General features: G+C 49.4%; 61 protein-coding genes and 1 other RNA gene (1 of these 62 cut by a window edge). 36 read left to right on the top strand and 26 right to left on the bottom strand.

Features of this window, described 5'->3' with window-relative positions; genetic code table 11:
- Window positions 1-631, top strand: partial view of an NAD+ synthase gene (locus AC14M5_RS10135; protein ID WP_484029543.1) — the 3' portion only. The gene continues 197 nt to the left of window position 1, outside the view; 631 of the gene's 828 nt are visible here — the last part of the coding sequence; the start codon falls outside the window, past its left edge; the stop codon is at window positions 629-631.
- A gap of 15 nt (window positions 632-646) precedes the next feature.
- On the top strand, window positions 647-1,888 hold the full coding sequence (locus tag AC14M5_RS10130; protein ID WP_484029542.1) for an MFS transporter: 1,242 nt from the start codon (window positions 647-649) through the stop codon (window positions 1,886-1,888).
- A 41-nt stretch (window positions 1,889-1,929) separates the two neighbouring features.
- On the opposite strand, the gene AC14M5_RS10125 is transcribed toward AC14M5_RS10130, so the two are convergent.
- From AC14M5_RS10125 to AC14M5_RS10115, 3 genes are read right to left on the bottom strand one after another with little or no spacing between them, the layout of a single operon-like run.
- Window positions 1,930-2,793, bottom strand: coding sequence for a lysophospholipid acyltransferase family protein (locus AC14M5_RS10125; protein WP_484029541.1), 864 nt, complete (start codon window positions 2,791-2,793; stop codon window positions 1,930-1,932).
- A complete protein-coding gene (locus tag AC14M5_RS10120) occupies window positions 2,790-3,095 on the bottom strand; it encodes an ATP-dependent Clp protease adaptor ClpS (protein WP_484029540.1) in 306 nt (101 codons plus the stop codon). The genes AC14M5_RS10125 and AC14M5_RS10120 overlap by 4 nt, the downstream gene beginning before the upstream one ends.
- Complete coding sequence (locus AC14M5_RS10115; RefSeq protein WP_484029539.1) at window positions 3,092-3,934, bottom strand: aldo/keto reductase; 843 nt, start codon at window positions 3,932-3,934, stop codon at window positions 3,092-3,094. The genes AC14M5_RS10120 and AC14M5_RS10115 overlap by 4 nt, the downstream gene beginning before the upstream one ends.
- Window positions 3,935-4,040: 106 nt before the next feature.
- Here AC14M5_RS10115 and AC14M5_RS10110 point away from each other — a divergent pair, with 106 nt between their 5' ends.
- The 5 genes from AC14M5_RS10110 (at window position 4,041) to AC14M5_RS10090 (ending at window position 9,510) form a co-directional block, all read left to right on the top strand.
- Window positions 4,041-5,360: an efflux RND transporter periplasmic adaptor subunit gene (locus AC14M5_RS10110; protein WP_484029538.1), complete on the top strand. Its 1,320-nt coding sequence runs from the start codon at window positions 4,041-4,043 to the stop codon at window positions 5,358-5,360.
- Between the two features lie 39 nt (window positions 5,361-5,399).
- Window positions 5,400-6,080, top strand: coding sequence for an ABC transporter ATP-binding protein (locus tag AC14M5_RS10105; RefSeq protein WP_484029537.1), 681 nt, complete (start codon window positions 5,400-5,402; stop codon window positions 6,078-6,080).
- A gap of 51 nt (window positions 6,081-6,131) precedes the next feature.
- Window positions 6,132-7,370 carry an ABC transporter permease gene (locus tag AC14M5_RS10100; protein ID WP_484029536.1) on the top strand — a complete coding sequence of 413 codons (1,239 nt, stop codon included), beginning with the start codon at window positions 6,132-6,134 and terminating at the stop codon, window positions 7,368-7,370.
- Window positions 7,371-7,493: 123 nt separating this feature from the next.
- Entirely contained in the window at window positions 7,494-8,159 is a 666-nt protein-coding gene (locus tag AC14M5_RS10095) for a response regulator transcription factor (RefSeq protein ID WP_484029535.1), read from the top strand.
- Between the two features lies 1 nt (window position 8,160).
- Window positions 8,161-9,510, top strand: a complete 1,350-nt coding sequence (locus tag AC14M5_RS10090) for a sensor histidine kinase (protein ID WP_484029534.1) — start codon at window positions 8,161-8,163, stop codon at window positions 9,508-9,510.
- Between the two features lie 140 nt (window positions 9,511-9,650).
- Here the strand turns inward: AC14M5_RS10090 and AC14M5_RS10085 are convergent, their stop codons facing one another.
- The 5 genes from AC14M5_RS10085 to AC14M5_RS10065 form a co-directional block, all read right to left on the bottom strand.
- Entirely contained in the window at window positions 9,651-11,228 is a 1,578-nt protein-coding gene (locus AC14M5_RS10085) for an LA2681 family HEPN domain-containing protein (RefSeq protein WP_484029533.1), read from the bottom strand.
- A gap of 128 nt (window positions 11,229-11,356) precedes the next feature.
- Entirely contained in the window at window positions 11,357-11,917 is a 561-nt protein-coding gene (locus AC14M5_RS10080; protein ID WP_484029532.1) for a 2-oxoacid:acceptor oxidoreductase family protein, read from the bottom strand.
- A gap of 100 nt (window positions 11,918-12,017) precedes the next feature.
- Window positions 12,018-12,797 carry a thiamine pyrophosphate-dependent enzyme gene (locus tag AC14M5_RS10075; protein WP_484029531.1) on the bottom strand — a complete coding sequence of 260 codons (780 nt, stop codon included), beginning with the start codon at window positions 12,795-12,797 and terminating at the stop codon, window positions 12,018-12,020.
- A gap of 5 nt (window positions 12,798-12,802) precedes the next feature.
- Window positions 12,803-13,948: a 3-methyl-2-oxobutanoate dehydrogenase subunit VorB gene (gene vorB / locus AC14M5_RS10070; RefSeq protein ID WP_484029530.1), complete on the bottom strand. Its 1,146-nt coding sequence runs from the start codon at window positions 13,946-13,948 to the stop codon at window positions 12,803-12,805.
- A gap of 190 nt (window positions 13,949-14,138) precedes the next feature.
- Window positions 14,139-14,387, bottom strand: coding sequence for a 4Fe-4S dicluster domain-containing protein (locus AC14M5_RS10065; protein ID WP_484029529.1), 249 nt, complete (start codon window positions 14,385-14,387; stop codon window positions 14,139-14,141).
- 170 nt (window positions 14,388-14,557) lie between these two features.
- Here AC14M5_RS10065 and AC14M5_RS10060 point away from each other — a divergent pair, with 170 nt between their 5' ends.
- The 8 genes from AC14M5_RS10060 (at window position 14,558) to AC14M5_RS10025 (ending at window position 21,852) form a co-directional block, all read left to right on the top strand.
- Window positions 14,558-14,752 carry a hypothetical protein gene (locus tag AC14M5_RS10060; RefSeq protein ID WP_484029528.1) on the top strand — a complete coding sequence of 65 codons (195 nt, stop codon included), beginning with the start codon at window positions 14,558-14,560 and terminating at the stop codon, window positions 14,750-14,752.
- A gap of 22 nt (window positions 14,753-14,774) precedes the next feature.
- Window positions 14,775-15,992: a thiolase family protein gene (locus AC14M5_RS10055; RefSeq protein WP_484029527.1), complete on the top strand. Its 1,218-nt coding sequence runs from the start codon at window positions 14,775-14,777 to the stop codon at window positions 15,990-15,992.
- Between the two features lie 67 nt (window positions 15,993-16,059).
- Window positions 16,060-17,277: a WD40/YVTN/BNR-like repeat-containing protein gene (locus AC14M5_RS10050; RefSeq protein WP_484029526.1), complete on the top strand. Its 1,218-nt coding sequence runs from the start codon at window positions 16,060-16,062 to the stop codon at window positions 17,275-17,277.
- A complete protein-coding gene (locus AC14M5_RS10045) occupies window positions 17,256-18,191 on the top strand; it encodes a Gmad2 immunoglobulin-like domain-containing protein (protein ID WP_484029525.1) in 936 nt (311 codons plus the stop codon). Before AC14M5_RS10050 ends, AC14M5_RS10045 begins: the two co-directional genes overlap by 22 nt.
- A gap of 136 nt (window positions 18,192-18,327) precedes the next feature.
- Complete coding sequence (locus AC14M5_RS10040) at window positions 18,328-18,735, top strand: CBS domain-containing protein (protein ID WP_484029524.1); 408 nt, start codon at window positions 18,328-18,330, stop codon at window positions 18,733-18,735.
- Window positions 18,736-18,961: 226 nt separating this feature from the next.
- A complete protein-coding gene (locus AC14M5_RS10035; protein WP_484029523.1) occupies window positions 18,962-19,585 on the top strand; it encodes a ribonuclease H1 domain-containing protein in 624 nt (207 codons plus the stop codon).
- Between the two features lie 51 nt (window positions 19,586-19,636).
- Window positions 19,637-21,238 (top strand): site-2 protease family protein, encoded by a 1,602-nt coding sequence (locus AC14M5_RS10030; protein ID WP_484029522.1) that lies wholly within the window; start codon window positions 19,637-19,639, stop codon window positions 21,236-21,238.
- Window positions 21,239-21,288: 50 nt separating this feature from the next.
- Complete coding sequence (locus AC14M5_RS10025; RefSeq protein ID WP_484029521.1) at window positions 21,289-21,852, top strand: cysteine hydrolase family protein; 564 nt, start codon at window positions 21,289-21,291, stop codon at window positions 21,850-21,852.
- A gap of 40 nt (window positions 21,853-21,892) precedes the next feature.
- On the opposite strand, the gene AC14M5_RS10020 is transcribed toward AC14M5_RS10025, so the two are convergent.
- Window positions 21,893-22,840 carry a GNAT family N-acetyltransferase gene (locus AC14M5_RS10020; RefSeq protein ID WP_484029520.1) on the bottom strand — a complete coding sequence of 316 codons (948 nt, stop codon included), beginning with the start codon at window positions 22,838-22,840 and terminating at the stop codon, window positions 21,893-21,895.
- A gap of 187 nt (window positions 22,841-23,027) precedes the next feature.
- A complete protein-coding gene (locus AC14M5_RS10015) occupies window positions 23,028-24,398 on the bottom strand; it encodes an MFS transporter (protein ID WP_484029519.1) in 1,371 nt (456 codons plus the stop codon).
- Window positions 24,399-24,439: 41 nt separating this feature from the next.
- Here AC14M5_RS10015 and AC14M5_RS10010 point away from each other — a divergent pair, with 41 nt between their 5' ends.
- Window positions 24,440-25,591: a M48 family metallopeptidase gene (locus AC14M5_RS10010; protein ID WP_484029518.1), complete on the top strand. Its 1,152-nt coding sequence runs from the start codon at window positions 24,440-24,442 to the stop codon at window positions 25,589-25,591.
- Between the two features lie 75 nt (window positions 25,592-25,666).
- Here AC14M5_RS10010 and AC14M5_RS10005 read toward each other — a convergent pair whose 3' ends face one another.
- The 11 genes from AC14M5_RS10005 to coaE all read right to left on the bottom strand — a co-directional run bounded on the left by AC14M5_RS10005 (window position 25,667) and on the right by coaE (window position 35,584).
- Window positions 25,667-26,530 (bottom strand): DegV family protein, encoded by an 864-nt coding sequence (locus tag AC14M5_RS10005; RefSeq protein ID WP_484029517.1) that lies wholly within the window; start codon window positions 26,528-26,530, stop codon window positions 25,667-25,669.
- Between the two features lie 17 nt (window positions 26,531-26,547).
- The gene (locus tag AC14M5_RS10000) at window positions 26,548-27,522 is read right to left on the bottom strand and encodes an NAD-dependent epimerase/dehydratase family protein (RefSeq protein ID WP_484029516.1); all 975 of its coding nucleotides are present in this window, start codon (window positions 27,520-27,522) and stop codon (window positions 26,548-26,550) included.
- 106 nt (window positions 27,523-27,628) lie between these two features.
- Window positions 27,629-28,213 (bottom strand): TetR/AcrR family transcriptional regulator, encoded by a 585-nt coding sequence (locus AC14M5_RS09995; protein ID WP_484029563.1) that lies wholly within the window; start codon window positions 28,211-28,213, stop codon window positions 27,629-27,631.
- 233 nt (window positions 28,214-28,446) lie between these two features.
- Window positions 28,447-29,244, bottom strand: coding sequence for an arsenite methyltransferase (gene arsM / locus AC14M5_RS09990; protein WP_484029515.1), 798 nt, complete (start codon window positions 29,242-29,244; stop codon window positions 28,447-28,449).
- 357 nt (window positions 29,245-29,601) lie between these two features.
- Entirely contained in the window at window positions 29,602-29,916 is a 315-nt protein-coding gene (locus AC14M5_RS09985; RefSeq protein ID WP_484029514.1) for an ArsR/SmtB family transcription factor, read from the bottom strand.
- Complete coding sequence (locus AC14M5_RS09980) at window positions 29,913-30,239, bottom strand: hypothetical protein (protein WP_484029513.1); 327 nt, start codon at window positions 30,237-30,239, stop codon at window positions 29,913-29,915. Before AC14M5_RS09980 ends, AC14M5_RS09985 begins: the two co-directional genes overlap by 4 nt.
- Window positions 30,240-30,277: 38 nt before the next feature.
- Window positions 30,278-30,670, bottom strand: a complete 393-nt coding sequence (locus AC14M5_RS09975) for a DUF3054 domain-containing protein (RefSeq protein WP_484029512.1) — start codon at window positions 30,668-30,670, stop codon at window positions 30,278-30,280.
- Window positions 30,671-30,679: 9 nt separating this feature from the next.
- Window positions 30,680-32,044, bottom strand: coding sequence for a ribosome biogenesis GTPase Der (gene der / locus AC14M5_RS09970; RefSeq protein WP_484029511.1), 1,365 nt, complete (start codon window positions 32,042-32,044; stop codon window positions 30,680-30,682).
- A gap of 117 nt (window positions 32,045-32,161) precedes the next feature.
- Window positions 32,162-33,415 carry a CdaR family protein gene (locus tag AC14M5_RS09965; protein ID WP_484029510.1) on the bottom strand — a complete coding sequence of 418 codons (1,254 nt, stop codon included), beginning with the start codon at window positions 33,413-33,415 and terminating at the stop codon, window positions 32,162-32,164.
- Window positions 33,415-34,287, bottom strand: a complete 873-nt coding sequence (cdaA, locus tag AC14M5_RS09960) for a diadenylate cyclase CdaA (RefSeq protein WP_484029509.1) — start codon at window positions 34,285-34,287, stop codon at window positions 33,415-33,417. The genes AC14M5_RS09965 and cdaA overlap by 1 nt, the downstream gene beginning before the upstream one ends.
- A 154-nt stretch (window positions 34,288-34,441) precedes the next feature.
- Window positions 34,442-35,584, bottom strand: a complete 1,143-nt coding sequence (coaE, locus tag AC14M5_RS09955; protein WP_484029508.1) for a dephospho-CoA kinase — start codon at window positions 35,582-35,584, stop codon at window positions 34,442-34,444.
- Between the two features lie 117 nt (window positions 35,585-35,701).
- Between coaE and rnpB the strand changes: the two genes are divergently transcribed.
- The 5 genes from rnpB (at window position 35,702) to AC14M5_RS09930 (ending at window position 38,446) form a co-directional block, all read left to right on the top strand.
- Window positions 35,702-36,191, top strand: an RNA gene (gene rnpB, locus AC14M5_RS09950) — RNase P RNA component class A.
- A gap of 11 nt (window positions 36,192-36,202) precedes the next feature.
- Window positions 36,203-36,520, top strand: coding sequence for a hydrogenase/urease maturation nickel metallochaperone HypA (locus AC14M5_RS09945; protein ID WP_484029507.1), 318 nt, complete (start codon window positions 36,203-36,205; stop codon window positions 36,518-36,520).
- Window positions 36,507-36,977, top strand: coding sequence for a TolB family protein (locus tag AC14M5_RS09940; RefSeq protein ID WP_484029506.1), 471 nt, complete (start codon window positions 36,507-36,509; stop codon window positions 36,975-36,977). The genes AC14M5_RS09945 and AC14M5_RS09940 overlap by 14 nt, the downstream gene beginning before the upstream one ends.
- The gene (locus AC14M5_RS09935; protein WP_484029504.1) at window positions 36,974-37,504 is read left to right on the top strand and encodes a TolB family protein; all 531 of its coding nucleotides are present in this window, start codon (window positions 36,974-36,976) and stop codon (window positions 37,502-37,504) included. The genes AC14M5_RS09940 and AC14M5_RS09935 overlap by 4 nt, the downstream gene beginning before the upstream one ends.
- Window positions 37,505-37,621: 117 nt before the next feature.
- Window positions 37,622-38,446, top strand: coding sequence for an SDR family NAD(P)-dependent oxidoreductase (locus tag AC14M5_RS09930; RefSeq protein ID WP_484029503.1), 825 nt, complete (start codon window positions 37,622-37,624; stop codon window positions 38,444-38,446).
- 60 nt (window positions 38,447-38,506) lie between these two features.
- On the opposite strand, the gene recJ is transcribed toward AC14M5_RS09930, so the two are convergent.
- Entirely contained in the window at window positions 38,507-40,210 is a 1,704-nt protein-coding gene (gene recJ, locus AC14M5_RS09925; RefSeq protein ID WP_484029502.1) for a single-stranded-DNA-specific exonuclease RecJ, read from the bottom strand.
- 129 nt (window positions 40,211-40,339) lie between these two features.
- Here recJ and AC14M5_RS09920 point away from each other — a divergent pair, with 129 nt between their 5' ends.
- The 13 genes from AC14M5_RS09920 (at window position 40,340) to AC14M5_RS09860 (ending at window position 51,656) form a co-directional block, all read left to right on the top strand.
- Window positions 40,340-40,855: a hypothetical protein gene (locus tag AC14M5_RS09920; RefSeq protein WP_484029501.1), complete on the top strand. Its 516-nt coding sequence runs from the start codon at window positions 40,340-40,342 to the stop codon at window positions 40,853-40,855.
- Entirely contained in the window at window positions 40,855-41,259 is a 405-nt protein-coding gene (locus tag AC14M5_RS09915) for a DUF2721 domain-containing protein (protein ID WP_484029500.1), read from the top strand. Before AC14M5_RS09920 ends, AC14M5_RS09915 begins: the two co-directional genes overlap by 1 nt.
- Window positions 41,260-41,384: 125 nt before the next feature.
- Window positions 41,385-42,008, top strand: coding sequence for a hypothetical protein (locus AC14M5_RS09910; protein ID WP_484029499.1), 624 nt, complete (start codon window positions 41,385-41,387; stop codon window positions 42,006-42,008).
- A gap of 19 nt (window positions 42,009-42,027) precedes the next feature.
- The gene (locus AC14M5_RS09905; protein ID WP_484029498.1) at window positions 42,028-42,543 is read left to right on the top strand and encodes a hypothetical protein; all 516 of its coding nucleotides are present in this window, start codon (window positions 42,028-42,030) and stop codon (window positions 42,541-42,543) included.
- Between the two features lie 288 nt (window positions 42,544-42,831).
- Window positions 42,832-43,179: a hypothetical protein gene (locus AC14M5_RS09900; protein WP_484029497.1), complete on the top strand. Its 348-nt coding sequence runs from the start codon at window positions 42,832-42,834 to the stop codon at window positions 43,177-43,179.
- Between the two features lie 322 nt (window positions 43,180-43,501).
- Entirely contained in the window at window positions 43,502-44,671 is a 1,170-nt protein-coding gene (locus AC14M5_RS09895) for a hypothetical protein (RefSeq protein WP_484029496.1), read from the top strand.
- A gap of 85 nt (window positions 44,672-44,756) precedes the next feature.
- Entirely contained in the window at window positions 44,757-45,776 is a 1,020-nt protein-coding gene (locus tag AC14M5_RS09890) for a hypothetical protein (RefSeq protein ID WP_484029495.1), read from the top strand.
- Complete coding sequence (locus tag AC14M5_RS09885) at window positions 45,773-46,753, top strand: hypothetical protein (RefSeq protein WP_484029494.1); 981 nt, start codon at window positions 45,773-45,775, stop codon at window positions 46,751-46,753. The genes AC14M5_RS09890 and AC14M5_RS09885 overlap by 4 nt, the downstream gene beginning before the upstream one ends.
- A gap of 4 nt (window positions 46,754-46,757) precedes the next feature.
- Window positions 46,758-47,807: a hypothetical protein gene (locus AC14M5_RS09880; RefSeq protein ID WP_484029493.1), complete on the top strand. Its 1,050-nt coding sequence runs from the start codon at window positions 46,758-46,760 to the stop codon at window positions 47,805-47,807.
- Window positions 47,808-48,051: 244 nt separating this feature from the next.
- Window positions 48,052-49,041 carry a hypothetical protein gene (locus AC14M5_RS09875; protein WP_484029492.1) on the top strand — a complete coding sequence of 330 codons (990 nt, stop codon included), beginning with the start codon at window positions 48,052-48,054 and terminating at the stop codon, window positions 49,039-49,041.
- Window positions 49,042-49,110: 69 nt separating this feature from the next.
- A complete protein-coding gene (locus AC14M5_RS09870; RefSeq protein WP_484029491.1) occupies window positions 49,111-50,061 on the top strand; it encodes a hypothetical protein in 951 nt (316 codons plus the stop codon).
- Between the two features lie 70 nt (window positions 50,062-50,131).
- A complete protein-coding gene (locus AC14M5_RS09865) occupies window positions 50,132-51,187 on the top strand; it encodes a hypothetical protein (protein ID WP_484029490.1) in 1,056 nt (351 codons plus the stop codon).
- Window positions 51,188-51,266: 79 nt separating this feature from the next.
- Window positions 51,267-51,656 carry a DUF2255 family protein gene (locus tag AC14M5_RS09860; RefSeq protein ID WP_484029489.1) on the top strand — a complete coding sequence of 130 codons (390 nt, stop codon included), beginning with the start codon at window positions 51,267-51,269 and terminating at the stop codon, window positions 51,654-51,656.
- A 33-nt stretch (window positions 51,657-51,689) separates the two neighbouring features.
- Here the strand turns inward: AC14M5_RS09860 and AC14M5_RS09855 are convergent, their stop codons facing one another.
- The 4 genes from AC14M5_RS09855 to AC14M5_RS09840 all read right to left on the bottom strand — a co-directional run bounded on the left by AC14M5_RS09855 (window position 51,690) and on the right by AC14M5_RS09840 (window position 54,698).
- A complete protein-coding gene (locus AC14M5_RS09855) occupies window positions 51,690-52,934 on the bottom strand; it encodes a winged helix-turn-helix domain-containing protein (protein WP_484029488.1) in 1,245 nt (414 codons plus the stop codon).
- Between the two features lie 6 nt (window positions 52,935-52,940).
- The gene (locus AC14M5_RS09850; RefSeq protein WP_484029487.1) at window positions 52,941-53,441 is read right to left on the bottom strand and encodes a ClbS/DfsB family four-helix bundle protein; all 501 of its coding nucleotides are present in this window, start codon (window positions 53,439-53,441) and stop codon (window positions 52,941-52,943) included.
- 126 nt (window positions 53,442-53,567) lie between these two features.
- Window positions 53,568-54,068 (bottom strand): DinB family protein, encoded by a 501-nt coding sequence (locus AC14M5_RS09845; protein WP_484029486.1) that lies wholly within the window; start codon window positions 54,066-54,068, stop codon window positions 53,568-53,570.
- 192 nt (window positions 54,069-54,260) lie between these two features.
- Complete coding sequence (locus tag AC14M5_RS09840; protein ID WP_484029485.1) at window positions 54,261-54,698, bottom strand: SRPBCC family protein; 438 nt, start codon at window positions 54,696-54,698, stop codon at window positions 54,261-54,263.
- Window positions 54,699-54,804: 106 nt separating this feature from the next.
- Between AC14M5_RS09840 and AC14M5_RS09835 the strand changes: the two genes are divergently transcribed.
- Window positions 54,805-55,233 carry a MerR family transcriptional regulator gene (locus AC14M5_RS09835; RefSeq protein ID WP_484029484.1) on the top strand — a complete coding sequence of 143 codons (429 nt, stop codon included), beginning with the start codon at window positions 54,805-54,807 and terminating at the stop codon, window positions 55,231-55,233.
- 158 nt (window positions 55,234-55,391) lie between these two features.
- Window positions 55,392-56,012 carry an MBL fold metallo-hydrolase gene (locus AC14M5_RS09830; RefSeq protein ID WP_484029483.1) on the top strand — a complete coding sequence of 207 codons (621 nt, stop codon included), beginning with the start codon at window positions 55,392-55,394 and terminating at the stop codon, window positions 56,010-56,012.
- Window positions 56,013-56,629: the final 617 nt, after the last annotated feature.

The following is a 56,629-nucleotide window of genomic DNA, read 5'->3' as shown; positions in this document are numbered from 1 at the left end:
TCGCACCTCCTCGCCCGATTCGCTGGAACACGCCCAATTGTTGATAGACCAGTTCAAAATCCAGAGTGAGACGATTGACATTACCGAGATGGTCGATCCTTTGATCCAGCGCGATCCGAATATATCCAAAGTTCGGAAAGGCAACATCATGGCTCGCTCGCGTATGATCGCCCTGTATGATCAATCGGAAGTGTTCAAGGCACTACCGATTGGCACGAGCAACAAATCTGAAATTCTGCTTGGCTACAGCACCCAATGGGGAGATGCCGCAGCCGCAATCAACCCAATTGGCGATCTGTACAAAACGCAGGTGCGGCAACTTTCGCAGGCAATGAAAATCCCGCAACCCATAATTGACAAGGCTCCATCCGCCGATCTTTGGGAAGGCCAGACTGACGAAGGCGAACTTGGCTTTACTTATGCACAAGTGGATCAACTGCTTTATCTGCTCGTGGATCAGCGTTACATGCTTGAGGATTGCGTGGAAGCGGGCTTTGATAAAAAATTTGTAGAAACAGTTGTTGCACGTATTCGACGCAATCAATTCAAACGAATGCAGCCGCCGATTGCAAAAGTAAGCAATCGCACGGTTGGCTATGACTTCTTATATCTTCGAGATTGGGGCACTTGATCCTCGGTAACTGAAATGCATATTCCACCATCCCTCAAATATAAAAAATTCTTCTACCTTTGGCTCGGACAACTCATTTCGATCACAGGAACCCAGATGCAACTCTGGGCTTTATTTTGGCATATCAATCAACTGAACGATAATCCCATCGCGCTGGGCGGTATCGGCGTGGCACGCATTTTGCCTGTCATTATCTTTTCTTTGATCGGCGGTGCGCTGGCCGATTCAATAGATAGACGCAAAGTGTTGTTCGTGACTCAAAGCATGGCCGCGCTTCTTGCTCTGACCCTGGCCCTGCTCACCCAATTTGGGCACGTCACCATCTGGCACATTTACTTCATCACCGCCATGCAGGCTATTGCTGTAGCATTTGACGGCCCCTCACGCCAGGCATTGGTTCCCAATTTGCTCCCGAAAAAAGATTTACCTAATGCCTTCAGTATGACCTTCACTTCGTTCCAAATTGGCTCAGTGCTCGGCCCAGCCTTGAGCGGAGTTGTGATCGCCGTTGCAGGTCAAGCCGCTGTATATTACTTCAATGCTATCTCGTTTGTTGCCGTACTGCTGGCTTTGTTCATGATCGGAAAGGTTCCTCAAGCCTTTGCAGAAAAGTCTGCGGGTGTGAGCATGGAATCCATTCGGGAGGGATTCAAATTTATTCTCGGCAAACCCATCATCTTTTCAACCATGATGCTGGATTTTGTCGCGACCTTCTTTGCTTCCGCAAACACGTTGATGCCAATCATTGCAACCAGTATTTTAAAAGTGGGGGTGGTTGAATATGGTTACCTCTCTGCTGCGCCAGCAGTGGGGGCCGTGCTTGCGGCTTTGGTCATTTCACAGATAAAAGAACTCCGCAAACAAGGCCCGTTATTTTTAGGCGCGGTGATCGTGTTTGGATTGGCAACTGTCCTGTTCGGCGCAACCAAGTCATTCATCATTGCATGGCTGGCGATTGCAACCACAGGCGCAGCGGACGGAGTCAGCACCATCATCCGCAATACCATCCGTCAGTTGCAAACCCCCGATCATATCCGCGGACGGATGACCAGCATCAATCAAATTTTCTTTCAGGGTGGGCCTCAGCTTGGTGAAATTGAAGCGGGCACAGTTGCACAATTATTCGGCGCTCCTTTTGCCATCATCAGCGGAGGGATTGGCTGCATCCTCGGGACTTTCTTCATCATCTGGAAATGGCCCCACTTAATGAAATACAACGGTGACGAGCCCATGCTCGCAGGTGCAACAGCGGATTGATCCATTTGTTGTAGGGGCGGGGTTACCCCGCCCCTACAACATTATTCAGGCGGGTTTTCGATCAGATACTTCATCTCTGCCAGTACAGCCTCGTGAATCACACTCGTATCGTTCGTCCCCAAATCTTTTACATAAATAGGCCTGCCGATCTGCACTGTCACAGTCACAGGTTTTTCATTGAAAAGAATCATGCCAAGCAATTGCAGGGCGGTTGCCAATTTTTCTCTTTCTTCTTTCGTCTTTTTCGTTTTCAACAACCAATGCCTCGCATACTTTTCCGCCACTACATTTCTTACTAACACTGGCAATATCGCCGCATTCGGAGCCATGCGGACAAAGACACCCACGCTGTCTGTCCAACTTTTTAGCGATTCAACTGCCCCCTGGTAAACATCGGGGTCGGGTTCAATGTGACCAGCGGGGAATGTCAATATTGCGCCGCCAGATTTCAGGTGTGAACTGACCTGGCGCACCAGCGTCATTCGCTTTGCGGAGTCATCTTGCACATAAAACAATTGCTTGGTTGTATGTTGCAGGGCATTTAAGAAGGGGCGGTCAAGCGCAATAATGTGCAAGTCCTTGCGGTTCAGAGCCGCGAAGAGCGCAACGGTATCGACCATGCCTGGGTGGTTGGATAATGCCAGAAACGCTGAATCAGGAATTCGGTCCGCGCCAAAGATGCGGATGTCTTTTACATATCTTAGTAGCAGGTTGCTTCCCCCTTTAGCGAGCCCATGTGTGCCGACAACTTCATCATATTCCAAAACGTGACTCGCAAAGGTTTGTGCGGGTTTAAGAAAAAGCATTCGCAGCAAACGCGCCAGAAGTGGGTGATTCTGCCAGCCGAAAGATTCAACCAGGTCATCCAGGTTGATCTGCGTTAGAACCTCAAAGTTTGATGTCATTCGGATTCCATTGAAAAATGCAGAGGATAATCTTCGGCTTGCGCAGCGAAATGCGCATTATCAATTCTTCTTTCAGCTTCAGATTTTGGAAGCGTTTGCACATAGGCATTGCCATTGATATGCGCGGTGAGCATGATCTCCGCCGCCCTGTCATTGGAGAGGAAAAAGATTACCTTAAGAACTTCCACCACAAAATCCATCGGCGTTATATTGTCATTATGGATGATGACGCGATAGAGCGGCTCGAGTTCGGTTTCAACTTCTTCGATGATCTCGATTTCGGGAACAATTTGAAAATTCATTTTGAATTCGTCAGTTGATCGATTTCGTTTTGAGTCAATTCAATATCCGCTGCTTCAAAATTTTCCCTGATGTGCTTCGGGTTCGCAGACATGGGGATGGTGATGACTCGAGGCTGTGAAATTACCCATGCCAGTGCAATTTGAAAACCAGTGACTCCATGTGCTTTGGCGATAGCTTCAAGCGTTTTGTTCGACCGCAGCCTGCCTTGATCCAATGGTTCATAGGCCGTGAGCAGAATGTCGTTTTGCTGGCAATATTCCAACACCCCATTCTTGACATAAGAACGGTCGGATAAGCTATACGGAACTTGATTCGTAATGATGGGTGTTTCGGAAAGCGACTGCGATTCTTTGAGCAGCTTCAAATTGAAATTGCTCAAACCAAGATGTTTTATTTTCCCATCCTGTACAAGTTTGTTCAATGCGCCAAACGTATCTTCGAGCTTCATGCCTGCCGCAGGCCAGTGGATGAGATACAGGTCGATGTATTCCATTTGCAGGCGGTGCAGACTATTTTCACAGGAATGCAGCACCTGGTCATATTGAAGATGAGACGGCGTGACTTTGGTGGTAATGAACAACGCCTCTCTTTTAACCTGTGAGCTGCGGATGGCTTTCCCAAGTAGTTCCTCCGCGTGGCCGTCCGCATACATCTCGGCAGTGTCGAAGTGAGTATAGCCAACCTCCAAAGCAGTGTGGAGAGCGACCATCGAAACAGAATCAGTTGACGGGTTGGGGGATGAGCCGCCGCCGATCTTCCAGGTGCCGAATCCAATTTTTGGGAGAGTCAGGCCGCGCACTGAGCTTGCCGAAGTGTTGGGAATAGTTTCGTATTTCATAGTTCTATTTTAACCCCACAAACATCCATAATCATCCTTTTGCTCTGCACAAATTCTGCACATTTGCCCAGTATCTTAGGGGAAACTACGAACAAGGAGATTTGAAATGGATGCAGTTTTAAACTTATGGAAAAACAAGAAAGTCCGAAATTGGGGAATTGCGACAATTGTTTTGGTCGTCATTCTATTATTAGCATGGGGCTTTTCTACAGCCAATGCAAGTGATGTGGCAGCGGCTGCCGAAGCGACTGTCGTTTCGCTGGATGTGGCAGAGACCATTGAAGCCTCTGGCTCGCTCGAGGCCCAACCCTTTGCCAGCTTGAATTGGAAGACCAGCGGCGTGGTGGAAGCCGTGTATGTGAAACCTGGGGATTTTGTAAAGGCTGGCGATATCTTATTGACTTTGGAACCTGCCAGCACATCCGCCAGCATCGTTTCGGCTCAAGCGGACCTGGTAAATGCGCAAAAAAAACTGGATGATCTTCTCAACTCTGGGACTGACCTTGCGCAGGCGGCGATTGATTTGAAGGATGCACAGGAAGACTATGATGATGCGGTCTATTACCTGCGCTATTTGCAAACCGATAACAAAGTTCCACAGACAACGTACAAAGCCAAACTTGTCCAATCAGGGAATGGATGGAAGTACGATTACACAACTGAGAACTTCAAAGGCCCCGCTCCCAAAGATTGGATCATTGAAGCGGAGAATGACCTTGCGCTGAAAAAGGCTGAACTCGAAGATAAGCAACGTGAGTACGACCGCCTTCTCGCTGGAGAGACATCATCGGATGTGATCGCCGCGCAGGCCGAAGTGGATGCCGCGCAGGCGACCGTCAACTCATTGAGCATTATTGCTCCGTTTGATGGCGAGGTTCTGTCAGTGGATGGTCGTGTGGGGGATCTGGTGGATACGGGTGAGCTCTCGGTCAATCTCGCGGATATGGACCACCTCTACGTGGAGATGCAGGTGGATGAATCAGATGTCGCCACTATCAAATTGGGTAATCAGGCTGAGGTTACGTTGGACGCGGTGCCCGGAGTCACACTTACAGGTCAGGTGACGGTGATCAATCCTGTTGGCGAAGTTGTCTCTGGTTTGGTGAAATACACAGTGCGCATTGACCTGGATAAAGTGGATGATGATATCTTCCTGCCTTTGGGTACGACGGTCAATGTTGTCATTCAAATAAAAGATGCTTCCGCGGTATTGGCTGTGCCGATCACGGCCATTCAAAACGACAGCAGCGGTGAATATGTCTGGGTGATCCAAGGTGATGGTTCTACTAAGCGGGTTGATATTATCAGCGGATCGATCGTGGATAGCCTCGTTGCTGTCAGCGGCGACCTGAAAGTAGGTGACCGTGTGCAGTTGTTGCAGAATAACAGCATAAATATGCCCGGGCCTTTTGGCGGAGGGAATTAAGAAATGATACAGACTGCGAATCTGACAAAGGTATATCAAATGGGTGATAGTGAAGTGCGCGCCCTGGATGGCGCAAGCTTCACTATTAATAAAGGGGAGATGGTTGCGATCATGGGGCCATCGGGTTCGGGGAAGAGCACGTTGATGTCGATCATTGGCTGCCTGGATGTGCCGAGCAGCGGATCGTATATGCTGGATGACGTTGCAGTTGAGAACATGGACGAGGCGAAGCTTGCAGAAATTCGCGGACAAAAGATCGGTTTTGTATTCCAGCAGTTCAACCTGCTGGCGCGCACGAGTGCATTGGAAAATGTGATGCTGCCGTTGACCTATGCGGGTGCATCGGGCAAGGAAAGACAGGACCGGGCAATGAAAGCATTGGATCGCGTAGGTTTATCAGATCGCACACACCATGCGCCCAATGAGCTCTCAGGCGGAGAGCAACAACGTGTGGCAATTGCGCGCGCGCTGGTGAATCAGCCAGCCATCCTGCTCGCGGATGAGCCGACGGGTGCACTCGATAGCAAAACGGGTGTTGAGATCATGGACTTGTTTCAGGGACTGCACCGGGAGAACGGTCAGACCGTGATCATCGTTACCCATGATTCTTATGTTGCGCGGCATACAAATAGAATTATTAAACTCTCTGATGGACATATTGTGTCGGATGAAGTGAATAAGAATCTAATCAAGGCGGGCACGCCGCGAGTGGAAGAGTAAGGACACAGCGGCGCTGTGTCCCTGCCAATAAGATTGCAAGAGGAGTTTCAAATGTTATTTTCAGAAAATTTCAAGATTGCTTTACGTGCCTTGCGCGCCAATAAAATGCGGTCTATTCTTACGATATTGGGGATTGTCATTGGTGTGGCGACAGTGGTTGCATTATTGGCAATTGGCAAAGGTGCCACGGCAAGTATTACAGACCAGATACAAAGCGGTGGCTCTAATTTGTTGACCGTTTCGCCTGGGCGATCACAATCTGGTTTTCCTGGGGCAGGCCAATCTCAGCAGGCGAGCTACCTTTATTATTCCGATTATCAATTGCTTGAACGCGGTCTGACCCAAAACATTTCAGCCATAGTGGCTGTGTATCAATCCTCTTATCTCATAAAATTTGGGGATGAAAGCTTCAACGCCAATGTTTCAGGAGTCATGGAAGGCCATGACGATGTACGTTCGTTTACCATGGCTGATGGAAGATTTATCACCGATGGCGATAACAAATCGCAATCCCTGGTGGTTGTTTTAGGTGAACAGGTCGCGGAAGATTTGTTCGGGAGTCTTTCCCCCGTTGGAAAGACGATTTCCATCAATGGAATTAAATTCGAGGTGGTTGGCGTGCTGGAAGAAAAAGGTTCATCCATTGCATCACCCGACGATGCAGTCTTTATTCCCATTGAAACGGGCTATAACAAGTTGTTTGGTGAGACTGCCAACCGCGATGGAAAAAAGACAGTCAATAGCATACTTGTTTCTGTGACATCCACCGAAGCCATGGATACAGTTGCGGCGCAAATTGAATTTATGGTCCGCCGTTCACATGAATTGAAAACAACCGACCAATTGGATTTCAACGTCCTGAGTCAATCTGACACCTTGGACACCTTGAGTTCGGTGACTGACACATTAACCATTTTTCTCGGAGCCATTGCTGGAATATCCTTGCTCGTTGGTGGAATTGGCATTATGAACATCATGCTGGTCTCGGTGACTGAGCGGACAAAGGAGATCGGTTTGCGAAAAGCAGTTGGCGCAACCAAGAATCAGATCCTCACTCAATTCCTGATTGAGACCATGACGCTCAGCCTGCTGGGCGGAGTCGTCGGGATTTTATTAGGTGTTGGGATCGCAAGTGTATTCTCTGTATCTGGATTAATTCCATCGGTCATCACAGCCGACTCGATCTTCATGGCATTCACTTTTGCTCTTGCCATTGGTGTATTCTTCGGATTATATCCCGCCTACCGTGCAGCCATTTTGCATCCAATGGTTGCATTGCGGTATGAGTAAAAACTCGCAGACCTGACATGTCTCATCCATGGTATTGTTTCCCAGAACGATTGAGTAGGCATAAGTTGTCATCGATCAGCTCCTCGCGGAGACATGTCAGGTCTTGTAACTTATAATATTCCCATGCCCAAGAAAATCCTCATCGTAGATGATGAACCCCAGATCGTGGAAATCTGCCGCGATTATCTCAAGGCGGCAGGCTATGAAACCGTCACTGCCAGTAATGGTGCGCAGGGGTTATCTCTTGCGCGTCGTGAAAAGCCAGACCTGATCGTGCTGGACCTGATGATGCCTGAAATGGACGGGCTCGATGTCTGCCGTACCATTCGCCATGAAAGCAATGTGCCGATCATCATGCTCACTGCTCGCGTTGAAGAAACAGACAAACTCATTGGCCTTGAACTTGGCGCGGATGATTACATTACCAAGCCGTTTAGTCCGCGTGAGTTGGTGGCGCGTATCCGCGTTGTTTTACGTCGTGTCACCAACATAGCAGATAGTGACATTATCCGTGTTGGTGATGTGGAGTTGGATCGCGCGCACTACGAAGCCCGCCTTCCTGATAAAACCATTTCCCTGACCTCCACTGAATTTGAACTGCTTGCCACATTGATGAGTCAGCCAGGCCGCATCTTCTCGCGTGCCCAACTATTGACTGCCACGCATGGTGTTACATTTGAAAGCTTGGAACGCGCCATCGATTCACACATCCGCAACTTGCGCCGAAAGCTTGAGCCAGCCGAATTGATCGTCACTGTGCATGGCGTGGGCTATAAATTTGAGGGTTAACATGAAGTCATCCGTCCGCGAAATCCGCACCCGTTTATTGCTTTTATTGGCGAGAGCTTTTGTGATCGTTTTGTTCCTGTCATTATTTTTCTTTCTTGCCATTCTTAGTTATTTTCTTACATCGCCGTCCTCCGCTTCTCCCGCGCCGTTTTCAGGGGCACTTCAAGGATATTACATCGGCCATGGAAATTGGGATGGGGTGGAAGCCGCTTTTGAAACGAACAGCAACTTAAAATCCTTGCATACGATTTTGCTTGATAAAGACCAGCGCGTCATACTGGACCGTAGGCCTGATCCTCTTTTGGCAGTTGGTTCCAGCTATGAGATTCAGCCCAAAGACATCAGCCTCCCATTGATCGTGCAGGGTGAAACTGTTGGCATGCTCATTATTACTTCGCTTTCGTGGAGAACCCGCCTGGAGTTTGCGCGCGCGATCCTTCTCCCTATTGGTGTTATTTCCTTTATCCTGGCTATGTTCCTTGTGGTTGTTTCTATATTGCTGGTTCGTCGCTTTGTGAACCCGCTTGCCGACGTGGTCTATGCGGCGCGTGCCGTTGCAGATGGAAAGTTTAACACGCGTATTTCAAGCGAGGGCCCACAGGATTTGCGAAGCCTCTCGGAAAGTTTCAACGAAATGGCCTCCTCTCTTGAGCGCAATGACCACGAACGCCGTGACTTGCTGGCGGATGTCGCCCACGAGCTGCGGACTCCACTCTCGGTCATCCGTGGCCGCCTAGAAGGCATCGTGGATGGAATCTACACAGCGGATGGAGGCCAGGTATCCCTCGCCCTCGAACAAACCTATCTGCTCGAACGCCTCGTGGATGACCTGCGCCTGTTGACTCTTGCCGAGGCGCGTCAACTTCACTTTGAGAAAAAATCTGTTGACCTTGCCAAACTCGCACAGCATACAATTGACATGTTCTCCGCCGAGGCACAGGAAAAAAATATTTCACTTGTCCTTGAAGATGGGAGCGGTAATTACAACGCAGAGCTTGACCCGCAGCGCATGGAACAGGTTGTTGGAAATTTGATCGGTAATTCCCTGCGCTATATTCCCGATGGTAGCAAGGTGTGGCTCACGCTCGAAGAGACTCACGATGAAGTAAAAATCTTCGTTAATGACAATGGCCCCGGTGTGGCGGAGGATGAATTGCCATTTCTTTTTGACCGCTTCTGGCGCAAAGAAAAATCCCGCACACGCACTTCAGGCGGCACGGGCTTGGGTCTCGCGATTGCAAAGCAACTTGTCGAAGCACAAGGCGGCACGATTGAGGCGAGGAACTTACCTGAGGGAGGTTTGCAAGTTTTAATTCAGATCAGGAACAAAACGCAAACTCAAAGTAAGTAAGGCGGATTGCAGACCTCCATTTGCTTGTCAACCTTGCAAGCAGAGTCAACTCACTAATTACGATCCTAAGTTCTATGAGAGTAAGTGAAATTTCTTGCATATCTCATTTTAAGATAGAACATAGAAATTCTCATAACTATCTAAATCAATGATTCATCAGGTCCAAGATCTGTTGGCTTGTGATTCCATACTGCTGAATCAAAAGGTGGATGCCTGTTGTTGATCATTCTTTTTCTCTCTTCTTGTTCAATAAAAGCCACTAAATATATTACGGATGCACGTATAATTTGCATTAGAACGATAGTGTGATCTAGAAATTCTTTATAACCCAAGTGGTATTGTTTGTTGTCAGATGTTATATGCCATTCACCATCTTTGAAGGTGTGAGGAACTAGATATTTATGAGTTAATGTATCCCGTATATCCTTTAGATGACGTAAATAGCCGTCTTTAGATAAATCACGTGCAATGTCGTATAACCCATAAAGATGAATGTTGTCACGCTGGGTTATTTCTTGACGTAGTGAAAAGTCTTTTGGTTGTTTTTTCCAGATGTTGAAAAAACTAATAGCCTGCTCAGATAAGCCTAGGTTTAGATAACTGTTAATAAAGAACGCAATCTTGTCTAATATGTTATAGGCAGATTCGAAAGCCAGCTTTAATTTAGCTGGGCGCATACCGTAAATTGAATAATCTAAAAGGTCGCTATATGGGGTTAGTTTATCGTAGAAATTAGTTCGATAAGGAGAGTGAATAGCTTCAAATGCTAACAAACGGGCAATAGCGTATTGCTCTTTCACTTCATTGATTGTCCTAGCCAATCGATGAAAGACCTCGTTATTATTAATGGGAGTGGTAATGCTGAATTTTATATTATCCTCGTAAGGGTGACTACAATCACGGCCCTTAAGACAGAAATTCAAAAACAAACCATGTTCAATGCAGAAATCAGTGAAAACTTTATGGTGTTTCGTTCTAATTTGGGGAACTTTATGTTTTATGCGAAGTGGCTTTTTGATTTTCTTCAGTTGGTTATTGATTTTCTCTTTGGATTTTGTGAACTCAGAACGTACATGGCCATAGCCAGCATTTTCAAGATGTTTACGAGTCAACGCCTGATTGAGCGACTTCAACGCATCTTCAAGTAGCCTTGTGTCCGAAGAAATGTAGGCAAATTTTTCTAGTTCTATGCCTAAATTGCCCAATGCCATTGGGTGTTTAGAATTAAACTGCAGTGCAATATTGTATTGTGTTATAGCTTCAACCGAGCGGCCTAATTCTGCGAGAGTATTTGCATAATTCACATTCAATTCAGCTTTCCATGAATTATTCATGTAACTTGAACTCAGTAATGCCTCACGATAACATTGTTTGGCTTGAACCATCGTGGTGTTTGCAGGATTATATATATGACCAGTCCCACGTTTTGCTGCCTCAAGTGCGTAATAACCATTTCCTAAGTTGTACCATTTAATATGACTTAGATCACCGCCGTTCTTTTTGCGTTTTTGCTCAATATTATCTACCCCACGTTGAATTACAGAAATATCTCGTAAGGCTGATCCTATATCTATAAGGAATCCTCCAAGATTTTCCTGGAGATTTTCATCAGCTGCATAATCTTTTTCATACTGCGAAAGAATTCTCAATGCCTCATGAGGGTCCCCGTAAGACAGATTGTTCAATTTGCTGAGTTGTGCTTCCGACAATAGTTTCATTTTTTACACACCCTATTTAATAGAAGAATTTTTTTTTAATATTACTACATATTGCCTTATTTACATCAAAATACAACCCCAGCTCATAAGAAATGGGGTTGTATTTTATGACCTTCTGCTTTCCACTCCTACACAGGTATTTTGTCCCGTTCCTTTTGTGCGTGTTCAAATCCACGTTTTAGTGCCTCATAATTCTTTGGCAGTAAGTGTTTGTGCCTCGCTGGTAAATGACCTTCCAGCGCCTTCTCCACATCCTTCAGTGAAACTTCGGGCAAGGCAGTGAGCAGTGCGCCGACGGCCACCATGTTCATCAATTTCTTGTCACCAATTTCCTCGGCGATCTCGTTACAGGGAATCATGATGACGTTGATGTCATTTCTTTGCGCGGCACGATCCACCATGGATTTGTTCACGATCAAGGTGCCGCCAGGGGCAAGCACTTCTTCGTATTTATCAAACGAGGGTAAATTCAGCGCAATTACCAACGGCGGATTTTTCACCAATGGTGAACCAATCTCATGGTCAGCGATGACCACTGTACAGTTTGCTGTACCGCCACGCATTTCAGGCCCATAGGATGGGATCCACGTCACATCTTTGCCGGTATCCATTGCCGCATAAGCCAGCACCTGCCCGCCAAACAAAACGCCCTGTCCGCCAAAACCTGAGATGATGATTTCTTTTTGCATAGTATTCTCCATGTCATTGCGAGGAGGGTGCTCTTCCCGACGAAGCAATCTCCAATTGAGTAGGGGATTGCTTCGGGCAAAGAACGCCCTCGCAATGACATTACACTTTTACTTGTTTGATCGCTTCACTGATCTTGTAATCACCCAACGGATATGCGGGCACCATATGCTCTTCAACGAACTTCAATGAGTTCACTGGTGTCATGCCCCAATTGGTGGGGCAGGTGGAAAGCAATTCAACCATCGAGAAGCCAAGTCCGCGCACCTGTGTTTCAAACGCCATGCGGATCGCCTTCTTGGCTAGGCGGATATTCTTGGGGTCATGTAGTGAGCGCCGCACGCAATAACCAACTCCCTCCAAAGTGGAGAGCATTTCTGAAACTTTGATCGGATAGCCTTGTGTCTCCACATCACGGCCATTCGGGGAGGAGGTTGTCTTCATGCCGGGCAGGGTGGTCGGAGCCATCTGCCCGCCTGTCATACCGTAGTTGGCGTTGTTGATGAAGATCACGGTCAGGTTTTCACCACGAGCGGCGGCGTGCACGATTTCTCCCATGCCAATTGAAGCCAGGTCACCATCACCTTGATAAGTGAATACGATGCGGTCAGGCAGCACACGTTTGATTCCTGTCGCCATCGCGGGTGCGCGTCCGTGTGGGGCTTCTACAAAATCTGTATCAAAATAATTGTAAGCAAACACCGCACATCCCACCGGCGCAACGCCGATGGTTTTGTCGATGATATTCATTTCCTCAAGCACTTCCGCAACCAAACGATGCGCCACGCCATGTGTACAACCCGGGCAATAATGCGTAGGCGTTTCTGTAAAAGCATCGGGTCTATCGTAAACAAGATTATTTATCGAAGGTGTTGTCATCATTCCTCTTATTTTCCCTCTCCTACTAGGAGAGGGCCAGGGTGAGGTGCGGTCATTCTCGTCAGCCAGGCATCTCTTGGGTTGGCCTCAGCAGTTATCGGCCCAGAATTGAGGCGCTTGATCTCGTTCAGGATCTCGTCCGGGAATGGAACCACTCCGCCAATCCTGCCATAAAATTCAACGGGGACTTGCCCACGAACTGCCAGGCGGACATCCTCCAGCATTTGCCCGGTGTTCATCTCTGTGACTAAAAACGCTCGCACCCGACCTGCGAGTTGATTCAACACTTCAAACGGAAACGGGCTGACAGTGATCGGTCTTAAGAGCCCAACCTTGATACCCTGTTCACGCGCCTCGCGGACAGCCGAAAGCGCAACTCGTCCCGCCGTGCCAAAACCAACCACAACAATCTCGGCATCTTCGAGGAAGTATTCTTTATAACGGACTTCGTTGGCTTGCACTTCCTTCCAACGCTTGAGCAAACGGAAGTTGGTTTGTTCCTCATCCAGCGGATTAAGATAAATGGATGTGAGAATTCTGCGTTCGCGATTTCCCATTTTTGCATTGGTCGCCCAATCAAAATCCTTGCGTTGCACGGGTTTCATCTCTGGCATTTCAGCAGGTTCCATCATTTGTCCGACAGAGCCATCGAGGATAAGCATGGTGACCATACGATATTTTTCCGCGAGGTCAAAGGCTAAAACCGTGAGGTCGATTGCCTCTTGAACAGAAGCAGGCGCCAGCACAATGCGCGGATAATCGCCATGTCCGCCACCGTGGACGGCCTGGTTGTAATCGCCTTGCGCAGGTGCAATATTGCCGAGGCCGGGGCCGCCGCGCATCACGTTGACCAGCACCGCAGGGATTTCTGTCCCTGCGATGTAGGATATACCTTCCATCATCAAACTCACCCCTGGCGATGAAGAAGATGACATCACACGCACACCTGTGCAAGCCGCACCATATACCATGTTGATCGCCCCAAGTTCCGACTCCGCTTGAACAAAGGCGCGCCCGAGTTCGGGCATGCGGCGCGAGAGATATTCAAGCACTTCCGTTTGCGGGGTGATTGGGTAGCCGAAATATGCTTCCAACCCCGCGCGAACGGCGGCTTCGGCAATGGCTTCGTTGCCTTTCCATAATTCTTTTGGCATTTAGTTTAAATCTCCCGTAGGGGCACAGCGAAATGTTTAATGATTTTGACGAATGATCGTCTCGCTGTGCTCCCTACAATTTATGCCGCAACCGCTGCGGCAGCAGTTCTTGTGGTTTCACTTCTCCGTAGGGGGACAGCGGATTGTTCAATGACTATGACGAATGATCGTCTCGCTGTGCCCTTACAATTTACGCTGCAACAGGTGCGGCGGCGGTTTTTGTGATTTCACGATAGACAGTGATCGCAGCGTCCGGGCAAACCAGTGCACAAATAGCACACCCCGTGCAGCCGTCCTTGAACGTGTGCGCGGGGTGGTAGCCTTTCGGTGTCAGGTGTGACATGTCAAGCTTCATCACACTCTGTGGACAGGCGCTTATACATAACGCACAGCCTTTGCAATAAGTATCACTGACTTCGATCCAACCTTTAGCGGCCATTGGCGCTCCTCATTCCTTTATTCGAGAAGTTTGACATTATTTGGTGCAATACGTCTTTACCCTGATTATGTCGGTTTCCGATGATAGCGAGTAGTGCCAAGCGTCATACGGCAGGGTATACAAACATCATCACTTCAAAAAGGTATAATTCGACTAAAACGGAGGCTGGTATGGAATTATTCGTGGCGGTTATTCTATTTGGAGTCATAATTTACGAATTGTATACAGGCGCTATCCCTGTAAAGCGTAGAAGAGCCATAGCCCGTGTCGAAAAACCATTTCAATATTGGTTTTGGATCGTTGTTCAGGCAGTGGCGATCATTACCGCGCTTTTGATCTGGTCGGGAATTATCAAATTAAGTTAGACTGACATTCAAAGGAGATTCGATGACCGAAGTTGTAATTGTAGATGCAATCCGTACACCGATTGGAGCCCTGGGTGGGATACTTTCATCAGTCCGTGCTGATGACATGGCGGCGCATGTGATTAAAGCAATCCTTGAACGAAATCAATTTGACCCTGCATTGATCGAAGAAGTATTTCTTGGATGTACAAACCAGGCTGGCGAAGACAACCGTGACGTGGCGCGCATGGCCGCGCTGTTAGCTGGTCTGCCCGTGGAAGTGGGGGGCGTCACTGTGAATCGACTCTGCGCTTCAGGGCTGAATGCCATCAACATGGCGGCGCGTGCCATCAAAGCGGGCGAAGGGGATGTGTATATCGCAGGCGGAGTCGAATCTATGAGCCGTGCGCCCTACTCACTTCCAAAAGCGGATGCGGGGTTTTCATTTGGAAATTTAACGGCTTATGATACTGCCCTCGGATGGCGATATCCAAACTCTAAAATGAAGGAAATGTATGGCACTGACTCAATGGGTGAGACTGCCGAAAATATCGCGAAGGAACGCCCGCATATTACGCGCGAAAAACAAGATGCGTTTTCAGTGCGTTCGCATCAACGTGCGATTGATGCAATTGATTTGGGACGCTTCAAGCAGGAGATCGTGCCCGTATCTATTCCCCCTGCGGGGAAAAAAGGTGAACCCAAAATCGTAGATACCGATGAACGTCCGCGCCGAGATACAAGCTTGGAATCGCTTGCAAAACTAAAACCCGCATTTGCAAAGGAAGGCGGAACTGTTACTGCTGGAAATTCGTCTGGATTAAATGATGGAGCGGCGGCGCTTTTAGTGATGAGCGCAGAAAAAGCCAATGCGTTGAATCTCAAGCCGCTCGCTCGAATTGTCACATCCGCTTCGGCTGGTGTGCCTCCGCGTGTGATGGGATATGGCCCTATCCCTGCCACAAAGAAAGCATTGGAACGTGCAGGTTTGAAAATAAAGGATATTGGCTTGATGGAATTGAATGAGGCCTTTGCTGTGCAATCATTGGCTGTGATCGAAGACTTAGGTATTGACCCTGAACTCATAAACGTCAACGGCGGCGCAATCGCCATCGGGCATCCGCTAGGCTGTTCAGGTGCGCGTTTGATGGCGACTCTGGTGCATGAAATGAAAAACCGCGGCAACGTGAAATACGGCGTGGCAACTCTTTGCGTGGGTGTCGGTCAGGGCGAAGCGACGATCATCGAATTCATTGGTTAGAAAGCTGAAAAGTTCTTAACCTCTTAACTTGGCAGCTTTAAGCTTTTAAACGTAATATGGAGATTGAATGAACAAAAACATCTCTTTTATCGCTTCGATGTTTCTCAGGGCAAGCCTTCTTCTTGCTTTGCTAACTGCCTGCAACGCACCCGTGGCTCAGCCTGCTGAATTACCCAACGCTGAATCAAATTTAGCCGAAACGCAAGCTAGCCCTCAATCTGCGCTTGCCCCTGAAAACACACCCTTGCCTGCGGAGATCAATGCTCCTTTAATCGATTCTCCCTCCATCATCTTCATTGAAATGTTGGATGAAGTTTATGGTTGGGGTGTGACAGAGGCACAGATCGTTTGTACCAACGATGGCGGTGTGACATGGTACAACGTCACACCTGCGGGATTAACCGAAACAGGTTACAGCATAGACACTGAATTTCTGGATGTATCTCATGCGTGGATACAGATTGCTGACCCCAATAATTTCCAAAATGGCGGCACGTTATACCGCACATCAGATGGCGGCATCACGTGGTTATCATCTACAACACCCTTCGGCGGCGGTGACTTGGAATTCGTGGATGCAAATAACGGATGGATTATGGCCGACCTTGGCGCGGGTGCTGGTTCGATGGCCATATCCGTTTTTCAAACGAACGATGGCGGCAACACTTGGAATCGAACCTATACCAATGACCCGAATCTCGAAGGCGCAGGCGATACGCTCCCGCTTGGCGGCATAAAAGGAATGATCGCACCGCTCGATATGCAAACAGCCTGGATCGGTGGCGTCGTTTATTCGACCGGTACAGTCTATCTGTTCCGCACTGATGATTCTGGCAAGACCTGGTTTAACATCAATTTGACTCTCACCGAAGAAGCGCAGAATGCCGACCTTGGTGTTGAGAAAATTCAATTCGTATCACCGACCCAGGGTTATCTCGTAATTAGAATGTTGGCGGCTGAAATGCAAACCATCATTTATTCGACGAATGATGGCGGCAACACATGGTCGCTTGCGCCTGTGAATTTACCGGGCACTGGCCCGCTGGAAATCCCGTCAGCGCAGGAGATGATTTTTTATTCCAGCGACCAGTTCTACGTTACGAAAGATGCGGCGAATACATTTAACATCATCCCACCCGACATCGCTTTTGGTGATACTCTCACTTTCATGAGCTTCGCAAATTCATCCACTGGATGGGTGGTCACAACCGACCCAACGGATAATCATCGCACGCTTTATAAAACAACTGATGGAGGTTTGACTTGGTTTCCAATCATTCCTTAAAACTTTTATTGATACTGACTCTTACAACGCTTGCCTGTGAATTGGCTTCGCCCGCTTCACCGACGCCGATAACTGCTCCTGTTCAAGTTACCGTTGCAGTGCTGACGGAAACCCCAACTAAACCACAACTGACAGCAGAACAGCTTAAGAATGCGCAATACCAACTCGGTGCGCGCGACGATCACGCGGTTGTGCAATTGACTGATGGAAAATATCAGCAAGGCACCAATGCGACCACGCTGGACTTTGCCTATATCGCATTGACTCAATTCGTCGCGGTTGGAGATTTAACGAATGATGGCGTGAACGAAGTTGCCGCGATCTTTCTGGAGAACTATGGCGGCACTGGCAATTTTGGCCTGCTCGCAATTTATTCCAACATAAACGGCTTGCCTGTATTTTTGACTTCAACCTTTATTGATGACCGTCCGATAATCAACAGCATGTCAGTTGAGAATGGAGAAGTATTTCTCGATGCAATCATCCATGGCCTTGACGATGGCGGATGCTGCCCTACACTTCCCACCACGCGCCGATATGCGCTCGTAAACAATCAACTACGAATTGTCAATTACACGACCAACACACCAACTGGCGCAAAGCGTGAGATCGAGATCACGTCACCTGCAAATGAGACAGATGCCAGCGGCAGCGTGCAGGTAACCGGAAGTGTAAGCATCGCGCCCTTTGAAAATAACCTGACGTATTTTATTTATGATGAAGCTGGCAATCAATATGCCGCTGGGCCTGTGGCTGTCACTGCCCCCGATCTCGGTGCGCCAGGTACTTTCAATGAGACCTTCACACTCGAAGGCATACCCGCAGGCACGACCATCTATTTGGAGATCCAGGATATCAGTGCCGCCGATGGTTCCTGGCTCGCGATGGATGCTGTAAAATTATTGGTGAAGTAAGATTATGTCATTGCGAGGAGGGTTTAATCCCGACGAAGCAATCTCTGGTTGTGTAAGAGATTGCTTACCCATTCGGGTACGATGTCGGGCAAAGAACGCCCTCGCAATGACATTAGATTTTAGAGGAGAGAACCCCATGCCACACCATGTCCGCGATTGGATGTCCACCCCTGTTGTTGTCGTTGACCCAGACTCAAGCGTCTCATATGCCATGACGCTCATGCGTCGTCGTCGAATTCACAGCATTGTTGTGAATATTGGTCAGAAGAATCCATCTTACGGAATTGTCACCACCACCGATATTCGCGACAAGATCGTCGCTGCAGGGCGCAACCCTGCCGAGACCACGGTGCGCGAGATCATGTCTGGCCCGATCATTACTGGCCGCGCCGATTGGACCTTGATGGAATGTTCGCAGTTGATGCAAGAGCATAAATTCCATCACCTGCCGATAGCAGATGAAAACGGCACGTTGATCGGCTTGATCTCTGCCACAGATATTTTTATGTCAGTCGAAGAACAGGGTTGGGAAGAGCAAGAATAATATCAGTATTAGACTCCAAAGTCTCCAGACTTTGGAGTCTTTTTCTATCAAGCACACCACTATAGACGCGGAGAAGTGCACCAAATCTTTGCGGTCTTCGCGTTCTTCGCGGTTCAAAGATAGGCTGCACCCATAGTGGGGGTATTACATTCATGTCAAGACAAAAATTATTTCAATTGGAAAGTCCATGAGATAGTGTGGATATGAATTGATGTAAAATTGACACATGCCAAAGAAGAAATACTATGTGGTGTGGAAAGGCCGAAAAACAGGTATCTTTACCACCTGGGTTGAGTGTGAAAAACAGGTGAAAGGCTTTGTTGGTGCGCAGTTCAAGGCTTTTGAAAGCGAAGCCGAAGCGGACGCCGCCTATCTCGCAAACTACGATGATTACAAAGGTAAAGTCTCCACCAGCGGAAAGTGGAAAATAGCCAGCATCCAGCCTCTGCTTCCCTCCGTTTGTGTGGATGCGGCTTGCAGCGGCTCACCCGGTAAACTGGAATATCGCGGTGTAAATACCGAAACGGGTGAAGAGATCTTCCGCGTGGGGCCTTATCCAGATGGGACGAATAATGTGGGAGAGTTTCTGGCAATCGTCCATGCGCTCACATGGCAGACAAAACATAACCTGCACGTTCCGATCTATTCAGATTCAGAGAACGCCATTCTGTGGGTGAATACAGGTCAATGCAAGACCAGGTTGAACCGTACATCCAGGAACTCTGTCTTATTTGCCATTATCCACAGTGCCGAGAACTGGCTTGCTGAAAATGAATTACCCGAGGATAAGATCATGAAATGGGATACCGATCTGTGGGGTGAAAACCCAGCCGACTTCGGGCGTAAGTAAATGTCAAATTGGAGGAGTAGGCTCAAGGTCCGCTTTGAGGCGTGAAAGTCAATGATAAAAATCTTAAGCTGGTCTTGGTCGCTTGGTCGCTTGCGTGGTGTGGATATCCGCTTTCATTTTTCCCTGCTGTTCAGCATCCCGATTGCATATTATCTTTTTAATCCAGTCGATCTCCGAGGAGCAGTTGAGGCGCTGTTATGGGTGGGCGGATTTTTGCTTTTTATTTTCCTGCATGAGCTGGGGCATACATTTGCCGCACAGGTTGTAGGTGTGGAAGTGAAGAGTGTTTTCATTTGGATCTTGGGCGGTTTCACTAATTTTGCATATAGACCCGAAAAGCCATCGTACAACCTCTTTATCGCGGCGGCGGGTCCGCTTGTAAATATGGTTTTGGCTTTTGTATGCGTTGCATTTTATATTTTGCTTTCGGTGTTTTCCCTGCCCCTTTCTCAAAACGCTGACCTGTTTCTGTGGGTGCAGACGTTCACCAACTTATTTTTTTCTCTGGCAATTGTCAACATCATTCTGATCGTATTCAATTTGCTGCCCGTGTATCCCCTGGATGGGGGCAACATCCTGCATTCGATCATGGATATGTTTTTTGGCAGGGCCAATGCAGATTGGATCACACTGGTTGTCAGTATCCCATTTCTGTTTTTGCTGATCGTCCTTGGAGTCGTCACCCGCGATTACATCCTGCTTGTATTCTGCGTCATCATTGCGCTTGCGATCAGCACACTTAATCGTTCTTTGCTGCGTTGGGTCAACCTCGGCGCGAATTATCTTTTCAGGCGCGGCGGCTATTATCTTTTGCAGGGTGATTATGAACGCGCCGCCCAGCATTACACTCACGATATTGAAAAGCAACCCACCCAGCTTATCAATCATTATCTTGCCCGCGCAAGCTGTTATCTGTTGATGGGTCAAAAGGAACGGGCAGTGGCGGATATCGAACGTGCGTTGAAGATCGACCTGAACCATGCTTTTGCCATGCAGTTGCGCGGTGAGGTATATTCATTGGAAAAGAATTATGATGCCGCATTGGACTTATACTCCCGCGCGCAAAATGTCAACCCGCATTGGGCGGTCCCATATTTTGACCGGGCTTCGATCCTGCTGGATCGCAAGGAGTTTCAACCTGCGCTCGATGAGTTAAACAAAGCCATCTCATTGCATGCGCGGATGCCGCTTTTTTATCTGGTTCGTTCGCTCGCGCATTTTCGGCTTGGGAATCTTGACGCCGCGCATAAAGATCAGGATCAGGCAGTTCAACTTTCGCCAGTTGATGCTCTGGTGATGGCGGATATCAACCTCATGCTTTATGAAAACAACTTTGATTGGGCACAGGATTTCTATACACGTGTCCTCTCAAAAAACCCACGAGACGTATTTGCGCTTCAAGGCTACGCGGACGCCTGCCGCGTCAACAACGAGCATGACCTGGCTGTTAGCAATTACACCCGTGCCCTCGAAATAAATCCGCGTGAGCCGCGTTTGTACCTGGGACGTGGCAAATCCCATTTGAAGTTAAACGAAACCGAAAAAGCAACAACCGATTTTCAAAAAGTAACAACAGTGACTGATAAGTTGCATTTGAAACGCCAGGCCGAAGAGTTGTTGAAAAATATCCAGAATAATCTGGTGGTCGAGTAGGCCGAGTGATTTTCGAGGCCGTATCGAGACCAGCCGTTTAAGGAGTACGAATGAAAACAGCATTACTTATCATAGACATTCAAAAAGACTATTTCCCCGGCGGCAAAATGGAATTAGTCAATCCGCTGGAAGCTGGGAAGAAAGCGTACATGATCCTCCAATGCTTCCGCGAACACAGCGGGCATCATATCCATATTCAACATATTGCACTTAAACCCGATGCGCCCTTTTTTGTAAAAGGTACTGTTGGATCAGACATTCACGACTCTGTTGCGCATTTTGAAGGCGAACCAATTGTCTACAAACATTATCCCAATTCGTTCCGCGAGACGAATCTGCTTGAGATGCTGAAGGAGTGGGGCATCAAGCGAGTCGTCATTACAGGCATGATGACCCACATGTGCGTGGACGCCACCGCCCGCGCCGCCGCCGATTTCGGTTTCAAAGTCATCATCGCCGAAGATGCCTGCGCCACGCGCGATTTGAAATATGGTGACACTGTCGTCCCCGCAGATCATGTCCACAAGGCGTTTCTCGCCGCGCTTAAATCTTATGGTGATGTTATGAAATCAGAAGAAGTGATTGCGCTCCTGGCGGGAGAGATGGACGGGTAGTTCAAACTCTTCAAACTCCTATCAGGCCATGGAGACCTTCTTAATCCAATTTTTCCCAAGGCTGGAGCACGTCATATTCTTTCCCAAATGTTGAGAAATACAACTTGTTGGCTGCTTCCGAGTAGCCGCCGACAGTAGCTACTTTTGCGCCCATCTTTTTGATGCGGTGCAGGCCTTCAATGATGACGGCTTTGCCAAGCCCGCGCTTCTGGTGGGCGGGCACTGTTGCCACTGGCTCAAAGTAAGCAGTGCGGGTCACATCGTCGAACCAGATCGTGCAGAAAGATGCGATGGAGCCGTCGCTGGCAATGGCAACGATGTCGAGGTCGCGGCGGTAGAGGGGCGCGCTTTGGATGTGGTGATACCAGGATGGGTCATCACGGTTTTCGCGGGCGGTGTGGATATCATCTTTGTGAAAGCTAAGCCCTGACGCATAACAACGTTCGAGCAGTTCCAGTCCATGACCGAGCGAGCGGATGGTATAGCCATCTGTTGGCTTGATTTGTGGAAGGTCGCCATCCAATGAAAGGATGTGAATTATTTCGCTTGTTTCAGGTCGCTCCACCTTTTTGAAGCCGCGCTTTAGCAGAATTTCATGCCTCAAAGTATCTTTTGAATCTGCGAAGACCTGGAGCTCTTGCCTACTCTCCTTGTTGGGGTGCTTCAAATATTTCTCAGCCGTGACGATCATTTCCTCTTCGAGTTCGCCAGTGCGAAACTTCGGGTGGATTTGCATGTAGGCTTGTCCCCTGCCTTCGGGATTTAAGACGGCAGCGATTTCTCCCTCTTTGGTTTCCCAGAAAAACAGGGCCTGTTTGGGGTCGAAATTTTCAAGATCGGGATTGGCAAACCACCACCAGTAGTCGAGGCGGGCAACATGCCAACTGTGTTGGTGGAGTTCATTTAGTTGCAGGACTTCGCGCAGAAACTCTCGCATCCGCCAATAGTCTTCGGAGGTTCGGTAGGGGCGTAGGTTGATGAGGTTCATGGTATTCTCCCTTTATCTCTTGTTCAGAAATTCACAATTCAATTATATCGCCATGTCATCCCCGTAGCCCATATCCAAAAAGGCGTTTCCGGCCGCGTTGAATCCTATGGTCAGGTGATGCCATCGGAGTAGATCATTGCGCATTTGATCGCAGAGCGAGCCAAGGCTGTTTAGGCCGAAGAAATTGTCAGGGTGAGGGGATGCGCTCTTCGTCATTCAACTTTTGCATTTGATCATGGTCGGGCAATTCCGCTTCAAGGTTGCGGACGTGATGTACAAAAAGATAAGTGAAAATAGCTACGGCCATATAAGCGATGCCTGTCAGTACAAATTGCAACGCCATGCCTGAGCCTGGCGTGTTGCCGACCATCCAGCCGAAAGCATCTGCAAGCCATGTGTTTGTCTGCATCGCAGGCTCGGTGACGTAGTCTGCAAGCAGGCCAGCGAGGATGGGAGTGATCGGCCCCGTAGACCATGCGATCATGCGGCGCGCGGAAAAGACACGGCCCTGCACATTGGTCGCGACTTTTGCCTGCCAGATCGCTTGACTGGCACTATTGGTGAAAACACCCAAGATGCCGCCAATGACCACGCCCATGACCCAGATTGGCAGACTGCGGCCCAAACCAAAAATGACTAACAGGAAAAGGCCCGTGAGTACTTTGCTGATGAAAATGCTGTTCATGCGTTTTTTGAAGCCGCTCCACAGACTAATTAGTAGACCACCAATAACCGCACCAATTGCATACGCAGATGTGACGATGCCGAGGATCTCACTGCTTTGATTCGTGCGTTCGAGAATGAATGGGGATAACAAAGAGCTGGATAGCCCGATGATGAAATTCAAAGTGATAAAGAAGATCAGCAGGCCGAGGAGTCCGCGACGGGCAAAGATGTATTTGAAACCAAAGGAGGCTTCCTTGAGAATGCCGCCACTTTCGGCCTGACCTTCAACCGTCTTTTCAGGTTGTGGAATATGCACCAGAGTCAGTGCAAAGATTGCGAGAAAAAAAGTGACCACGTCAATCACAAGAATGCCGGTCAAGGTGAGAATTGGGAGCAGGATGCCCGCCAGCAACGGTGCCAGCACTGCAGGTCCGCTTTCAACCAGTGACATCATTCCGTTGGCGCGGCTGTAATTCTCTTTTGGCACCATCGTACTTATGGCGGCGGAATAGGCGGGCCATTGAAATGTGTTGCCGAGTCCATTGATGACCGCAGCGATATATAAATGCCAGATCTGCAAATTTCCCGTTGCGTGTAAGGCAAGTATGCCAACCGTCGCAAGTACCGCAGTCAGATCGCTCACCATCATCATCAGTTTGCGGTTATGACGATCCACCATCACGCCAGCGATCGGAGAAAGGAGAAGAAACGGCACGATGAAAGCTGTGCTGATAATGCCAAGCGAGGTGGCGCTGCCTGTTTCCTGATAAGCCCAAACGGTGAGTGCAAATTGAGTCATGCTGGAGGCGAGAACGGAAATCAATTGTCCTGCCCACACGATGGTGAAGCCTGTCATGCCTGTCGGCCGGGTTTTGGGATTTGATGTTGCCATAGCCACCATTATAGTTGCTTGCGGGTGCTATAATTTTGCTCATGGAAACCACCCTCGACCCTGAAAAGCAAAAACAAGCAAAACAATATTCCCGCATCCGCCGTCGCCTTTGGCTGGCGGATACAATCTTCGGCACAGTTTACATGTTCGCGTGGCTTTTCTTCGGATGGAGCACTTCCCTCCGCGAAACCCTCACCACACTGATTACTGTCAACTGGTCACTGACCACTGGCTCTGACTGGTTTCTGGTCGCGTTTTATATTGCCATTTTTGGCGGGGTGTATGCCCTCATCAACCTCCCCCTCGGCTATTACAGCGGATTCATCCTCCCGCATCGATTTGGTCAATCTAACCAATCGCTCAAAGATTGGGTTGTGGATCAACTCAAAGGTCTCGCCATTGGCGCGCCGCTTGGCCTCCTCATGCTCGAGCTGATGTATCTCGCATTGCGACTCACTGGCGCTTCGTGGTGGTTGTGGGTGGCTGGCGGCATGTTGCTCTTCAACGTCTTGTTATCAAATCTTGCGCCCGTACTGATCATGCCTTTGTTCAATAAATACGTGCCGCTTGGTGATGAACATAAAGAGCTCGAAGAACGCTTATTAAACCTTGCAAAACGCGCCCACACAAAAGTTAAAGGCGTTTTCAAATTCGACATGTCTAAACGCACCAAAGCTGCCAACGCCGCGCTGACAGGGTTAGGCAATACACGCCGCATTATTCTTGGCGACACACTCATCAACGAATTCACTGTGGATGAGATCGAAACAGTTCTGGCTCATGAATTGGGACATCACGTCCACAAAGATATTCCCGTTTTGATTATCTTCGGCACGCTCAGTATTACCCTCAGCTTGTTCATTGCATCGCTGGCGTTAGACTCCGCTGTGAAGTTTTTCTCCTTCACCTCAATCGCAGACATCGCTGCATTCCCTGCGCTCATGCTCATCCTCGGCGCCTATGGACTCATTACCATGCCGCTGGATAATGCCGTCTCTCGCTGGCGCGAAAACATGGCGGATGATTACGCATTATCTTCAACAAAGAAAGGTGAAGCCTTTGCATCTGCCTTTACCAGATTGGCAAATCAAAATTTAGGCGAAATCGACCCCGAAAAGTGGGTAGTCTTCATGTTCTATTCCCATCCACCGTTAGGCGAACGAATAGAAAAAGCCAGAAGTTTTTCTGCATAAAACACAAACGGACTTGTCAATATGGCAAGTCCGTTTTTCTCGCTACTTATTACTTTTCTCTTTTTACTTCAATTCCTACCCCACCAAATCACTCATCAACTCCATGGGCACAACCGCCGCACCGACAATACCCGGGCCGGTATGCACACCTAAAACAGGAGAGATACGTTGTATTTCCATTTTTGCCACATTGAGCTTGGACAGAAACTCTTTCGAGATGGCATCCGCTTTTTCTGCGAAACGGCCATGTAACACTGTGACCCACAACGGGGTATTCCCATATTTCTCAACCAGATGATCGGCAATCGCCGTCATGGATTTGCCCAATGTGCGGCCAGTTGCCACCGTGCTGTATTTTCCATCCGAATCAACGCGAATAACGGGCTTGAGGTTGAGCAATGCGCCAGCGATGGCTTTGACACGTCCAATGCGCCCTCCACGCGCGAGATATTCCAATGTATCAAGTGTATAGATCACTTCGGTCTTCTCGCGGATTTTGGTCAACCTTTCCTGAATGGCGTTCATCGCCCAGCCTGCCTTGCTAGCCAGTGCCGCTGCCATCACCTGAAAGCGTTCCCCACCTGAGAGGGTGAGCGTGTCCCAATAGCTGACATTCGCCTCGTCCTTGACTAATTCTCCGCCATCGCGTGCCGCGTTGATCGTCCCACTTAAGCCCGATGAAATGTGTATGGAGAAAATATTCTTTTCGGTCTCGGTCAGTTTGCGATACAACTCCGCAAAGATCCCGCCCGAAGGTTGTGCCGTGGTTGGGATCTGCGGCCTCATTGCCTCAAGGCGGTTATAGAAATCATCCGCTGAAATATCAGTAGAGCTTATCTCACCCTCGGGGAATTGGATGAATAATGGGGCTTGAGCAATTCCCAGTTTTTCAAGTTCTTCATTCGACATATCCGCCGCACAATCTGTTACGATTTTCATGTTTACTCCTCTTTGGTTTATTTCTTCTTATCCAAAAACCACTTCACTGTATCCTCGATCGACTCATACAATGACCGTGGCAAATAGCCCAATTCTCTGGTCGCCTTCGCGTGACTGATATTTGAATTACTCTGCAACACTTCCAATGAATAGGGTGTGAAACGCGGAGTCTCATTCGCAAAGCGATAATACATGGGTGTGAATAGTGCCGCGAACTTTGCAAGGTTAAATGGGATTTTCATTTGGAAGAAATGCTTTCCAGTAATTTCTCTTACTGTTTCGAGCAAATAACGCACCGAGATCTTTTGCCCCGATAATATATAGCTCTCGCCTCGTTTGCCACTTTCTGCGGCTGAGATCAATCCATCTGCCACATCGCGCACATCTACGAAGTCATATGCACCGTCCACATACAAGGTTGGTTTCGCCGCTGCCGCATCATGTATCACTGCGCCCATCATGGATCCGCGAAAATCATGAGGGCCAATCACGCCAGTGGGGCAGGTCACCACAGCATCAAGTCCAGAATGAGCCGCTTTCAAAACTTCCAGCGTTGCCTCCGCCTTCGAGCGATCATATGCGCCATAGGGGTTGTCCATGTCATATGGCAAATTCTCATCGACCACGCCCTCCTCCACGCGTTGGATCGCATGAATGGATGATGTGTAAATCAACTTCCTGATCTTCATTTCTTTCGCCGCATACAAAATATTCTTTGTGCCTTCCACGTTGACTTTTCTCACAAATGGATTTGGCCCTGGCATAATCGAAATAATGCCTGCCAGATGGAAGATTCCTCGAATACCTTGCATGGATTTGGACACCGAGTCTATGTTGAGCACATCACCATCGAACGCTTCAACATTTAATCCGTGAATTGACTCGCGGCTTTCGCCAGGCAGTATCAACGCCCGAACCTTTTCACCACGTTCCAAAAGTTTTCGCACAAGGACATTTCCAACATGCCCGGTTGCGCCAGTTACCAACCACATAGTTTTTCCTTTTCGTCATTGCGAGGGCCGAGCCTCAAACGGCGAGTGCCCGAAGCAATCTCATGCTGAGTCGGAGATGGCTTCGCTCGTAATGGCGGTATATGATTTATTTTTTCAATAAACTATTGACCAGCATTGTTGTGCTATCACGCGCCACCTTTTCCCATTTTGCACCTTTAGGGTCAAGCAGGCTTTGCAATAACAGTCCCATTGCTGTGGAAATGATCATACGTGAGGCTAGTTCAGGGTTCACCTCCACGAACGAACCTTCGTCCACACCTTTTCTGATGAGCAGTGCGAAATGCTTGTGATAGCGGCGATAGGGAGCAATACTGGCCTGCCATATTTTTTCATCACGGCTGGCCTGAAGCCAGAACTCAAGAAACATGGGTAGACCTTCACCTGCTGTCTCAAAGATATAAGGGAAAGCCTCGGTCATTCGCGTGAAAGTTTCAGGCACGGTCTTATCTTTTGAAGCTTCGATGGCGCTGTCTATGATTTGCAGCCAGCCATCAAGCAAGGCAAGGAAAAGTGCTTGTTTGCTTTCGAAGTGATGATAGAACGCACCTTTGCTGATGCCTGCGTCCTTGCAAATATCATCCACGCTCGCGGCGTTGAACCCGCGCGCTGAAAATAATTTGATGGCCGACTCAAGAATCTTTGAGCGAGTCTCTTCACTGCGTTGCTGCATTTTCAAACTTTCTCTTCTCCTTTTGGGATATCATGCCCGCAGGGTAGAGGTAGGGTGAGGGGAATAAAACCGACTGGTCGGTTTGTTTTTACCCCTGAAAGATTGCACTGTCAAGCTGATGGAAATCACAAGGTTGTTAAATCAGAACGGAATGGCAAACGCCATCCCGTTTAAAAAACTCTGGAGTCTATCAGCTTGCTGATAGATAAGCTACTAACTTCAGAATTGGAAATTTACGCAGGCTTATAAGCCGTGATCTTCGCACTATACACCGCTTTGTAAACAGCTTCCCGTGGATATTCTTTCACATCCAGTTTCATTTCATTCAACGCGCTATCCACAGTTTGCTTGTCGAAGAATATTGGCTTGATGGATATATCTTTGAATCCGACCGACTCCATCATGCCGATATAATCTTCCGCTTCGACAGCGCCAGCAACACAGCCAGCCCACGCACTCAAGCTTTTCTTGACTTGTTCAGGCAGCGGGCCATCAGTGACAATATCAGAGACTGCCAATTTGCCTCCAGGAGCGAGCACGCGGAAGGCTTCATTGAAAACTTTTTCCTTGTCAGGCGAGAGGTTGATAACGCAGTTGGAGATAATTACATCCACTGTGTTGCTGTCAACGGGGAGGTCTTCGAGATAGCCTTGCCTGAATTCGACATTCGTTGCGTTGACTCGCTTCGCGTTGGCTTGCGCGCGTTCGATCATCTCGGGAGTCATATCCACGCCGATCACGCTGCCTTCTGAACCGACTTTCTGCGAGGCCAATAAACAATCGAGTCCTGCGCCTGAGCCAAGATCAAGAACGGTTTGGCCCGGTGTCAGCGAGGCGAGGGTGATCGGGTCACCGCAGCCGTAGCTGGTGCTGGCTACGTCAGATGGGATGGCAGTTAGCAAATCAGCAGGGTAGAGACTGCTTTCGGAACTGCAGCAGTCTGAGGCACCGCAACAGGAAGCGCTGCTCTTGATCCGCTCCGCATAATGCTCGCGGACAGTTTCATGGATGGGGGTGGGGGATTGAGTCATTTGAGTCTCCTTTTGTTTCCGTCATTGCGAGCCGTTTTTCGGCGAAGCAATCTCATTATTATTTCGAAGAATGCTACGGCGTGCCGCTTCTCGCAAAGAGGATAATATAGATGATTGTCTATGTATTTGAGCAAAAAATTTTCCGATTAATTTCTCTCTGCTCATCCTACGATGAACAGAGATCGTACAAACTTAGCAACAACCAGGACCGCAGTTGCCGCCGCAGCATTCACCTTCACAGCATTCATCGTTGTTGACGACAGTTAATTCGTTCATGGGTTACTCCTTTCATATAGAAGTTTGTCTATGAAACTTGCCAAAAAAACGGGATATGTCCCGGCCGAAGGCATATCCCGATCAGGCCTTGATGGTTTTCAACAGGTTTTCGGTTGCTACAGATTCTGGCGCAAATTTGACCATAAGCTGGCCGCAGCAATAAGCAACACGTTCTTGGTTGAGAGTATAGAAAGTTTGCTTGCCTTCTTCGCGCACGGTGACAAGATCGGCCTCGCGCAAAATGGCGAGGTGATGCGAAACAGTGGGTTGAGAAACATCAAGCTTCTCAACAATTTCGTTGACCGAAAGTGAGCAGCAGCAACAGATATTCATGATCTTCTGACGGGTTTCGTCAGAGATGGCTTTGGCAAACAGGACGGGGTTAAATTTAATCATGTGGAAAATGCCTCGCTGAATTCGGCATGCATGAATTCATGAATACCTTCGGGGCCCGTGAGGAGCAAAGAGATGGGCTCATTATTTGGTGTGACCTTCAGCGTGAATTCCAAAAATGGGCAGCACAGCCTTTCATTGGCAATGAATTCGCCCATTCTGATAATAATATCTGATTGGTTGGGCAAGGTGAACTCATAGCCATTTTCCATTTGCTGAACGTTCTCCACCTTTTGAAATAATTGATCAATAACCTGAAGGTGTGCGTCACGCTGTGTAGGTGTAAAGACACCCATGTTGCAGGCGAGGGGAACGGATGTATTCATATAGATAACTTTCTATACGTCATTATATAGATAAATATCTATTTGTCAAGGGCTGGTTTTTGCCTTACGAGGAAAATATAAATCCATCTCCAAATCATCATTCCCAGCGCATTGCTGCCGCCGAGGATCAAAACAAAAAGAGGCAGCACAGCAGCGTTTAACAAAACGGCGCGTAATACCACCGCGAGCGGCGCTGCAAACGAGAGTGCAAGCGCAACGCGCCAAAGATTTTGGAATTTCGCTATAACCGTTTCATCAAATAATCCGAACCAGGGCGCGATCAGAAGCCATGCGATCAACACTGGGAAGAACGTAGTCCCCATGCGCGGAAGATAGGATGTGTCTGTTTCGCCGTGAGTAGCGAATCCGATGATGGTAATGATTGCAATGGCGAGAATATCGCCAATGATAAGGTGTCTTCGATTGTTCATCGTGTAGTTTTATTCCCTGCGTCCCTTTGTAACAATTCTAATCGGCGTCCCTAAAAAGGAATATTCAGCGCGGATCTGGTTTTCAAGGTAGCGCAAATACGAGAAGTGCATCAACGACGGTTCGTTGACATAAATCATAAAAGTCGGCGGGTCACTGCGGACTTGTGTGCCGTAGAACATTTTGAGCGCACGCCCCGCATGAGTCGGGTGTGGATGCGCATCTTGTGCTTTGTGAATGATCGCGTTGATTGTGGATGTGGTCAGGCGCGCAAGCCGTTCTTCCTGTACGCGTAATGCCATCGGCAATACCTGGTCCACACGTTGACCTGTTTTGGCAGAGATGTACAGGATCGGCACATAATCCATGAAGTTCAGGTCAAGCCGAATCTTCGCCGTGAATGTTTCCATGGTGGTGTTGTCTTTTTCCAGCGCATCCCACTTATTGACCAGTACAACACAGGATTTCCATTCATCGAGGATAAAGCCAGCGATGTGTGCATCCTGAGCAGTGATGCCTGTGGTCGCATCGATCATCAGCAGGGCGACATCTGCACGCTCAATGGATTTGAATGAACGTAGGACGCTGTATTGCTCGACGCCATGCTCGATCTTTCCGCGCCGACGGATGCCAGCCGTATCGATCAAAGTGATCTCAAGCTCCTCATACTCGATTTTTGTATCAATCGAGTCGCGGGTGGTTCCTGCAATCGGGCTGACGATCACACGCTCTTCGCCCACCAGCTTATTCAATAAACTTGATTTCCCTGCATTTGGCTTGCCGACAATTGCAATTTTGATGCTGTCATCTTCCACTTCTTCTTTTTGTTCGGGGAAGGAGGCCACAAGTGCATCAAGAATGTCACCTGTGCTGGTTCCGTGAATGGCAGAAATCGCGTAAGATTCGCCTAAGCCAAGCTCATAGAATTCAGAGGCTTGCTCGCGCCTTTCTCTTGAGTCACATTTGTTCACGACCAGGAATATGGGCGGCCAAAATGTTCCATCCGCTAGTTTCTTTTGTGAACGGCGCAGGATCTCTGCAACCTCGCGATCAGGTTCTGTAACCCCCGTCTCGCCATCGTTGACAAATAAAACTGCATCTGCTTCCTGAATGGCAACTTGAGCCTGCCTGCGGATGTCTTCAATGAAATCAACTGAACCAGTGGAGAGTGGTGTCTTGCCGCCGTGTGTCGGGTCAATTCCGCCTGTATCAACAATATTGAACTTGCGCCCATTCCATTCCGCCTCACCAAATAAACGGTCACGCGTGGTGCCGGGGGTTTCATCCACAATGGCTAAACGCTCGCCTGCAAGACGATTAAATAGCGTGGATTTACCGACGTTTGGTCGGCCTACTAAAGCAACAATAGGTTTCATAACAAATTTTTATTTTCCAATTTCTTACATAGTATCGCAGAATTTAACAAACTAACGGTGTATTATGTACTCGCAATTTCCATAGAATAATTTACTTGTTTGTGAGACAAGCGATAACTATGGTGTGGGTGTTGGCGAAATTACAGGCGCACCGATCGGTGAGATGACCACCTCGATTGTGTTTGGCAGGATCGATTCAACCAGCACATTGGCGATCAGAATTTCCACTTTGGGAACGATCTGATAAGTTCCAACTGGTAGCCCGGTCAAATCCACGGTAGCGCGCACATCCTGACGGGTAAGTGTGTCCAACAGGGACAATGGCCCTGAGATGATGATATCAACTGTAGTAGGCGAAACCTGGGCTGTTAAGGCATTATCAAGCCCAATGATCTCAATTCTTTCACCAGCCAGTGTAACACTACTTTCGATGGGTGAGACCCCAGCCTGTATCAACACGGTTTGTTCGCCTATGATCGAAACGCCAGGCGGCAGGTTGATCGAAAGCCGCGTATTAATATCGTTCTGTGCATTTTGCAGATCCAATGGTTGAGTTTCCACAACACCAGGCAGGTCACTTACAAGCAATGGGTCTGCTGAAAATACTGTCACAACTGGCGGGAACACAGACAGGTCCGTCAGCCGATATCCGCTTGCAACACGCCCAATAATTGTCACCTTCACGGCCACATCACGATACCCGCCCTGTTGACTAACAGGCATAAGTACATGGATAGTTTCAGGAGAAACAGTAACCCCATCCACTTTTTGACCTTTATCATCGAGGACTTCCACAGGAAGTGACTGATCGAAATTTTCACGGATGCCGCTCAAGTCGACAGATACACGAGCCCGCGTCACTTTCTGGACCTGGGACTGGGCGCCTGCTACTACAACTTCCACTGGCTCGAGGCTTGCCTCGCCCACCTGATAACCCACAGCGGCCTCGCCAGATAAACTCAAGTCCACGCTCAAGGTCTGTGTGATGAGCGGCTCTAATGTTAGTGTGATCGTACGCGGTGAAACGGAAACGATCTGTACCGGCCGCGCATTCACCTGTATCTGCAAATCGATGACATGCTCACCGGAACTCAACCCTGAGAGATCTAAAATCGCGCGGACGATCTGCGGGTCTGCTTCTATCAATTCCCAAACAGAGACCGGCGCGCGCAATGTTAATTCCACTTCCTTTGGGATCTCGCTATTTAAAACGAGATTGGGAGATTGGCCGATGATCTGCACCGACACGGGCGATGGAAGCGTGCGCGTTTCGTCAGGGTCGGCGGAGGTGACTGCGGAAATCCAAACAGCCATCGCCAACGCGAAGGCCCACAGGAAAGTACGGTAATTGCGAGAGATCCAGCGAAGCATTATTTATCTTCTTTGCGGCGGAAGAAGCCGGGTAAAATTTTCTCGAACAAATTTGGGATATATTCCCTGCCGTTCGGGCGGAAGAAAGCGATCAAAATATTTTCCAGTCGTTCAGGGTCAAGTCTGCGAAGCATTCTGCCTGCGTGTGCAATCGAAATAGCGCCAGTCTCTTCCGAGACCACAACAGCAATGGCATCACTGGTTTCGGATACTCCCAATGCGGCACGATGACGCAGCCCCATTTGCCTTTCCGGCGTGCGGTTCAAAATTCCGCTGGCTGAAAGAGGCAGCACACAAGCTGCGGCGATGATTTGCGAGTTGACGATGATCACACCGCCGTCATGCAGCGGGGTATTGGGGTAAAAGATCTGTAATAGTAATTCAGGCGTCACACGTGCATTCATTTGCACGCCGGTTTGAGCCAGGTCATCGAGATTATCCAGCCTTTGCAAAACAATCAGTGCCCCGTGCTGGCGGGCGGATAACCTGGCCGTAGCCGTCACCACGGAATGAATGTTCTGCTCAAGGGCCACGTCTGCTGATTTAGCAGAAGCAGGCCAAATCGTCCCGGCCCGCCCGAGCCTTTCCAGCGTCCGTCGAATCTCCGGGGCAAATATCACCGGTAAGGCAAGCAATAAGGCCGGTAATGAGTTTTGTGCAAACCATGAAAAGGCAGGGAGGTCTACCAGGCTGGTTAAAAGGATGAGTGCCACAACGAGCAGGATCATTCCGCGCAGCAATGCCATGGCCTGGGTATCGCGTAGGGAATATAGCAAGCCAAAGAAAATCAGCGTGACGAGCATAATATCAAGAACGCTCAGCCAGCTGATCCTTTGAAATATAAAGAAGAGGTTGTTCAGAAATTCAGTCACTGTAATTGAATAGAGATGGTCGAGAGACGGTAAACCCTACGGAGTGCCGCATAAATCACTAAGCCGCAATTATATTTTTGCTCGTAATTTCTTTTGGAAAATTCTGCGATTTATGCACAAACAGCAAATACTACGAGATACCGACCTCCAACCCCTAGATCGGACGCAAGACACGGTCCTGGCGTAATTGTTTAAAGAACAAAGCGCTGCCTGCTGGAATGGATTCGGTTGCGGCGTCCTGCCAGGCTTGCACGCCGAGGGTTTCCGGGGTGCGTCGTTCGTAACCTAAGTTTTTCCAGAGGGCTTCCTGCGCTGAAAGTTCATTCATGGCAAAGATCAGCGATGCTTCGCTTTGTAATTCACTGGATGCGTTTTCAACTTCCTTGATCAAAGTCTCAAGCGCCTTTTGCAAATTCACATTCTCTTCGAGGAAGATATCGGTTGTGCGTGCCACCAGGTTTTCCACCTGCCAGCCTGCCAACCCAATGAACTTGCCATCCTGTTCAAGCAGCATGTAGGCCTTATCGCCAAAGTCTTCCATCACATCACTTGCGGTTACATTGCGTTTACCTTTGCTGAGACGTGTGATCAACTCTGCAATGGCCATGGAGTGTTTGGGCTTTCCACGCTTTACAGCAAATTCACCAGTGGTGGATTTTTTTATCACAACAGAGTCTGTAAGCGCGCTGCTTGCAAAGGGGACGATCTCTTTCCAAGCCTCGCTGACTTGCTTCCACAACTCGTCATAAGAACCAGTGTTCGTAATGACGATGTTCGCAACTGCAACTTTGGCGCTCTGAGCTGACTGCATGTGGATGCGCTCCGTTGCCTGCTCGCGATTCATGCCACGCTTGCGTATCAACCGTTCCACTTGCACATCTTCCGGGGCATTTGTAACCCAAATGGAATCGCATACTTTTCGCAGTTCCCCCTCAAGAAGTTTGATGGCCTCGATCACCACCACGGGCTGGGAGGCGCGCTTAATTAATATTTCAACCGCCTGACGCACCAATGGGTGGACGATGATTTCCAATTCCTTCATCGCATCGGGATCGCTGAAGACAAGATTACCAAGTTTCTTGCGGTCGATCTCTCCGTCTTTGTTGACCAGCCACTTCCCGAATTTATCGATCACTTGTTGATAGCCCGGCGCACCTTTGGCATATGTGCGGTGAGTAAGCGCATCCGCATCGATGGTATAGGCGCCTAAGTGTTCCAACATACGGCGCACCACGCTTTTTCCTGTTGCGATGTTGCCGGTGAGACCGATCACAAATTTTCCGGGCCAGTTGCTCAAAGTTATTCCTTTTATTGCCTGAGGTTCAAATGCCTCTCTATTTTAATGTCTTTTCTCGAAATGTCCACCTTTCGGGCGTTGACTGGCTCATCCCTTGCGTGTATCATACATTTACCTCAGGCTGGTTGGGCAGTCGCGGTCCTGCGTTGTCGGGATCGAGGAAAGTCCGCACTCCATAGAGCACGGCGTCGGATAGCACCCGGGGCGGGGAAGTCCCATCACCTAGTGATGGGAAAAACGCCATATGGCGTGAACCTGCCGGAAAAGGGCCACAGAAAAAAACAGCCCCTCACCCCTGTGCCCCTCTCCCATTGGGAGAGGGGTTGGGGCGAGGGAGTGATGGTGAAAAGGTGGTGTAAGAGACCACCGGCGCGCGCAGTAATGTGTGCGGCCAGGTAACCCCCGCCGGGAGCAAGGCCAAGCAGGGACGAAATCGTCTGTGGACGATGGGAGACGGCTCGTCTTCGCATGTGCCTTTCCCTCTTGTGGGAAAGGCCAGTCCCGGGTAGGCTGCACCGAGCGATGTGGCGACACGTCGCCCAGAGAGATGACTGCACAAGCGGAGCGATCCGCTGGACAGAATGCGGCTTATAGACCGGCCTGAGGCGTTTTATTGTTATGCACAAAAACGAACATTTATCATCCATCGTTCAATATCTTCTTCAACAGCCATCGCACAAAGATTCAGTTCAGATCGCAGTTGGTGAATTGACGGAGGTCAACGAAGACCAGCTTCGTGAACAATGGCATGGGCTTGTTTCACAAACACCGCTTGCACAATTAAGATTGAACATCCGCATCATCCCTGCTGAACAGCAATGCATGGTTTGTTTTCTAAAATATCACCCCAAACAAAAAGAGACAGCCTGCCCGCAATGTAATAGCGTCGGCGCCAAGATACTTACCGGTGAGGAGTTCTATCTTGAATCTTTTTAAGAAGACAAAAAGATATGGATTGATTTTATTAACTGCTTTAGTCTTCATCCTTGCCTGCAATATCCCCTCCGCCTCACCCCCCGACTCGAACCTGCTTGCCACGCTAGCGGCCTCCACCCCGCTGTCAGTTGATTCTACTGCTCAAGTCGACCTGCCAGTTTCCGCTGGGGGCGAACCGTTTGGTCAAATCGCTTTTACCTGTCAGGTGTTTAGAATCACAGCGAAGAATCAGATCTGCGTCATCAACGCCGATGGTTCAGGTTTTCGCCGCCTGACAACGGATGATACAAGACAGCATTATTATCCATCCATTTCACCCGATGGAAAAAGTGTGATCTATGCCTCGTTTCGTGAAGCGGGCATTTATGAAATTTATGAAATGGATATTGCATCAGGCAATGTCACTCAATTGACTGACAGGCTAATGGCCCTGAGATTTCAGCAGATGGCAGATTGATTGCTTTCAAACTTTCGGTCACTACTTTAAATCAAATCTGGTTGATGGATCGAGATGGAAAGAATCAACATCAAATTCCAAACGCCTCAGGTTGGGACCCGACCTGGTCGCCTGATGGAAATACCATTTTGTTCGCTTCTGATATGCAAGGCTCGGTTCAACTGTTTACCATCCGCATGGATGGAAGTGATCTGAAGAAGGTCAGCAATCTGCCTGCCATCCGCGGACGAAATGACTGGTCGCCTAATGGTCAATTTATTGTGACATATTCAGGCCAGCCATGGAATCGGGATATCTATATTATGAATGCCGACGGTTCGAATCCGCACATGCTTTCACCAACCGGTGGAAATTCACAAGGCCCATCCTTTTCACCGGATGGACAATGGGTGACCTTCACCTCCTATTTTGATAAATACGGTGACGATCATGGTTGTGAAATTTACATCATGAGAATTGATGGCACTGATGTGCGGCGTTTAACAAATAACGATTATTGTGATTACCAACCCCGCTGGGGGTTGTGATGGAATGTCATTGCGAGGAGGGTGCTCTTCCCCACGAAGCAATCCCCTTGTTGACAAGAGATTGCTTCGGGCAAAGTACAAGAGCGCCCTCGCAATGACGTAATAAAGGAGAATCCAATGGACATTAAAGGTAAAGTGGTGATCGTTACTGGCGCTTCATCGGGAATTGGTGAAGCCTCCGCCCGCGAATTTGGCCGCGAAGGTGCCAAGGTGGTGCTGGCCGCCCGCCGCGTGGACAAATTGCAGTCCCTGGCGCAGGAGATCAATGGGATGAGCACGGGAGCGGAGACTCTAGTTGTTCAAGCCGATCTCTCCAAGCTTGAGGACATTCAAGCATTGGTGATGCAGACTCTCGAAAAATTTGGGCGCATCGATGTGCTGGTTAACAATGCAGGCTTTGGTCGTCTGGATTGGCTGGAGAACCTTGACCCCGTCAAAGATATTCAGGCACAAATTGACGTGAATGTTATGGGTGTCATTCAAACCACACGGCAAGTTTTGCCAGTGATGATCAAGCAGCGCTTGGGCAGTATCATCAACATGTGCTCGATGGCGGGCCTGGTTGGCACGCCGACTTATACGATCTATGCTGCTTCCAAACATGCAGTGCACGGATTCTCCGAAGCCTTGCGCCGTGAAGTTAAACCTTGGGGCATTGATGTTTCACTCATTTATCCCGGCGGCGTTGTGACCGAGTTTACACAACACGCTGGTATCAAGCGTAAGACCAATGCCGCAACGCCAAAGTTCATGCTGCTTACTGCGGAACAGGTTGGCAAAGCCGTTGTGAAACTTGTGCGCCATCCGCGCCGCATGTGGATCATTCCGTGGTTGTGGAGTGTGACTGCATTCATGAATAAAATTCTTCCCGCCTTTGTGGATTACACCACCATTACCCGCTTTACCATCCCTGAACGTGAAGATGAATTGAAGGCTAAGTAGGTCACGTTTTCAACGTGACGCTCTTCATCAAATCTTATTTTGTCACGCTACAAGCGTGACCTACGATTGCTTTATATCCTTCAAATTCAATTGATAACCAACACGCCCATTGAATTCATTTATTTCATAGGTGAATAAAATATCCACGCGGGCAGGCATGTTTTTGTGCCAGTCGCCGAGCCTGAAACCGATGGCATCGTGCGAGAATTTTTTTTCATCCTCAAGACCCAACTTCAAATGCTTCCCATCCGCGCCAACTGTGCGCGAGTTTTTGACTTTGACATTGCGTGCCACAAAAGCCGCGTCACGATTTCCATAACCTGTTGGCTCAAGATAACGCAGACACTTTTCATATAAGTCAGGACGCATATCCACCAGAGAGACTTCCGCATCCGCTGCGACTGTGGGCCTGAGGTCTTCATTCGATAGTTTTTCCATCGCTATGGCTTTTAGCCGCGTAACCAACTCTGACAGATATTCGTTCTTCACCGTAAACCCTGCCGCCGCGGCATGACCTCCGTGGCGGACGAGCAAGTCTGCGCATTGATCAAGCGCATCAGTGATGTGGAATTCTGGAATGGAGCGGCAGGAGCCGCGTGTTTCCTCCGTGCCTTTGGATGCGACAATAGCAGGGCGGTAATATGTTTCGGTTAAGCGTGAAGCTGCCAGCCCAACTACACCTGGATTAAATTCTTCATGCGCGGCAAACAATAGATATGCATCGGGGTCTTCACTGATCGCCATTTCTTCGGCGCGTTTTTGCATATCTCGTGTAATGCGTTGACGTTCACGGTTTTGCATATCCAGCACTTGTGCAAGTTCGCCAGCGCGAAAGACATCAGTTGTCGTTAATAATTCGAATGCAGCGAGCGCTTCTTTTAATCTGCCAGCCGCATTCAAGCGTGGACCAAGTGTGAAGCCGATATGCCCTGCATTGACCTTTGCCAACGCGAGGTCAGAGACAGCCGCGAGAGAGAATAATCCCTGACGCGTGGTCTGCTGCATTTGCTTGAGACCTCTCCGCACCAATATTCGATTCTCGCCGACAAGAGGGGCGAGGTCTGCAACGGTGCCTAATGCAACGAGGTCAAGTAACGAATCAAGGCTGAAGGCTGAAGGCTGAAGGCTGAATAATGCTTCCGCAATTTTGTACGCAATACCCACACCAGCTAAATCTTTATCTGGATACACATCGCCATGTTGTTTTGGATTGATGACCGCGAAGGCGGGGGGCAGGTTTTCACCGTCAGGGTGGTGATGGTCGCTGATAATCAGGTCCAGGCCAATGGTCCGCGCATGAAGCGCTTCGTTGGGCGAGCGGATGCCGCAATCGACTGTGATGACCAGTTTTACGCCATCGGCTTTAAGTTCATCCAATGCGTTGTTATTTAATCCATAGCCCTCTTCAAATCTGTTGGGGATATAACCACGTACATCAGCATCAAGGAGTCTCAAGGCTTCAACCATCAAAGCTGTGGCTGTGACTCCATCCACATCATAATCACCATAGATGGCGATGGGCTCATGATTCTTAATCGCGAATTGAATCCGATCCACTGCCTCACGCATGCCCGTCATTTGAAAGGGATCATTATTGAAGTTGGGTTTGGCATTGAGATAGGCGCGCGCCTCGGCATCGGTGGCGTAACCACGGTTGAAGAGGATCTGACGCAAAACGGGAGGAAAGGCCGATAGTGCAGAATCGGCTTCGGGTGTGATCAGAGGCGGGACGATCCAGCGTTTGTTATTGGGTGTGTCTATCATATGGTTAAGAAGTATACCGCTTGTGTCATAAATCAGTAATTTTTTCGATTGACTTTGCAAGTCAAAATTTATACTCCAAGCTCATGGAAGGATGTTGTATAATTTGCGCATTCCAAAAAGGAGAAATCAATGAAGCCACTTGCACCCGATGAGAAAGCCGCCATGGTGATGGCGTACACGCCCAATATGCTGGTGCGTGGGGAAGTTGTAGTGAAGGAAAGTTTGCGTGTGAGTATCTGGCTTCGCACACAGGGTGTTCCGAATTATGTTCATATTATAAAACCGCAGATCATTTTATTCGGCGGCGCGACTCCCAAACCACTTGCCTATTCAGAGATTTTTGTGCCCACAGCGAAATTGCTGGCTTTTCATCTTGCGCCGCCTGCGCAAGACCCGTTGGATTACGAAGCCGCAGAACAAAACCGAATGATGCAGCCAGTGGATTTGGTGATCGGCACATTTTTGTTGAAGGCGAAACTGCGTATTTCAACTCAAACCGATGTGGCGACCAACCTGGATGTTTCGCGCACGGCGTGGATGTCGATCTATGATGCGGCGATCAGCAACCCTTATCTTCCACAGTTCAATGTACAAGTGCCGATGCTATTGGTGAACCCCAGTGAAGTGAGTTTTGGGTTGGCCTAATGGAAATCACACTTACAACCCCTGCCTTATTATTTCCCACCGTTTCATTATTGCTCCTGGCTTATACCAATCGCTTTTTGACTCTCGCTACTATCATTCGCAACCTGCGTGACAGATACAGCAAGGATCGTGAAGAGACTTTTATCCGCCAAATCGCAAACTTACGTTATCGCGTTCATCTCATCCGCAATATGCAGATATACGGTGTGTTGAGCCTGCTCTTCTGCGTGGTCAGCATGTTCGCACTTTTCGCAGGCTGGGTTTTAGGCGGACAGTGGAGCTTCGCGATTGCCCTGGTCCTGATGATCATATCCCTCGGCATTTCCCTGCGCGAGTTGCAAGTCTCCGTCGGCGCATTGGATTTGCTGTTGCTGGATATGGAGGAGCAGGAAAAGCGGGGGTGAGGGACTGTAACATATGAAAAAATATTAATCGCAGATAAAGTATCTGCGATTTTTTGTTTATAAAGGGTGCGATGAGGACTTATGTCTCACTCACTTAAGCTTGAAGCACAATGTATAATTTTTTTATGAAAAAGTTCTTTGAAATTCTGCTGCTTGTGCCTCTATTAGTGGCGCTCGTCTTTCTGATCTTTGCCTACCGAACGGGGGCCTTTGCCGATTTTTTCGCTGCTGATACTCCGACCCCAAATAACTTAGTAACAGAAAGTGTCACGCCGACCACACTTGCCACCCTCGTTCCGTACAGTACTTCAACACCTTTGCTTACCAATACTCCCACTTTAACACCGAGACCAATTTCAACTCCCACGCGAACGATTACTCCAACTTCCACCTTCACAGTTACACCTTCTCCAACTCAAACTGCTTCCAGCACTGCAACCAGCACGCCAACGAGTCAAGAGATCATAAACGGAATCGCAATTGGGAATCAAATTGTCCAGGCTATAGAAAGATATTATCTTGATCGGGGTTTTTACCCCACGGCGTTAAATGATCTTGTTCCAACCTACCTGCCTGCGCTCCCCGTCACATTGACCAGTCAGCCTTATTTCTATCGAGTGTTCGATCCCACACATCCACTAGCTGTTGAGGCATACTGGCTGACCTTTCGAGTCGTCGAACAGGAAAACACAACTTGTACCTACCTGCGCAGACTCCTATATTGGGATTGTAATTTTTTCAGCCCCTAGAAAGAAAGGAGAAATAATTATGTATCAACTTGCCCCTGATGAAAAAGCGACTACTGTTGTTGTGTATTCTCCCAACAAACTCATTCATGGTGATCTTATTACCAAAAAAGAAGTACGTGTGGGCATCTGGCTGCGGATGCAGGACCTGCCTGCCTACCTCCACCTGTTAAATGCCGAGATGCTTCTATTCGGTGGCTCATCCTATAAAACGCTGACCTATAACGAATACTTTTTTCCGATCAACCGTATCATCGGATACCATCTCGCATTCTCGCAAACCGAACCGCTGGATTACGACCCCGCCACACCAGACCGCGTTCTGATGGATGTGGATATGATCCTGGGAGCTTATATGCTCAAGGGCAAGGTACGCATGTCTACCCATGCAGACTTCGCCACGATGATCGAGCTCTCGCACATGACCTGGTTCTCGGTTTACGATGCGGATATCAGCAACCCCTTCCAGACGCACATGCCCACCATCCACGTGCCGATGCTATTGGTCAACCCGCAGCAAGTCAGTTTTGGGATGTAGGCTTGTAAGCGTCTCCCTGAGCGATAGCGAAGAATCTCTTGTCCTGAGTGTACAAGACTCTTCAGTCGCGAAGAACGCTCCCTCACATCGTTCCGACGTCCTTCGGGAGAGCGACACGGAAAAGAACGCCTCACGCCCAGCCGACAAATGATTCTACTTAATTGACCTTTCTCCCCCAAGTGGTGGAGACAAACCCTCCCCAACAGGTGGATGCGACGAATTTAGGCTTAATGTATGATTTGAATAGAATGGAAGCAAATCTCATCTAATAAAATAAGAGGTAGAAAAGTGAAAAAATTACCCGCATTCTTTTTGATTGCCGTATTGCTTATTACGCTGACGGCTTGTGCCCCTAACTCGACAGTGAAAATCGATGAGCTTCGTACCGAAATACAATTTACACTGCCCGGGCCCAACCCGCAGCTTGATACGCCGGCTGAGAATGGGAAAGTACCCGGCTTCGGCACCGGACTCTGGCATGGGCTCGTGGCACTCATCACCCTGTTCGTATCATTTTTCAACCCAGCGATACAGATGTATGAGGTGCACAACAACGGACCCTGGTACAACGTGGGTTTCCTCCTTGGATCCGTGGTATTGTTTGGCGGATTTGGATTCCTGGGAGGCAGACGCTAAAATAGATTTATCGAATCGCAGGCATATCACCTGCGGTTTTCCCGTTATGCAGCGTATTTTCAGCGGCCCAAATACTGGAAGCAATTCTGCCCGATCAAGTATAGAGTGCTATAATTGCTAAGGCATCAATTTGTACAAATTTGATGCCAGTTATCGTATTTATCACGGGGGCCATTAGTTCTCCACATGAGACCGATTGTGAGTTCACCAATATCTAAAAATCCTCACAACCAAAGGGGGCGGCTTAGGTTTAGAACCCAACACCACGCCGGCTGGGTTCTACAATGTGCTATTTCGGTGTCCCGAAAAGGAGGGCACTGTCATGAAAACAAAACTTCAAACCACAAAGATTTTCTTTATTGCGCTGAGCTTATTCATTCTAGGCTGTATTTTGGTGAGTCCACCAATATCTGCTGACCCAGCTGCGGCTGATTCAGGAACTCCTATTTCATCTTTGGCAGAGTTAGGCACCGCCACGTTGCCCCCAACTGATATACCCACCGCAACCGTGTATCCACCGGTCTTCAACCCTGAGGCACTGGGAGACAACCGTGTGCTGGACAGCTTCATCCTGACTAGAACTGAGAAGGCGACCGGCTGCGGATATGCTAGTGAGATTGATGGGACGGTCACCATTGGATATATCAAGGAGCCATTCAGCGGGTATGAGGTGACGAAATTTCTTGTTGTTGGTGATGAGTTTGCTGTGCATCAAAAGTATTTCGTCGGCGGTCGGTACTACGAGACGAATGGGAGCGTGGACTGGTCGATTCGTCTTGAATCTCAGCCAGAAGACGAAATCGATTATTTTCTGCAATCGAAGATAGATATGCGCGAGGGCCGCATAAATGGTGTTGGCGTATTGAGCGCCCAATTCATCGGCCAGGAGGATTTCCAGGGCATTCCAGCCAATCATTTCACCTTTGATCAAACAAATCTCAGAGAAGCATCGGATCCTAGTGGCGCCTACAAAATCGACACAGCGGTAGGCGATCTTTACCTGGCGCAAGACGGCAACTACCCGCTATATTTCCATGTCAAGTTGACCGGAAATGTGTGCTTTTATGGCCCAGATATTTTTCCTGGGGTCAGTGAGTTCACGCAGGAATTGTCTTCAATCAACCAGTTGACGGAAATCTCCGTACCTCCCGAATACCTGGAACCGGAACAAACCCTGCTGGGCTTCGACCCGCCCCTTCCTGCGGGTAGCAGCCTGACGGGTATGCGTCGTTTTGCGGAGATCGATGTTGATAGTTATTTTTTTGATGCCTCCGTGAGCAATGACGAGTTTCTGGAGTTTTATGAGAACCTGGCGCCGGCAAGTGGTTGGACGGTTTCGCATATAGGTCAGGTAACCTACCATTATCCCTGCTCAGACCCGGACGAGGTCTGTGTAATTATCAACAAGGGAGATGTACAGTTCATCCTCGACTACTATGAGGGCGGAATTACTGCGGATTATGATTGGGGGCATATGTATTCTCCACAATAGGCGCGTATCTACTCTATGAATATGATGCCGATGTGCAATGACGGGGGTGACTAACCTTAATATGTGAAAGATTGAGGTACGTGCCATGTTTAGAAATTTTCACAACTCAAGGGGACTATCAACGAATGCTGGGAATCAGAATCCACGCTGGCGCATTGTTTTCATTGCGCTATTGCTCGTGCTCGCCTTAGGAAGCGTAGGTCAAACACCGCTGGCTCAGGCCGCCCCGACTCGCGCGAATGTCAGGCTTTACATGGATGTGGTCAATCCTAAGAATACACTCTGTGTTGGCGAGTCGGTAAGTTACATCGTAAAGGTCTACAGCCAATTTACTTCTGCACCTCCTGGCTGGACCGATAAAGACCTGCCTGATCGATCTGCGCTGCCAGGAATTAAGGTCGAGGCGACCTCGGTAGATCAAACCGTGGGTGACTTCATCGGTGCCAAAAAAGGATTTGTGACCCGCAACACAGGAAGTACTGATGAGATTGTTGACCTGGTTAATCCTAATGCGGAACCACCGCCGCACTCAGCCACCTTTACATTCAAAGCAAAGAAGGCCGGCAAAACAACTCTCTATTTTGAGGGCTTGGCCCATGGTCAATACGTCGATTTTCCGGTGTCAGTGAAAGTCATAAACTGCAAGTATAAGGTCATCACCACCTCTAAAATGTCCTGGAGTGGTGATTATGGATCTATTGAATTCCTGGGTGTGATTATTGATGGGCGGCTGACAGCCGATCCGACAGGCTATATCTTCACGGGCAAGGCTCCCGTGGTCTGGCTGTCCACGTCCGATGTACCAAATTGCGGCGCAAAGAACTCGCTTGGGATTGGAAAGGTCGATATGCGAGGCAATCTGAACGATAGCGGCCAACTTTTGTTGCAACTGAACTACGACCCAGTAGAATTTGCCGATATCGTATCCTGCCCAGGAATAGGGAGTGGAGGTGGTAACGCCACACTCACCGCGTCGCCGCTAAGAGTCATCCTGCCTACGAGCGGGATAGGGGTCGTGGACCAACAGATGGAAGGACCCGGAGCGCCAGGCACTGCATTCGGCTCGGCTAACGTCTACGTGATTCCGGTGGAGGACACCAAATGAAAAAACAAACGACACACTTATTATCCACACATGCAAGGAATACGACACCCCGCTGGCGGATATTCTTCATTGCGCTGGTGCTGGCGCTCGTTATCGGGAGCGCAGGCCAAAGACTGCCGGCTCAGGCTGCGCCGGCTCGTTTGCCCGTTAGAATTTATCTGGATATAGTCAATCCTAAAACTACAGTCTGTGTTGGGGAAAAAGTAAGTTACGAAGCGCGTGTCTATGCTCCGCCCACCACGATATCCGGAATTGATCTGCGTCGATACGCGTTTTCCGGAATGCAGGTTGAGGTGTTCTCGGTAGATAGGACCGTTGGCGACTTCATCGGTAGTACGAGGCGCACCACAGGAAATACGGACGACCTTAGTGATCTTGTTAATCCTAATGCAGAACCATCGCCCCACTCAGCTACCTTTACATTCAAAGCAAAAAAGGCCGGCAAGACAACACTGCATTTTGAGGGATTGGCCTTTGGTGAATACGTCACTTACCCTTTGTCGGTCAAGGTCATAAACTGCAAATATGAAGTCTATATGTACGCTCATTGGACTATCGTTCAAGGCACAGGGGGCAGCATCGATCTGGGTGCAATAATCACGAAGGCGATACTGACGGCAGATTCAGAAGGTGGTTACTTTGGTTCGACTGAAATGGTTTGGGTTCCCGCCATTATTCTCCCTCCTGAATGTGTACACACTGACACCGTTCCACCAAGCCTGGTCACACTAAGAGGCAGTCCAAGCGAAAGCGGTGAGCAGCTTATCCTGAAGCTGGTCTTCGACTCAGCCGCTCTGACTGAGGTAGGTGCATGTAGTCTACAGGACATCAACACCACGAATGCAATGACGCCAGAAACGCTTATATTGACCTTCCCCAGCGCCGGAGGCACCTACCGTACGCCCCTGGTGCTACAAAGCCCAACAGGAAACATACCGAGTCCTGTTACCATCATCGTAACCCCAGTGGAGAACTAAACTTATGAAAACATATCATTCCAAACACGTGACGATGATCCTGTTCATGATCATGCTCACATTGATTTCATTCGCCTGTCTTAAACCAACGCCAACAAGCGTTCCGTCAACCGCTCTCGCGACACAAGAATCCGGCGCTGTGTCAGCCGAAGTGGATGTAGACTTCGGCCCCGGCTCTTTCAATTTTCCAGACACAAAAGCAGGTCTTGCGAAACTACCCAGCTATAAGGCCACACTGATCATGTCTTTTGATGGAACTCGCGACGGGAGTGCACAGAAATGGTCGAAGACCTACGTTCTGTCCAGCGCGACAGAACCCGTGGTTCTTCAGTTAACCATCGAGAAAACGGGAGATCTGTCGAATCTCGATCCCGTATTCATGACTGAATCAAATGGGGCAACCTATGAGCGCCGCGGGGAGGATGCGTGTACCGCAATCGCAATCGAAGAAGGGAATTCACTTCGCGACCGGCTTGAACCAGCGGGATTCCTGAGCGGCGTGATCGGTGCGGAAGAGGTGGGCAGTGAAACGGTCAACGATGTAGCTTCTGATAAATACGCTTTCGATCAGCGCGCATTGGGTCAACAAGATATCACCGAATCCACGGGCGAGATGTGGATCGCCTCTGATGGAGGTTACATCGTTAAGTATTTTCTCACCACAAAAGGCTATGCAGATTACTTTGGTGAAGGCATTGAAGGCACGCTCAGCCTGGATTATGAATTGTCCGACATCAACCAACCGGTCGCAATCACACTACCCGACGACTGTCCGGCCGGACTCGTGAATGTTCCGTTGCTGTCGGATGCAACCAACGTCCTAAACATCCCGAGCCTATTTTCGTATGATACGGCATCCAGTCCCGCAGACGCTGCCGCATTTTATCAGGAGGAGATTCCAGGCTTAGGTTGGGTGTTGATCAGTGAGCCCGCCATCACTGAAACGAACGCGCTGATGAAATTTACGCAGGGCGATGAGATTCTGACAGTTATCGTCACAACTGACGCGGGTGTGACGACGATCACCATCCTGCTGGAGAAGGCTCAGGAATAAGAGGCATCCAGTAAGCCAGTGCGCACCAATCCATATGATCTAACCCGCAGGCTCATCCCTGCGGGTTTTGTTTTGGTGCACATAATCGCGTAAAAAATGAAGAGGTCGTTGTTCAGTAGGACTAATTTGTTATTGAATCGCGCCCTTGTATCTCATATAATTTGTCAAACCGAGTTAGACAAGATAGGATCGTTGCCTGAGAAAATTTACGCCGTCTTAGAGTTGTGATTGGAGGTACGAGTCCATGTTTAGAGTTTCTCGCTCTTTCCGCCAGATTCCTTCCCCAGCCAACAATAAAGCCAGACATGGGTATAAGATCGTAGTAATGCTTGCGCTCGCGCTCCACATTGGCAGCCTGGGCCCAACCACATTCGTGCAGGCTGCGCAGCCCGCCAATCCAACCATCGACAACTGGGAAATATCGATGTCTCCCATTCCAAGCCCGGCCTGTGCCCATTCCCACTATGACTTAGACTTCTTCGCCCGGGTCCAGCGCGCCGTAGAGTTGAGCGGTCAGAATGTAAATCTCCAAGGAGGGTTTGGTCCGGCAAACGTTTCAGTAAAGGCCACTTCAAGTGACCCCAGCGTTGCCGAGATCAACCCTGAAACGGCTACTGCGACCGGCCTCGACGGCTTTATCGCAGTGTCGAGTGCCAGTTTTAACCTCAATGCCCAAGCACCCGGTTCAGCCACCCTTACGCTCCGCGGGGTCGCCGAGTGGACCGGGCTGCGGGTGGTTTTCCCACCACTCCAGCAGTCTATTAAAGTCGTGAACTGCAGATTTAAGGTCTCTGTAACTTCGATATCATCGGGATTTGCTCCAAGTGTCGCTATCACACTCGTGTCAACTTTAACAGGCGAACTGAGCGGGGAGGCGGATGGGGCTCTGGCAGGCGACGCCGATGTAAGCTGGAAGGAGCAACAAGCCACTCCATGTCTGAACATTGTCACTACCAGTCCTCCGGCAAAAGCGACAATGGAAGGCAGTCTGAACGAGGATGGAAGCGCGTTGACTGTGCAGGTGACCTACGATCCGGTCATGGTCTTCAGTACAGGTACCACCACTTGCGGCGCGCGCAAAACAGTTAACGAACAACACCAGTTCCAGGCACCACCACTAACCTTCACGGTGCCAATAACCGGAGGTAGCCGATCACAACCCATTTCACTTCCCGGTGAAATGGTGTTAACGGGTACAGCCATTATCACCGTAGTACCAATCGAGGGCAATTGAGAATCTGGGACGTTGATTTCGATGTCTTAGTGCTCATACACGCCCAGGTTTTTGGAGAAGGAGAGTCAAATGTCACGTTCCGCGTTTAACCAGCAACTGGCAATTCTGCTGATCACGCTCGCGCTCTACACTGGCGACCTGGGTCAAACCACATTCGTTCAGGCTGCGCCTGCCACGAATGAAACGATAGACAGCTTTGATATCTCAACATCTCCGATCCCAAGCCCCGCCTGTGCCCATTCTGTGTATGATGTACAGTTCTTGGCCAGGGTCGACCGGGTTGCCGATTTGAATGGTAATAAAGTCAATCTCGAAGGCGGGCTTGGCCCGTCAGAAATATACGTAAAGGCTACCTCAAGCGACCCCAGCGTGGTCTCGCTCCACCCTGAAGTCGTTAATGCGACGGCTCTTGATGGCCGTATTGGAAGGGGCGCTAACTTCATACTCAAAACCGAAGCACCGGGCTCTGCCACCCTCAGCTTTACCGGGAAGATACAATGGACCGGGCAAGAGGTCATTTTCCCGCCATTGCAACAGTCTCTTAAAGTCGTAAACTGCAGATTCAAGGTCAACATAACCTCGATATCGGCCGGGTCCATCCCAAACATCTCCGAAACCATGGTCTACACACTGACAGGTGAAATAGGTGGCGATAGCCAGGCCGCGTTGACAGGCGATGCCGAGGTGAAATGGAATCCTCACAATGCCACTGTGTGTTTCAACACAACTCAAACAGTCTCGAATTCCGCCGCCAATTTTGAAGGAAGTCTTAGCGAAGATGGTGGCACATTGACTCTGCGGGTGACCTTCGGTACGGCTATGCTGTTCAGCGCAGTTCAGTGGAACTGCGGCGGCCCTGGTGGCGCAGCGACCGCGCCGCTCCAGCTTAATCCACCTCCTATTACTGTCGTGGTCCCAACCACCGGGGGCACTGTGTCTCAACCAGTTGCCATGAAATTGGGCGCAGTGTCGCTAACAGGTACCGCCATTGTTAACGTGGTGCCAATCGATGGCAAATGAGAATTTCAGCCGTTGAACTTGACGTTCCATTGGCCGCACGCCCGCGGATTCTTAGAGAAGGAAAAGTCAAATGACACACCTCCCGTTTAACAAGCAACTGGCGATTCTGCTGATCACTGCGTTGTTAATTTCTTCGGCCTGCAATGCTTCGACTGGCGGAACGCCGGCAGAATCGCAAGGCGAAACGCCCGCAGACTCGCCGCCGGAAAATATGACCATTCAAAGTGATGTGGTCTATGGTTCCGGGCCATTCAATTTACCGGACGCGAAAGTTGGGCTATCAGACCTTTCGAGTTATATAGCCAGGTTAACTCTATCCTTTGACGGAACACGTAACGGGCAATCTGAAAAATGGTCAGAGACCTACTTGATGTTGATGCAAAAGGACCCGCCAGCCCGCCAGTTGACCATCGAGAAATCTGGTGATCTTACTGATCTCGATCCCGTTTTCATGGCAGAAGCAAATGAGACGGCCTACGAGCGCATCGACGAAAATCCCTGCATTGCAACTCCGATCGAAACTGGGAACTCGCTCGGTGATCGTATGGAACCAGCAAGTTTCCTGAATTATGTCGTTGGCGCGGACGAGGCGGGCAGTGAAACGATCAACGATATCACTACGAATCATTACACTTTCGATCAGCACGCGCTTGGTCAAGGTGACCTGACCGAATCCACAGGGGAGATGTGGGTCGCCTCCGAGGGAGGCTATATTGTCAAGTATGTGCTGACGACCAGGGGAAAGGCAGACTATTTTGGCGAAGGCATCGAGGGTACGCTCAGCTTTGAGTACGAGTTGACGGACGTTAACGGAGCTGTTGAAATTAAATTACCTGCAGATTGCCCGCCCGGTATGGTTGACGCGCCGCAATTGCCGGATGCTTCCAATGTTGTGAGCAGCTTGGGATTGTTAACGTATGAAACTTCCTCCAGCATTCAGGATGCCGGGACGTTCTATCAAGAAGAGATGCCAAATCTGGGCTGGGAGGTGGTTGGCGAACCGAGCATTACGGATACCTCCGCCTTGCTGGGGTTTACGAAAGATGACCAAACGATGTGGGTAATGATTACAGCCGAAAATGGCATCACGACCGTTCAAATTGCGCTCAGCCGTTCCCCTGAATAGGAAACATCCAGGAATACTTATTATAAAAACTGCAAGCATGAGCCTGTGAATCTGATTTAGTGGAGATAATGTCACAAGCATGAAAACGAAAAAGCATTTCTCAGAGGATGCCCTCGCAAGAATCCACAAGGAGCGGATTCTCGGCATTCGCGCCGGCACAGGCCTGGCTCATCGCGTCATTGGCATTTGGGCAGTAGTTGTCGATGGACGAGTCTTCGTCCGTTCGTGGAGCATGAAACCGCGCAGTTGGTGGCGGACCTTCATCGAAGACCCATATGGAGAAATCTTCGTGGCAAAACGCAAACGCGGGATCAAAGTCCGCGCGTTGCAGGTCAAGAGCGAGAAACTAAAAGATGCGGTTAGCGCTGCCTATAAAGAGAAGTACAACACGCGCGGTTCGATTGGGTATGTGGAGGATATGTCGCGCAGCCCATCACGAGATACGACCACAGAATTGGTGGCGGTTTAAGATAAACAATGACTCATCTCATGTACGCAAACTCTAAGGGATAAAGCTGTTTATACGTCGGCGTAACAGCGGCTCGCGAATCGCCTTTGCATCCATCTTGCTTGCGCCAAGAAACGTGACGAACCGCGCAAACCCGCGAGCCAATGCTTCAGCAAATGCCTCGTCTTTGCCGAGAGCCTTGTTCTCCAACCACAAGCCCAGGATGATAAAGGTGTTTGTCGCCCGGTCAAGTTTGCTATCAAAGCGTGCAACGAGCTGATCGCCCCACAAAATAGGCAGGGTGTAGTAGCCGAACTTGCGCTGGTGCTCAGGTTTGTATACTTCCCAGACGTAGTCGAAACCGAATAAAACTTTAGCCCGCCCACGCGCGCTGACTTGATCAAGCGGTGCAAGGAAAACAACCTCTTCAGTTGTTGTCGTCTCCAACGGCGCCCAGGCTTTTGGAATGCGCCCTGCGATCAAATCGCGCAGTACCCGGGCGTCGCTGCTCAGCGCATAGTGCACTGTTTTCCAGCCTTCGACCTGCACTTCGATGATTTCACCGTCAGCCAGCATTGACTCGCGTATCCGTGGAACTTTGTCAAAGGGCACGCCGCGCAAGAATGAATCAGCGACGCGGTTCAACCGTCCCAAGCCGGAGAAGCTGACCTCCTTTTTGATCAGGAAGCGGTCCGTCTCGGCCTCACTGCTTTCGCGAAGGAAATCTGCTGGCGCGACGGTTTCCGTAAGTGCATAGACGCGCTCGAAGCGTTCACGGTGATGTGTCATCACTTCGCCGGTGCGCCACAAATAGTACAGAGCCAGCGCGCTGTCTTTGCGGCCACGATAGCTTTGTGTTCGCGTGCGTTTCGCCATCTCGAAGTCTCGGTTGCTCACGACACCGCGTTCTTTCAAAATGGCTCGCATTTCGACGATGGCATCGCCGTGGTCGCGGACCATTCTGCGAGCCCACGAGTCGCCATCGCGTTCACGATGCATCACGACACGCCAATGCGGCAGTTCATTCATTGGACGGACGGCCAGCCAGCCGCCCCAGTCGAAGAACTTGCGCTTTTTGTAAGTCGCGTTCTCCCACATGCCCGGCGTGTAATCAAGCACGCGACCGTACAGTTTTATATCATGGCTGCGTGCAATGATTTGCAACGGGTCCAACTGCAGGTACTCCATCGCGCGCATGGCTTGCTCCGTGCCTCTGACGCCGCGCCAACGCCGCCCGGGCCACAGTCCCTGCTTGCCGAGGATGAAGCGCCGTGCTATTTCGATATCGATGGTCAGCATAATGATCTATTGTTTTTCCACACGCGCGAGCCAGGCGCGGATACCTGGTTCATGGTCATCATGGAAGTGGTCAAAGAATTCACCAATGGGGAAGCGTTGATCGCCCACCCATACAAGGTGGAACTTTGGTTCGATATGGTCGATGCGAACATCATCGGGTAAGTCTTCAATGACAGCGAGCAACTGCTGAAATACTTGGTGCATTTCATCCAGGATTTCGCGCATCGAACGTCCCTGATTGGACTCATAGATCCACGCATTGATTTCATCCTCAGTTTGCAGGTACGCTGGCCAGGGTGGAGGTGGTTCGGGTTCGCTGCGTTGTGCAGCCTGTAAACGTGCGACGAGACTGCGATTCCAGCCTGTCAGATGAGCGACGATATCTTTGATTGACCAGGAGCCAGCCACGCCAGGTTGATCCATACGCGCTGGGCCAATCTGATCGAGAAATGCTTCCCATTGCTGATACTCTTCCCGCAGCCAATTCAGAAATTCAGATTTCTTCATCTATAACTCCTTTACAGAGTGTCTGAAAAGTAGGGACACAGCGTGACGAACTATCGTCAAAATCATTCAGGTACTCGCTGTGTCCTTACAGTCTATCAAGGTACTAGAGCGTTTCCAGAATCTTTCTTAGGGCTCTACGGGGTGGCCATAAACGTAGAAAATGTAATCTTGATATTCTGTCTGGGCTCCCAGATCATGTAATACTCTAAGAAGCTGTGCGCGATGATCTGTAGCATGATTAATTACATGGAGAAGCACCTGCCACACGATGAGGTCTTTGTCGTCGTCTGGTTCCACTATCGGCTTATCGAACAACATATCGTCCCGCAATTTTGCAAGATAATCGCGGATGTTTTTCTCAACGCCGTCCCAATACGCACGGATGGTATTCCGATCATCCAGGCTGGCAGGAGGAAGCGGTTCTGTAGGTTCGGTGCCTCGCAGTTCGCTGAACCACATGTCTTCCGCCTCCATAAGGTGAACGATTTGGTCCCGAACGGAGCCATGCGAGTAGTCCACATTTTGCGTGAACTGTTCATGGGATAGTGGAGTGACATAACTATCCCATATCTTGCGGTTTTCAGTGAAGTGATAATCGTAGAAATGGCGAAAGGCATTTGCATTCATGTCGTCACTTACTCCTCTTTTCTAGCACGAGTGTTCTAATAAAGCAAAGTATATACTTTTCATCCGATTTGTCAATATGGTCTATGGATGGTCAGTAACGAAGGCCCAAAAGGATTCCTGGTTCGGTGTACTAAATATAAACCGCAGGTGATAAGCCCGCGGTTTATTTCTTAATTGAGCGGAGGCATACGGTCAAGCCATTTCAACCAATTCTTTGTACTTGACCAACTCTTTCGCCTCACCACTCTTGACCTCTCCTGAGAGCAGCGGTTCAGATAGCTTCAACAAGCCGCTCAGCCGAAGCTGACCGGAGGAAATAACTTTGGTAGCGGAGTCATTCTCGGCGATAAAAAGATACTCCGCATCCCAGGCCACTGCGCCTTTGGAGACCGCCTTGAATGCCATTCTGCGATTTTCCTCGTAGCCGACCACCTCAAAGGTCATGTTCTGGTTGACTGGCCCGAACTTGATGGTGGTCTCGATTTGGGAACCAGCTTGCAGCTTGTCGCCTGAAACGAGACGGGTGCCGGTCATATCTGTCCAGTCATCGAAGCGGCTGACGTTTTTGATCAGCGCAAAGACATCCTTCACCGGCTTGTTGACGATCACTTCACTCTTATAGTCGATCATTTTACACACTCCTTCTTGGGTTGATTCAGACACCGATTGCCTGATTTATGCCCTCAGTGTAAAATTTCAAGTGGACTTTAAGTCAAGAGGCAGAAAGGCGGTTTTTATGAACTCGTTGAATATCGGTGAACTGGCTCGCAGCCTGGGGATTAATACCTCGGCCATCCGTTACTACGAAAGCATCGGCCTGCTCCCAAAGCCCCCACGCGAAAGCGGCTGGCGGAAATATGATCCGTCTGTTCTTGAAAGACTAAAAGTGATTCATACCGCGCGGAAGATTGGATTCACACTCAAGGAGATTCGTATCCTGTTGGATGGATTCCCGAAAGACTCCGAACCATCACTCCGCTGGCAGGTGGTCGCCAAACGAAAGCTCCCCGAATTGGAGGCGATTATCCAACGCACGGCTGCCCTTAAGTTTCTGATTGAAGCGGGCTTGGATTGCGATTGCGAAGAGATTGCCTTGTGTTTTGACAGCCAGGGAAAAGCCTGCCGCCCAAAGAGCCGCAATGAAAAAAAATTCTTCTCTCCATAAAGAAGGGGAACAGGGATGAGATCCCCTTGTGGGACACGACGATGGAAATTCGTCTGGTTAAAACATGGTTAGGCGGCTTCGACAGGTTTGGAATTTAGTTTATTTCTATATTGACACAATAGAACGCATGTTCTATAATCTCGTGAAGGAGAATTACCATGAAAAAGGAAATCACCATCACGCCAATCCGCGTTGCCGACCTGCTCGCGGAGGGCGAGCGGATGCCGGTCTACGTGCACGTCATCAACCATCCCGATGCGCGTGTGCTGGTCGACACCGGCATAACGGAACTGCACCCGGCGGCGGCTGATATGGATCCCCGTCTCCTCCCACTGAACAAGCAGGACTTCGACCTCGCCGGCATTGACATCGTCGTCAACACACACCTGCACTTCGACCACTGTGGTGGCAACCACCTCTTTGCAGGCAAGCCGATCTACGTCCAGCGTCGGGAGCTCGACGACGCTCACAGCAAGGACGACTACACTATTCGCGAGTGGGTCGATGCGCCCGGCGTGCAATACGTGCCGGTCGACGGCGAGTTCGAACTGCTTCCCGGGCTCCGGCTCGTCCCGGCACCGGGCCACACAGACGGCATGCAGATGGTCGTCATCGAGACTGGCGGGCGTCCGATCGTCGTCGGCGGCGATGTGGCGGTTTGGTTTGGCGAGCTCGACGAGCCGCACACCGAAGGACAGCTGCGGGTGCTCGCGCTTGACCCCGAGCTGGTCTGGCTCACGCACGTGGACGAGCCGTGGCGACCCGGTCATAAGGCTTAATGCTTTTTTAGCCAGGGCAGGGATGGCATCGCGGCGCGGAAGTTCCATTTAATAACCACTTCGCTTGCGGGGTGGTTATTAAATTTTCCATCTTCATGACAAAATAAAATTGATAGCAGAATTTGCCGCCAAAGAAAACTTGAAATCGTCCTTTCCGCTCCGGTTCAAGGCGAGGCGGGCGGAAGGGGGGTGTGGATATTCGTGTCGAATGTGTAACCCCTGATGGTCTCTCTGGCAAGAAGAGAGTTTGGTTTCGTGGCATTTTTCAGCAGAAAGCGCCCAACACAGCGTGCAGCGGACGGCTTGCCACGTTCCGTTTAAGGGCATTTTCTGCTCGAAAACATTTTTCCGTTTCGGTGGTTGATTCTCGTGGCAACCCGCCGCTAACGCTCGCCGTTATGCCGCCAATTGCGTGAAGCGAGTGTTATGCGTCATTGGCAGCCGCCTGAATATTGACGCAGAAAGGATCACACAATAAATCGAGCATCTGTCATCATTGAATCACTTTGGTACTTCTTAGGAGGAGCGATTGCCCTGTTCGTTGCAGTCCAATATGGCATCCCGTTCCTTCACGAAGCCTACGGCATTGCGCCACTCATCGGTTGGTGGCTGGCAAG

Source organism: Candidatus Villigracilis sp. (genome assembly GCF_057083605.1).
This window is presented reverse-complemented; position numbering and strand designations above follow the sequence as displayed.

Coding starts and splice junctions, on each gene's coding strand:
- AC14M5_RS10050 (WP_484029526.1), top strand. CDS start 16,060: ATGAACAAAAACATCTCTTTTATCGCTTCGATGTTTCTCAGGGCAAGC.
- AC14M5_RS10065 (WP_484029529.1), bottom strand. CDS start 14,387: ATGGCCGCTAAAGGTTGGATCGAAGTCAGTGATACTTATTGCAAAGGC.
- AC14M5_RS09905 (WP_484029498.1), top strand. CDS start 42,028: ATGTATCAACTTGCCCCTGATGAAAAAGCGACTACTGTTGTTGTGTAT.
- der (WP_484029511.1), bottom strand. CDS start 32,044: ATGAAACCTATTGTTGCTTTAGTAGGCCGACCAAACGTCGGTAAATCC.
- AC14M5_RS09865 (WP_484029490.1), top strand. CDS start 50,132: ATGACACACCTCCCGTTTAACAAGCAACTGGCGATTCTGCTGATCACT.
- AC14M5_RS10040 (WP_484029524.1), top strand. CDS start 18,328: ATGCCACACCATGTCCGCGATTGGATGTCCACCCCTGTTGTTGTCGTT.
- recJ (WP_484029502.1), bottom strand. CDS start 40,210: ATGATAGACACACCCAATAACAAACGCTGGATCGTCCCGCCTCTGATC.
- AC14M5_RS10015 (WP_484029519.1), bottom strand. CDS start 24,398: ATGGCAACATCAAATCCCAAAACCCGGCCGACAGGCATGACAGGCTTC.
- AC14M5_RS09860 (WP_484029489.1), top strand. CDS start 51,267: ATGAAAACGAAAAAGCATTTCTCAGAGGATGCCCTCGCAAGAATCCAC.
- vorB (WP_484029530.1), bottom strand. CDS start 13,948: ATGCCAAAAGAATTATGGAAAGGCAACGAAGCCATTGCCGAAGCCGCC.
- AC14M5_RS09840 (WP_484029485.1), bottom strand. CDS start 54,698: ATGATCGACTATAAGAGTGAAGTGATCGTCAACAAGCCGGTGAAGGAT.
- AC14M5_RS09985 (WP_484029514.1), bottom strand. CDS start 29,916: ATGATTAAATTTAACCCCGTCCTGTTTGCCAAAGCCATCTCTGACGAA.
- AC14M5_RS09870 (WP_484029491.1), top strand. CDS start 49,111: ATGTCACGTTCCGCGTTTAACCAGCAACTGGCAATTCTGCTGATCACG.
- AC14M5_RS09885 (WP_484029494.1), top strand. CDS start 45,773: ATGAAAAAACAAACGACACACTTATTATCCACACATGCAAGGAATACG.
- AC14M5_RS09975 (WP_484029512.1), bottom strand. CDS start 30,670: ATGAACAATCGAAGACACCTTATCATTGGCGATATTCTCGCCATTGCA.
- AC14M5_RS10085 (WP_484029533.1), bottom strand. CDS start 11,228: ATGAAACTATTGTCGGAAGCACAACTCAGCAAATTGAACAATCTGTCT.
- AC14M5_RS10110 (WP_484029538.1), top strand. CDS start 4,041: ATGGATGCAGTTTTAAACTTATGGAAAAACAAGAAAGTCCGAAATTGG.
- AC14M5_RS09930 (WP_484029503.1), top strand. CDS start 37,622: ATGGACATTAAAGGTAAAGTGGTGATCGTTACTGGCGCTTCATCGGGA.
- AC14M5_RS09830 (WP_484029483.1), top strand. CDS start 55,392: ATGAAAAAGGAAATCACCATCACGCCAATCCGCGTTGCCGACCTGCTC.
- AC14M5_RS10090 (WP_484029534.1), top strand. CDS start 8,161: ATGAAGTCATCCGTCCGCGAAATCCGCACCCGTTTATTGCTTTTATTG.
- AC14M5_RS09850 (WP_484029487.1), bottom strand. CDS start 53,441: ATGAAGAAATCTGAATTTCTGAATTGGCTGCGGGAAGAGTATCAGCAA.
- AC14M5_RS09995 (WP_484029563.1), bottom strand. CDS start 28,213: ATGCAGCAACGCAGTGAAGAGACTCGCTCAAAGATTCTTGAGTCGGCC.
- AC14M5_RS10020 (WP_484029520.1), bottom strand. CDS start 22,840: ATGAACCTCATCAACCTACGCCCCTACCGAACCTCCGAAGACTATTGG.
- AC14M5_RS10105 (WP_484029537.1), top strand. CDS start 5,400: ATGGGTGATAGTGAAGTGCGCGCCCTGGATGGCGCAAGCTTCACTATT.
- AC14M5_RS09875 (WP_484029492.1), top strand. CDS start 48,052: ATGTTTAGAGTTTCTCGCTCTTTCCGCCAGATTCCTTCCCCAGCCAAC.
- AC14M5_RS09965 (WP_484029510.1), bottom strand. CDS start 33,415: ATGCTTCGCTGGATCTCTCGCAATTACCGTACTTTCCTGTGGGCCTTC.
- AC14M5_RS09945 (WP_484029507.1), top strand. CDS start 36,203: ATGCACAAAAACGAACATTTATCATCCATCGTTCAATATCTTCTTCAA.
- AC14M5_RS09880 (WP_484029493.1), top strand. CDS start 46,758: ATGAAAACATATCATTCCAAACACGTGACGATGATCCTGTTCATGATC.
- AC14M5_RS10010 (WP_484029518.1), top strand. CDS start 24,440: ATGGAAACCACCCTCGACCCTGAAAAGCAAAAACAAGCAAAACAATAT.
- AC14M5_RS10005 (WP_484029517.1), bottom strand. CDS start 26,530: ATGAAAATCGTAACAGATTGTGCGGCGGATATGTCGAATGAAGAACTT.
- AC14M5_RS10115 (WP_484029539.1), bottom strand. CDS start 3,934: ATGAAATACGAAACTATTCCCAACACTTCGGCAAGCTCAGTGCGCGGC.
- AC14M5_RS09895 (WP_484029496.1), top strand. CDS start 43,502: ATGAAAACAAAACTTCAAACCACAAAGATTTTCTTTATTGCGCTGAGC.
- AC14M5_RS09920 (WP_484029501.1), top strand. CDS start 40,340: ATGAAGCCACTTGCACCCGATGAGAAAGCCGCCATGGTGATGGCGTAC.
- AC14M5_RS10060 (WP_484029528.1), top strand. CDS start 14,558: ATGGAATTATTCGTGGCGGTTATTCTATTTGGAGTCATAATTTACGAA.
- AC14M5_RS10075 (WP_484029531.1), bottom strand. CDS start 12,797: ATGATGACAACACCTTCGATAAATAATCTTGTTTACGATAGACCCGAT.
- AC14M5_RS10080 (WP_484029532.1), bottom strand. CDS start 11,917: ATGCAAAAAGAAATCATCATCTCAGGTTTTGGCGGACAGGGCGTTTTG.
- AC14M5_RS10125 (WP_484029541.1), bottom strand. CDS start 2,793: ATGACATCAAACTTTGAGGTTCTAACGCAGATCAACCTGGATGACCTG.
- AC14M5_RS09980 (WP_484029513.1), bottom strand. CDS start 30,239: ATGAATACATCCGTTCCCCTCGCCTGCAACATGGGTGTCTTTACACCT.
- AC14M5_RS09845 (WP_484029486.1), bottom strand. CDS start 54,068: ATGAATGCAAATGCCTTTCGCCATTTCTACGATTATCACTTCACTGAA.
- AC14M5_RS10120 (WP_484029540.1), bottom strand. CDS start 3,095: ATGAATTTTCAAATTGTTCCCGAAATCGAGATCATCGAAGAAGTTGAA.
- AC14M5_RS10055 (WP_484029527.1), top strand. CDS start 14,775: ATGACCGAAGTTGTAATTGTAGATGCAATCCGTACACCGATTGGAGCC.
- AC14M5_RS09855 (WP_484029488.1), bottom strand. CDS start 52,934: ATGCTGACCATCGATATCGAAATAGCACGGCGCTTCATCCTCGGCAAG.
- AC14M5_RS10000 (WP_484029516.1), bottom strand. CDS start 27,522: ATGTGGTTGGTAACTGGCGCAACCGGGCATGTTGGAAATGTCCTTGTG.
- AC14M5_RS09835 (WP_484029484.1), top strand. CDS start 54,805: ATGAACTCGTTGAATATCGGTGAACTGGCTCGCAGCCTGGGGATTAAT.
- AC14M5_RS10025 (WP_484029521.1), top strand. CDS start 21,289: ATGAAAACAGCATTACTTATCATAGACATTCAAAAAGACTATTTCCCC.
- AC14M5_RS09915 (WP_484029500.1), top strand. CDS start 40,855: ATGGAAATCACACTTACAACCCCTGCCTTATTATTTCCCACCGTTTCA.
- AC14M5_RS09910 (WP_484029499.1), top strand. CDS start 41,385: ATGAAAAAGTTCTTTGAAATTCTGCTGCTTGTGCCTCTATTAGTGGCG.
- AC14M5_RS10095 (WP_484029535.1), top strand. CDS start 7,494: ATGCCCAAGAAAATCCTCATCGTAGATGATGAACCCCAGATCGTGGAA.
- arsM (WP_484029515.1), bottom strand. CDS start 29,244: ATGACTCAATCCCCCACCCCCATCCATGAAACTGTCCGCGAGCATTAT.
- AC14M5_RS10100 (WP_484029536.1), top strand. CDS start 6,132: ATGTTATTTTCAGAAAATTTCAAGATTGCTTTACGTGCCTTGCGCGCC.
- AC14M5_RS10130 (WP_484029542.1), top strand. CDS start 647: ATGCATATTCCACCATCCCTCAAATATAAAAAATTCTTCTACCTTTGG.
- AC14M5_RS09890 (WP_484029495.1), top strand. CDS start 44,757: ATGTTTAGAAATTTTCACAACTCAAGGGGACTATCAACGAATGCTGGG.
- AC14M5_RS10030 (WP_484029522.1), top strand. CDS start 19,637: ATGATAAAAATCTTAAGCTGGTCTTGGTCGCTTGGTCGCTTGCGTGGT.
- AC14M5_RS10035 (WP_484029523.1), top strand. CDS start 18,962: ATGCCAAAGAAGAAATACTATGTGGTGTGGAAAGGCCGAAAAACAGGT.